At 56.9% G+C, this 57671-nt stretch carries 54 protein-coding genes, 1 tRNA gene and 2 pseudogenes (2 of these 57 cut by a window edge); 36 read left to right on the plus strand and 21 right to left on the minus strand.

The genetic code is table 11. The features are described from left to right. The 4 genes in view from nth to EL199_RS12280 are tightly spaced (at most 33 nt apart) and all read right to left on the minus strand, a layout consistent with a single transcriptional unit that may run on beyond the window. Positions 1–436: the 5' portion of an endonuclease III gene (gene nth, locus EL199_RS12265; protein WP_004143529.1), read on the minus strand. Its footprint begins 197 nt before the window's first position; only the first 436 of its 633 coding nucleotides appear in the window; it begins with the start codon at positions 434–436; its stop codon lies beyond the left edge, outside the window. 33 nt (positions 437–469) lie between these two features. Further along, entirely contained in the window at positions 470–715 is a 246-nt protein-coding gene (locus tag EL199_RS12270; protein WP_004143528.1) for a hypothetical protein, read from the minus strand. Further along, positions 715–1494: a TatD family hydrolase gene (locus EL199_RS12275; RefSeq protein WP_004143526.1), complete on the minus strand. Its 780-nt coding sequence runs from the start codon at positions 1492–1494 to the stop codon at positions 715–717. Before EL199_RS12275 ends, EL199_RS12270 begins: the two co-directional genes overlap by 1 nt. Continuing rightward, on the minus strand, positions 1494–1682 hold the full coding sequence (locus tag EL199_RS12280) for a hypothetical protein (RefSeq protein ID WP_126316102.1): 189 nt from the start codon (positions 1680–1682) through the stop codon (positions 1494–1496). The genes EL199_RS12275 and EL199_RS12280 overlap by 1 nt, the downstream gene beginning before the upstream one ends. A gap of 49 nt (positions 1683–1731) precedes the next feature. Here EL199_RS12280 and EL199_RS12285 point away from each other — a divergent pair, with 49 nt between their 5' ends. The 17 genes from EL199_RS12285 (at position 1732) to EL199_RS12365 (ending at position 14822) form a co-directional block, all read left to right on the plus strand. Next, positions 1732–2118: a hypothetical protein gene (locus EL199_RS12285; RefSeq protein WP_004143522.1), complete on the plus strand. Its 387-nt coding sequence runs from the start codon at positions 1732–1734 to the stop codon at positions 2116–2118. Beyond that, a complete protein-coding gene (locus EL199_RS12290; RefSeq protein WP_004143521.1) occupies positions 2111–3256 on the plus strand; it encodes an MFS transporter in 1146 nt (381 codons plus the stop codon). The genes EL199_RS12285 and EL199_RS12290 overlap by 8 nt, the downstream gene beginning before the upstream one ends. 39 nt (positions 3257–3295) lie before the next feature. Continuing rightward, positions 3296–3892, plus strand: a complete 597-nt coding sequence (gene ssb / locus EL199_RS12295; RefSeq protein WP_004143520.1) for a single-stranded DNA-binding protein — start codon at positions 3296–3298, stop codon at positions 3890–3892. A gap of 63 nt (positions 3893–3955) precedes the next feature. Then, positions 3956–4609 (plus strand): HAD family hydrolase, encoded by a 654-nt coding sequence (locus tag EL199_RS12300; protein ID WP_004143519.1) that lies wholly within the window; start codon positions 3956–3958, stop codon positions 4607–4609. Between the two features lie 214 nt (positions 4610–4823). Further along, the gene (locus EL199_RS12305; protein WP_004143518.1) at positions 4824–5693 is read left to right on the plus strand and encodes a serine hydrolase; all 870 of its coding nucleotides are present in this window, start codon (positions 4824–4826) and stop codon (positions 5691–5693) included. Between the two features lie 134 nt (positions 5694–5827). Further along, positions 5828–6286, plus strand: a complete 459-nt coding sequence (locus EL199_RS12310) for a YceD family protein (RefSeq protein ID WP_004143516.1) — start codon at positions 5828–5830, stop codon at positions 6284–6286. Beyond that, on the plus strand, positions 6264–6467 hold the full coding sequence (gene rpmF, locus EL199_RS12315) for a 50S ribosomal protein L32 (RefSeq protein ID WP_004143514.1): 204 nt from the start codon (positions 6264–6266) through the stop codon (positions 6465–6467). Before EL199_RS12310 ends, rpmF begins: the two co-directional genes overlap by 23 nt. A 14-nt stretch (positions 6468–6481) precedes the next feature. Continuing rightward, positions 6482–7528, plus strand: a complete 1047-nt coding sequence (gene plsX / locus EL199_RS12320) for a phosphate acyltransferase PlsX (RefSeq protein WP_004143513.1) — start codon at positions 6482–6484, stop codon at positions 7526–7528. After that, positions 7525–8493, plus strand: coding sequence for a beta-ketoacyl-ACP synthase III (locus EL199_RS12325; RefSeq protein WP_004143499.1), 969 nt, complete (start codon positions 7525–7527; stop codon positions 8491–8493). The genes plsX and EL199_RS12325 overlap by 4 nt, the downstream gene beginning before the upstream one ends. 14 nt (positions 8494–8507) lie before the next feature. Beyond that, positions 8508–9446, plus strand: coding sequence for an ACP S-malonyltransferase (gene fabD / locus EL199_RS12330; protein WP_004143497.1), 939 nt, complete (start codon positions 8508–8510; stop codon positions 9444–9446). After that, on the plus strand, positions 9443–10180 hold the full coding sequence (gene fabG / locus EL199_RS12335; RefSeq protein ID WP_004143496.1) for a 3-oxoacyl-ACP reductase FabG: 738 nt from the start codon (positions 9443–9445) through the stop codon (positions 10178–10180). The genes fabD and fabG overlap by 4 nt, the downstream gene beginning before the upstream one ends. A gap of 85 nt (positions 10181–10265) precedes the next feature. Further along, positions 10266–10508: an acyl carrier protein gene (gene acpP / locus EL199_RS12340; RefSeq protein ID WP_004143495.1), complete on the plus strand. Its 243-nt coding sequence runs from the start codon at positions 10266–10268 to the stop codon at positions 10506–10508. Between the two features lie 102 nt (positions 10509–10610). Beyond that, the gene (fabF, locus tag EL199_RS12345) at positions 10611–11879 is read left to right on the plus strand and encodes a beta-ketoacyl-ACP synthase II (protein ID WP_040356299.1); all 1269 of its coding nucleotides are present in this window, start codon (positions 10611–10613) and stop codon (positions 11877–11879) included. After that, a complete protein-coding gene (gene mltG, locus EL199_RS12350; RefSeq protein ID WP_004143492.1) occupies positions 11876–12889 on the plus strand; it encodes an endolytic transglycosylase MltG in 1014 nt (337 codons plus the stop codon). The genes fabF and mltG overlap by 4 nt, the downstream gene beginning before the upstream one ends. Next, complete coding sequence (gene tmk, locus EL199_RS12355) at positions 12886–13503, plus strand: dTMP kinase (protein ID WP_004143489.1); 618 nt, start codon at positions 12886–12888, stop codon at positions 13501–13503. Before mltG ends, tmk begins: the two co-directional genes overlap by 4 nt. 9 nt (positions 13504–13512) lie before the next feature. Next, the gene (locus EL199_RS12360; protein WP_004143488.1) at positions 13513–14457 is read left to right on the plus strand and encodes a DNA polymerase III subunit delta'; all 945 of its coding nucleotides are present in this window, start codon (positions 13513–13515) and stop codon (positions 14455–14457) included. After that, positions 14454–14822: a PilZ domain-containing protein gene (locus EL199_RS12365; protein ID WP_004143487.1), complete on the plus strand. Its 369-nt coding sequence runs from the start codon at positions 14454–14456 to the stop codon at positions 14820–14822. The genes EL199_RS12360 and EL199_RS12365 overlap by 4 nt, the downstream gene beginning before the upstream one ends. A 189-nt stretch (positions 14823–15011) precedes the next feature. On the opposite strand, the gene EL199_RS12370 is transcribed toward EL199_RS12365, so the two are convergent. Beyond that, on the minus strand, positions 15012–16001 hold the full coding sequence (locus tag EL199_RS12370) for an IS30 family transposase (RefSeq protein ID WP_126316103.1): 990 nt from the start codon (positions 15999–16001) through the stop codon (positions 15012–15014). 17 nt (positions 16002–16018) lie between these two features. On the opposite strand from EL199_RS12370, the gene azu reads away from it, so the two are divergent. The 4 genes from azu to EL199_RS12390 all read left to right on the plus strand — a co-directional run bounded on the left by azu (position 16019) and on the right by EL199_RS12390 (position 20183). Continuing rightward, positions 16019–16507, plus strand: coding sequence for an azurin (gene azu, locus EL199_RS12375; RefSeq protein ID WP_004143485.1), 489 nt, complete (start codon positions 16019–16021; stop codon positions 16505–16507). Between the two features lie 114 nt (positions 16508–16621). Continuing rightward, positions 16622–18382 carry a peptidylprolyl isomerase gene (locus EL199_RS12380; RefSeq protein ID WP_040356293.1) on the plus strand — a complete coding sequence of 587 codons (1761 nt, stop codon included), beginning with the start codon at positions 16622–16624 and terminating at the stop codon, positions 18380–18382. 155 nt (positions 18383–18537) lie between these two features. Next, positions 18538–19908, plus strand: a complete 1371-nt coding sequence (locus EL199_RS12385; protein WP_004143483.1) for a Na+/H+ antiporter family protein — start codon at positions 18538–18540, stop codon at positions 19906–19908. A 149-nt stretch (positions 19909–20057) separates the two neighbouring features. Further along, the gene (locus tag EL199_RS12390; RefSeq protein ID WP_391527315.1) at positions 20058–20183 is read left to right on the plus strand and encodes a transposase; all 126 of its coding nucleotides are present in this window, start codon (positions 20058–20060) and stop codon (positions 20181–20183) included. Between the two features lie 344 nt (positions 20184–20527). Here EL199_RS12390 and EL199_RS12400 read toward each other — a convergent pair. Continuing rightward, positions 20528–20604: transfer RNA gene (locus EL199_RS12400), tRNA-Val, on the minus strand. A 187-nt stretch (positions 20605–20791) separates the two neighbouring features. On the opposite strand from EL199_RS12400, the gene rplU reads away from it, so the two are divergent. The 5 genes from rplU to EL199_RS12420 all read left to right on the plus strand — a co-directional run bounded on the left by rplU (position 20792) and on the right by EL199_RS12420 (position 23024). Continuing rightward, positions 20792–21112, plus strand: a complete 321-nt coding sequence (rplU, locus tag EL199_RS12405) for a 50S ribosomal protein L21 (RefSeq protein ID WP_040356292.1) — start codon at positions 20792–20794, stop codon at positions 21110–21112. A 14-nt stretch (positions 21113–21126) separates the two neighbouring features. Then, the gene (gene rpmA, locus EL199_RS12410; protein WP_004143475.1) at positions 21127–21387 is read left to right on the plus strand and encodes a 50S ribosomal protein L27; all 261 of its coding nucleotides are present in this window, start codon (positions 21127–21129) and stop codon (positions 21385–21387) included. 116 nt (positions 21388–21503) lie between these two features. Next, positions 21504–22562, plus strand: a complete 1059-nt coding sequence (cgtA, locus tag EL199_RS12415) for an Obg family GTPase CgtA (protein ID WP_040356289.1) — start codon at positions 21504–21506, stop codon at positions 22560–22562. Between the two features lie 18 nt (positions 22563–22580). Continuing rightward, on the plus strand, positions 22581–22739 hold the full coding sequence (locus tag EL199_RS12885) for a hypothetical protein (RefSeq protein ID WP_170166217.1): 159 nt from the start codon (positions 22581–22583) through the stop codon (positions 22737–22739). Positions 22740–22763: 24 nt separating this feature from the next. Continuing rightward, positions 22764–23024: a hypothetical protein gene (locus EL199_RS12420; RefSeq protein ID WP_004143470.1), complete on the plus strand. Its 261-nt coding sequence runs from the start codon at positions 22764–22766 to the stop codon at positions 23022–23024. Positions 23025–23452: 428 nt separating this feature from the next. Here the strand turns inward: EL199_RS12420 and EL199_RS13700 are convergent, their stop codons facing one another. From EL199_RS13700 to EL199_RS12445, 6 genes are all read right to left on the minus strand, one after another. Beyond that, positions 23453–23641 (minus strand): TonB-dependent receptor, encoded by a 189-nt coding sequence (locus tag EL199_RS13700; protein WP_004143468.1) that lies wholly within the window; start codon positions 23639–23641, stop codon positions 23453–23455. Next, positions 23602–25593 carry a TonB-dependent siderophore receptor gene (locus EL199_RS12425; protein WP_004143466.1) on the minus strand — a complete coding sequence of 664 codons (1992 nt, stop codon included), beginning with the start codon at positions 25591–25593 and terminating at the stop codon, positions 23602–23604. Before EL199_RS12425 ends, EL199_RS13700 begins: the two co-directional genes overlap by 40 nt. A gap of 13 nt (positions 25594–25606) precedes the next feature. Beyond that, complete coding sequence (fhuB, locus tag EL199_RS12430; protein ID WP_004143464.1) at positions 25607–27571, minus strand: Fe(3+)-hydroxamate ABC transporter permease FhuB; 1965 nt, start codon at positions 27569–27571, stop codon at positions 25607–25609. A 331-nt stretch (positions 27572–27902) separates the two neighbouring features. Next, positions 27903–28454, minus strand: coding sequence for a TroA family protein (locus EL199_RS12435; RefSeq protein WP_155814359.1), 552 nt, complete (start codon positions 28452–28454; stop codon positions 27903–27905). Further along, complete coding sequence (locus EL199_RS12440) at positions 28400–28765, minus strand: TroA family protein (protein ID WP_004143458.1); 366 nt, start codon at positions 28763–28765, stop codon at positions 28400–28402. The genes EL199_RS12435 and EL199_RS12440 overlap by 55 nt, the downstream gene beginning before the upstream one ends. After that, the gene (locus EL199_RS12445) at positions 28762–29526 is read right to left on the minus strand and encodes an ABC transporter ATP-binding protein (RefSeq protein WP_004143455.1); all 765 of its coding nucleotides are present in this window, start codon (positions 29524–29526) and stop codon (positions 28762–28764) included. Before EL199_RS12445 ends, EL199_RS12440 begins: the two co-directional genes overlap by 4 nt. A gap of 185 nt (positions 29527–29711) precedes the next feature. On the opposite strand from EL199_RS12445, the gene EL199_RS12450 reads away from it, so the two are divergent. Continuing rightward, on the plus strand, positions 29712–30818 hold the full coding sequence (locus tag EL199_RS12450) for a hypothetical protein (protein ID WP_004143450.1): 1107 nt from the start codon (positions 29712–29714) through the stop codon (positions 30816–30818). Between the two features lie 233 nt (positions 30819–31051). Here the strand turns inward: EL199_RS12450 and EL199_RS13705 are convergent. Continuing rightward, positions 31052–31198, minus strand: a pseudogene (locus EL199_RS13705) (porphobilinogen synthase); the annotation flags it as partial. Between the two features lie 11 nt (positions 31199–31209). Here EL199_RS13705 and EL199_RS12460 point away from each other — a divergent pair. Together EL199_RS12460 and EL199_RS12465 are read left to right on the plus strand one after the other, a co-directional pair. Next, positions 31210–32016: a PH domain-containing protein gene (locus tag EL199_RS12460; protein ID WP_232008310.1), complete on the plus strand. Its 807-nt coding sequence runs from the start codon at positions 31210–31212 to the stop codon at positions 32014–32016. A 126-nt stretch (positions 32017–32142) separates the two neighbouring features. Beyond that, a pseudogene (locus EL199_RS12465) lies at positions 32143–32933 on the plus strand (IS5 family transposase). A 220-nt stretch (positions 32934–33153) separates the two neighbouring features. On the opposite strand, the gene EL199_RS12470 reads toward EL199_RS12465, so the two are convergent. The 8 genes from EL199_RS12470 to nagA all read right to left on the minus strand — a co-directional run bounded on the left by EL199_RS12470 (position 33154) and on the right by nagA (position 39680). Then, positions 33154–33720, minus strand: coding sequence for a YceI family protein (locus tag EL199_RS12470; protein ID WP_004143444.1), 567 nt, complete (start codon positions 33718–33720; stop codon positions 33154–33156). Between the two features lie 188 nt (positions 33721–33908). After that, positions 33909–34529 (minus strand): pyroglutamyl-peptidase I, encoded by a 621-nt coding sequence (gene pcp / locus EL199_RS12475; protein ID WP_004143443.1) that lies wholly within the window; start codon positions 34527–34529, stop codon positions 33909–33911. A gap of 15 nt (positions 34530–34544) precedes the next feature. Further along, the gene (locus EL199_RS12480) at positions 34545–35522 is read right to left on the minus strand and encodes a DUF979 domain-containing protein (RefSeq protein ID WP_004143434.1); all 978 of its coding nucleotides are present in this window, start codon (positions 35520–35522) and stop codon (positions 34545–34547) included. Positions 35523–35531: 9 nt separating this feature from the next. Beyond that, positions 35532–36275, minus strand: coding sequence for a DUF969 domain-containing protein (locus EL199_RS12485; RefSeq protein ID WP_004143432.1), 744 nt, complete (start codon positions 36273–36275; stop codon positions 35532–35534). 315 nt (positions 36276–36590) lie between these two features. Next, the gene (locus EL199_RS12490; RefSeq protein ID WP_004143428.1) at positions 36591–37034 is read right to left on the minus strand and encodes a gamma-glutamylcyclotransferase family protein; all 444 of its coding nucleotides are present in this window, start codon (positions 37032–37034) and stop codon (positions 36591–36593) included. A gap of 203 nt (positions 37035–37237) precedes the next feature. Then, complete coding sequence (locus EL199_RS12495) at positions 37238–38101, minus strand: factor H binding protein domain-containing protein (protein ID WP_004143426.1); 864 nt, start codon at positions 38099–38101, stop codon at positions 37238–37240. A 220-nt stretch (positions 38102–38321) separates the two neighbouring features. After that, positions 38322–38564 carry a hypothetical protein gene (locus EL199_RS12500; RefSeq protein WP_126316104.1) on the minus strand — a complete coding sequence of 81 codons (243 nt, stop codon included), beginning with the start codon at positions 38562–38564 and terminating at the stop codon, positions 38322–38324. 36 nt (positions 38565–38600) lie between these two features. Beyond that, positions 38601–39680, minus strand: coding sequence for an N-acetylglucosamine-6-phosphate deacetylase (nagA, locus tag EL199_RS12505; protein ID WP_232008311.1), 1080 nt, complete (start codon positions 39678–39680; stop codon positions 38601–38603). Positions 39681–40099: 419 nt separating this feature from the next. Between nagA and EL199_RS12510 the strand changes: the two genes are divergently transcribed. From EL199_RS12510 to EL199_RS12540, 7 genes are all read left to right on the plus strand, one after another. After that, entirely contained in the window at positions 40100–40564 is a 465-nt protein-coding gene (locus EL199_RS12510) for a class I SAM-dependent methyltransferase (protein WP_004143420.1), read from the plus strand. 142 nt (positions 40565–40706) lie between these two features. Further along, positions 40707–41499 (plus strand): IS5 family transposase gene (locus EL199_RS12515; protein ID WP_232008312.1). Its coding sequence is split into 2 segments (ribosomal slippage): positions 40707–40970 and positions 40972–41499, totalling 792 coding nucleotides; the frame shifts between segments, so codons are not numbered across the junction. 174 nt (positions 41500–41673) lie between these two features. Beyond that, on the plus strand, positions 41674–50625 hold the full coding sequence (locus EL199_RS12520) for a spherulation-specific family 4 protein (protein ID WP_126316106.1): 8952 nt from the start codon (positions 41674–41676) through the stop codon (positions 50623–50625). 178 nt (positions 50626–50803) lie between these two features. Continuing rightward, the gene (locus EL199_RS12525; RefSeq protein ID WP_004143537.1) at positions 50804–53809 is read left to right on the plus strand and encodes a type I restriction endonuclease subunit R; all 3006 of its coding nucleotides are present in this window, start codon (positions 50804–50806) and stop codon (positions 53807–53809) included. Positions 53810–53857: 48 nt separating this feature from the next. Beyond that, positions 53858–54847, plus strand: coding sequence for a virulence RhuM family protein (locus tag EL199_RS12530; RefSeq protein WP_004143539.1), 990 nt, complete (start codon positions 53858–53860; stop codon positions 54845–54847). A 92-nt stretch (positions 54848–54939) separates the two neighbouring features. Beyond that, complete coding sequence (locus tag EL199_RS12535) at positions 54940–56115, plus strand: restriction endonuclease subunit S (RefSeq protein ID WP_004143540.1); 1176 nt, start codon at positions 54940–54942, stop codon at positions 56113–56115. A gap of 47 nt (positions 56116–56162) precedes the next feature. Further along, positions 56163–57671, plus strand: partial view of an HsdM family class I SAM-dependent methyltransferase gene (locus EL199_RS12540; protein WP_004143542.1) — the 5' portion only. 102 nt of this gene lie beyond the right edge of the window; the window shows 1509 of its 1611 coding nt (coding positions 1–1509); its start codon is at positions 56163–56165; its stop codon lies off the right edge, out of view.

A 57671-nucleotide genomic window follows, 5' to 3' on the forward strand; every position in this document is an offset into this window, starting at 1 on the left:
TGGCGACGCGGAAGATGTGGGTATCGACCGCCATCACCGGTTGGCGAAAGGCGGTGTTCAGGATGACGTTCGCGGTTTTGCGACCAACGCCGGGGAGGCGTTCCAGCGCGGCGCGGTCGGCAGGCACTGCGCCGCCGTGTTCGTCGAGAAGGATTTGGCAGGTTTTCAGGATGTTTACGGCTTTGGTGTTGTAGAGGCCGATGGTTTTAATGTAGTCCTTCAGGCCGTCTTCGCCGAGGGCAAGGATGGCGGCGGGGGTGTTGGCGACGGGAAAGAGGCGGCGCGTCGCTTTGTTCACGCCTTTGTCGGTCGCCTGCGCCGAGAGGATGACGGCAATGAGCAGCTCGAAGGTGCTCGTGTATTCGAGCTCGGTGGTCGGCTGCGGGTTGGCGTCACGAAAGCGGCGGAAGCATTCAGCGATGGCGGCGGGGGTCATGGTGTGGTCGTGGGTTGTATGGTGCCAGGCGGGTCAACTGCACGCTTTTTGCCGCTGCGCCCAGATGATGGCAGTCGTGATGGCAGCGCGGGCTTGCGGGCTGTTTCGCCAGCAGGTGCTGCCGGTGAGGTAGGCGCCGTGGGCGAGGATGTCGTCCACATCGGCTTCCGCGAGGGCGGGAATGTCATCCAGCCCCATTTGCGCGAGGCGCTGGATGATGGTTTTGCCAATGCCTTTTTCGGCGAGCAGGCTTTTTTCTTGTTCTGGGGTGAAGGGCATCAGGAGACTCCAAAGAAGCGGCGGGTGTTTTCCGTGGTGATGCGGGCGACGTCCGCCTCGCTTTGCCCGCGGCACTCGGCGACGACGCGCAACACTTCCGGCAGGTACTGCGGTTCGTTCACGCGCGGCAGTGGGTTCAGCGTTTTCGGCGTGAGGTAAGGCGCATCGCTTTCGAGCATCAGGCGATCGTCCGGGATGTGGCGCACGGTGTCGCGCAGCTCCGCGCCACGCACGGGGTCGCAAATCCAGCCGGTGATACCGAAATAGACGCCGCGTTCGGCGAGTGTTTCCATTTGCGCGCGCGTGCCGGTGAAGCAGTGCCAGACGGCTCCGGCGAGTTCCGGCAGGGCTTCGCCCAAGATGGCGCTGAAGTCGGCAAAGGCTTCGCGCTCGTGCAGGAAGACGGGTTTTTGTACGGTTTTGGCGACTGCCAGTTGGTCGGCAAAGCAGCGGCGCTGGTTCGCAGGCAGGGCGAGGTTGCGGTGGTAGTCCAGCCCCATTTCGCCCACGGCAACGCAGCGCGGCTCACGCGCCAAGGTTTGCAGCAACAGGCGGTGCGATGGCGCCTGCCAGTCGTTGGCGTGGTGCGGGTGGAAACCGGCGGTGGCGTAAAGCTCGGCGTGGCTGTTGGCGAGCGCCAATGCGGTTTCGTTGCTCGCCGCGTCGCTGCCGGTGATGATTTGTTGCACGACGCCAGCGCGACGCGCGTCGGCGAGGATGCGTTTGACGTGCGGCAACAGGCGGCTGCTGGCGAGGTTGCAGCCAATGTCTATTAGCATCAGAGGCGGATGAGCAGGATGACGAACAGCACCACCATCACCATCAGGAAGGCGAAGGTGCCCCAATGCTGCGGCGCATTGCGCGAGCGCTCCAGCAGCGCCTTGTAGCCGCCGCTTTTAACCATGCGGTAGAAGTTGTAGATAAAGTAGGCGCCGATGGCGACCAGTCCCAATTTATTCCAGTCCATCTTGTAATCCTCGGTAAAATGAGCGCGCATTGTACCGTAAGGATTTCCCATGCCATACCAAGACACCAGCCCCGCCGGGCAACATTTCATGAACTTCTCCCGCCCGCTGTCGCTCGTCGTGGTCGCGCGCGCCGCGGACTACCTCACCTTTGAACTCATCTACGGTTTCGGCGAATACCGCTTCCACGCCGACCCCGCCCGCCACGACAGCCTCGCCGATTTGGCGCGTCTTGCCGATGCGCTGGAAGCGGGCTTTGACTATGTGGAGGCGACATTTGCCGACGCGGGCGGCCATACCCGCCTGATTTTGCAGGGCGACGGCGACGTGCTGCAATTCGCCTGCTACGACAGCGCCGATGCCGTCCTGCCGTGGTTGCAGGGGGATGCCGGCCGCCTCGCCTTCGCCCGCAACGTACGGAGCCTGCTCAATGACTGACGCACGCCAGCCCTGGCAGCGCGGCGTTGCCATCCTGACCGCCATCTACATCACGCGGATGCTCGGTCTGTTCATGATCTTCCCCGTCTTCAGCCTCTACGCCAACGAACTGGCGGGCGCGAACAAAACCCTCGTCGGCATCGCGCTCGGCATCTACGGCTTAAGCCAGGGACTGCTGCAAATCCCCTGCGGCTGGCTTTCCGACCGCTACGGGCGCAAACCCGTCATCGCCGGCGGCCTTGCCCTCTTTACCGCGGGCAGCCTGCTCGCCGCCTGCGCAAGTAGCATCGAAATGATGATTGCCGCCCGCGCCGTGCAGGGCATGGGAGCGATTGCCGCCGTCGCGCTCGCCTACGCCACTGACATCACCCCGCCGGACAAACTCGGCAAAACCATGACCATCCTCGGCGCCAGCATCGGCATCGCCTTCGTCCTCTCACTCATCCTCGGCCCGCTGCTGGCGGGCTGGGTGGGTGTCGCCGGACTGTTCCTCATCATCGCACTGATGGCCGCCGCCGCCCTCGTCGCCGGACTGCGCCTGCCCGACGCCACCTACCCCGTTACCCGCCGCGACGAATACCAGCGCAAACCCATCTACCAAGCCGCCGCCACCATCTTCACCCTGCACGCCATCTTCACCGCCACCTTCCTCGTCCTGCCGCCGCTCATCGTCGCCAACGGCATCGACAAAACCCACCACTGGTGGCTCTACCTCCCCGCCAACCTCATCGCGCTGCTCGCCATGCGCCCGAAAAACCGCCCGCACCCGCTCACCTTCGGCGTGAACTACCTCATCCTCGCCGCCGGCGCCGCGCTGCTTGCCGTCCCTATTACAAGCACCGCCTGGCTGCTCTTTGCGCTCAGCGTGTACTTCATCGCCTTCTACCGCCTGGAAAGCGGCCTGCCGCACTGGGTCGCACAAAACGCCGCGCCGGACAGCCGCGGCAAGGCGATGGGCATCTACAGCAGTGCCCAATTCATCGGCAGCTTCACCGGCGGCGCCATCGGCGGGCGCATCTGGCAAAACCAAAGCCCGGCGACCGTACTCATCACCCTCGCCATCGCAAGCGCCATCGCCGCGCTCCTTTTGCTGAAAACCGGCAAAACCGCTACACTACGCGGCGCACAACAGCCCTGAACCCGCACATTTACCTGAACACACGAGGAAACACCCAAAATGGCAGGCGTCAACAAAGTCATACTCATCGGCAACTTGGGCAACGACCCGGACATGCGCTACATGCCCAACGGCGAACCGGTGGCCAACATCTCCATCGCCACCAGTGAGACCTGGAACGACAAAAACACCGGCGAAAAACGCGAAAAAACCGAATGGCACCGCGTTGTCGCCTACCGCCGCACCGCCGAAATCATTGGCCAATACACGCGCAAAGGCAGCAAACTCTACGTCGAAGGCCGCCTGCAAACCCGCAAATGGACCGACCAAAGCGGCCAACAGCGCTACACCACCGAAATCGTCGCCGACAACATCCAAATGCTGGACAGCCGCGGCGGCGGCGAAGGCAGCTTCGGCGGCAATGGCAGCGGCAACTACCCCGGCAACCGCAGCAACAGCGGCGGCTATGGCCAGCAAGGAGGCGGTTACGACCAAGACTACGGCGGCAGCTACGACCAAGACTACGGCGCGCCAAGCGGCGGCAACCGCCCACAACCGTCCACGCCGAACAAACCCGTGCCGCCACAAAACAACACCGGCGGCCTCGGCGGCCCAACCCTCGATCAGGACAACTTCGACGACGACATCCCGTTCTGATGCCCACAAAAAACCGCGCCTCGCGCGGTTTTTTTGACCCATTGCCCCAACCCCGGAAACCCCATGCCCGCAAACATCATCCTCTTTGACTTCGACGGCACCCTCGCCGACAGCGCCCAATGCGCCATCCTCGCCACCCGGCAAGCCTTCCGCGACCATCACCTGCCCGCGCCAGCAGACGCCGCTATCGTCCAACAAATGGGCATCCCGATAGAGCGCTGCTTCCGCACCCTCGGCGCGACCGCCCTTGACGACGACGCCTTTGCCGCGCTACTCGCCACCTTCCGCCAACATTACGCCGTGGCGGCGGAAAGCCATATCCGCCTCTACCCCGGCATTGCCGCCCTGCTCGCCGCCCTCAAGGCGCAGCAGCGGCAAACCGGCATCGTTAGCAGCAAAAAAACCGCCATCCTGCGCGCCAACTGCGAACAACTCGGCATCAGCGCACACATCGACGTATTCATCGGCTCGGACACGGTGCAGCACTACAAACCGCATCCCGAAGGCATCCGGCTCGCCCTCGCCGCGCTTGACGGCGACCCCGCTACCGCCCTTTACATCGGCGACGCCACCACCGATATCGAAATGGGACATGCCGCCGGCGTCAAAACCTGCGCCGTCACCTGGGGCGCGCATGACAAAGCCGCGCTTGCCGCCAGCGCGCCGGATTTTGTCGTGGAAGACGTCGCCGCCTTGCAGCGTTTGCTGTTGGCTTGAAGCACGACAAAAACCACCGAATACGTCCGCATTTTGCATGAGTACCCACCTGCTGCGGGTTCGCCCTGTAGAAAAAGCATTTCTAGTAGATATTAGACGGGTTCTAACCCAATCTGCGGATGGATGAGAATATAGACGAAAGTCACGAAAAATCCCGCTATTGCGGTGTCGCTTTGCTAAAATAACCGCCTCGAATTACCATCCCTTCATAAGCATGTTGTTGAATAAACGTCAATTTATCGGGCGCAGCTGTGCGCTCGGTCTCGGTGCTATCCTGCCGCTTTCTGCCCAGGCAGAAACGCCGCTGGAGCGCTCTATCAACGAGCGCGTGCGCCAATTGCGCGCCGAAGGGCGTCTTGCGGGCGACGAGCGCAGTGCCTGGTTGGTGCATGATCTGGTCGCCAACCGTCCGCTGGCGCAAATCAACGCACAAGTGCCGCTGCAATGCGCCAGTCTGGTCAAGCCGTTCGTCATCCAGGCCTACCTCCTCACCCATTATTTAAAGGATTCCAGCCTCTATCCGATGAGCGAGCGCGTGCAGGACGAAATGCGCGGCATGGTCGTCGCCAGTAATAACGAATTCACCAACCACCTGTTCAAGCGTCTCGGCGGGCCGCAGGGCGTGCAATGGATGCTGAAAAAACAGGCGCCGCAGATTTTCCGCAATATTCAAATCGTCGAGAACATTCCGGCACAGGGACGTACTTATAAAAACCGCGCTTCCGCTGCCGATTACGACCGCTTCCTGCGTGCGCTGTGGGCGAACCAGCTGCCCGGCGCGCAGTATCTGAAGCAGATTATGTCCATCCCCAATCCTGACCGCATCCGCTCAAAAACGCAGTTCGTGCCGCAAAGCGCGACGGTGTACGACAAAACCGGCTCGACTGCGATGCTCTGCGGCAATTTCGGCATCATCGAATGCAAGTCCGGCGGGCGCAGCTATCCCTATACCATCTCCGCCATCATCGAGAAAGACAACCCGGCGGGGAACTATTCCAGCTGGATTACCAGCCGCAGCAACGTCATCCGCGAAATCTCGGATATCGTCTATCTGCACTTCGCCCGCACGCACGGTATTGGCTGATTTTCTGCCGTTTTTCCATTTTGACACCCGAAAATGTTGAGAGTATGATGCGCCCTCCCGCGACCCCACCCCCCCGGCTGATTGACCCTTGGGCCTATGCCAGAAACCGTTGCCACGAGAGCGGTTCGCTGCCTTTGGCAGAGACCGAAACGCTAAAACAATGGACGGGGACGCGCGATGACGTCGTGCATTACTCCCTTGAAGGAAATATGGATAAGGACGGGCAACACCGCTTGAGCGGTCGTGTGCGCACCGTTCTGCATACCCAGTGCCAGCGCTGTCTTGAACCGATGACGCTGGAGGTTGCCCATTCCTTTGATTACGTGCTGATTCGTGATCAATCCCTTGAAGACAATGTCACCGATGGCAGCGAAACCCTGATCTGCGCCGAAGACGAACTCGACCTGGCGTGGTTCATTGAAGAAGAAATCCTGCTGGCGATGCCCATGATTGCCAAGCACGATGATTGCAGCCTGCCGCAGACCGGCGCGCGTGACCCCCTGCCGCAGGCAGAAACGCACAACCCGTTTGCGGCTTTAAAAGACTTACTGGAAACCAAGGAGCATTCCCATGGCCGTTCAACAGAATCGTAAAACCCCCTCCAAACGCGGCATGCGCCGTGCCCACGATGCCTTAACCGGCAAAACCGTCTCTACCGACAGCCACAGCGGCGAGCGCCACCTGCGCCACCACGTCACCAAAGACGGCTTCTATCGCGGACGCCTCGCCGTTGTCCGTCCTCGCGTTGCCCAACAGATTGATATCGAAGAATAAGACCTGATCGCGCCATGAGCACGAGCAAGCCGCCAATCATTGCCATTGACGCAATGGGCGGCGATATCGGTCTGGATGTCACGCTGGCCGCCGTCGCCCATATCCAAAAGCGCTACCACGACGTGCGCATGATAGTAGTCGGTGACGAACCGGCTATTCGCAGTCATAAATCCTTCAGCGCGATTGATGCCGCGCGCATTGACATTCACCACACCACGCAGGTGGTGGCGATGGACGAAGCACCTGCCAACGTCCTGCGCCACAAAACCGATTCCTCCATGTGGAAGGCGATTGAGCTGGTGCGCGACGGCAAAGCGCAAGCCTGTGTCAGCGCCGGCAACACCGGCGCGTTGATGGCAAGCAGCCGCTATATCCTGAAAATGCTGCCTGGCATCTCCCGTCCGGCGATTTGTGCGGTGGTGCCTTCACGAGGCGGACATGTGCATTGGCTCGATCTTGGCGCCAACGTGGAGGCCAAACCGGAACAACTGGTGCAGTTCGCGGTCATGGGCTCGGAACTGGTCAAGGCGGTTGATGAAAAGCCCAATCCGATTGTCGGCCTGCTCAACATCGGCGAAGAAGCGATCAAGGGCAACGACATGGTCAAGGAAACCAGCAAACTGCTGGAGAAAACCGACCTCAACTACAGCGGCTTCGTCGAAGGTAACGACATCTTTCTCAAGGAAAAACTGGACATCGTCGTCTGTGACGGTTTCGTCGGTAACGTCGCACTAAAATCGGTAGAAGGCATCGCCAAATACATCCAGACCACGTTGGAGCAGGAATTTCGCCGCAACATCTTCAGCAAAATTGCCGCACTCTTTTCCCTGCCCGTCCTGCGTCGCACCAAGGCGCGCATTGACCCCCGCCGCTACAACGGCGCGACCCTGCTCGGTTTGCAGGGCATTGTCATCAAAAGCCACGGTAACGCCGACGTTTTCGCGTTCGCCAACGCCATCAACGTCGCCCGTCTCGAAATCACCAACGGCATCATCGATCACATCCGCTGCCAGCTTGACCGTCAGCAGAATCGCCCTGCCGCCGAAGAACACACTGCATGATTTACAGCAAAATCCTCAGCACCGGCAGCTATCTGCCGCAGCGGATCATGACCAACCAAGAATTCGCCGAGCGGATGGACACCTCCGACGAGTGGATTCGTACTCGTACCGGCATCGCACAGCGTCACATCGCCGCGCCGGATGAAAGCAGCACGGATCTTGCCTATCAGGCCGCACGCGACGCCCTGCAACGCGCCGACATTGATCCTGCAACGCTGGATCTCATCATCGTCGCCACCTCTACGCCAGAACACATCTTTCCCAGCAACGCCAGTCAGTTGCAAACCCGCCTCGGCTGCCAGACCATTGCCGCCTTTGACATGCAGGCCGCCTGTTCCGGATTCATCTTCGCGCTGGCGACCGCCGATAACTTCATTCGCGCAGGCAGCTGTAAACGGGCGCTGGTTATCGGTGCGGAACTGTTCAGCAACATCCTGGACTGGAGCGACCGCAGTACCTCCATCCTCTTTGGCGATGGCGCAGGTGCAGTCATTCTTGAAGCGGCAGACGAACCCGGTATTCACGGCTCGGTATTACATAGCGATGGTCGTTACAAAGAGCTGCTGTTGGTACCGCGCGGGAGTGGTTCCGCTGCGGACACCATGGGCGACCGCCTGCCGTTCGTTCACATGGAAGGGCGAGAAGTGTTCAAAGTCGCGGTACGCACCCTTTCTGGTCTTGTCACCGAATTGCTCGAACAACAGCAGATGCAGGCGGAAGACATCGACTTCCTCATCCCGCATCAGGCCAATCTGCGCATCATCAAAGCGACTGCCGAACACCTTAACCTGCCGCTGGAAAAAGTCATCCTCACCGTTGCCGAACACGCCAATACCTCCGCCGCTTCCATCCCGCTGGCGTTGGATTACGGCATCAAAAACGGTACGATACGGCGCGGCCACAAACTGCTGCTGGAAGCTTTTGGCGGCGGATTCGTTTGGGGCGGTAGCATCATCACTTACTAACGGAGGAGCGCAACATGGCGACCATTGCATTGATTTTCCCCGGCCAGGGCTCGCAAAGCCCCGGCATGCTCAAGGAACTGGCGGCGGCTTACCCCGTCGTGCAGCGTCGCTTTCAGGAAGCCTCCGACGTCCTCAAACTCGACCTGTGGCAGATTAGCCAGGACGAAACGGGCAGTCAGATCGACCAAACCGCCATCACCCAACCCGCGCTGCTTGCCGCCGGTATCGCCTGCGCGGATATCCTGCGTGACGAATGCGGCATCAACGCCCCCTTTATGGCCGGCCACTCGCTTGGCGAATACACCGCCCTCTGTGCGGCAGGGGCGATGAGCTTTGCCGAAGCCATCCAGCTCGTCCACATGCGCGGCAAAATCATGCAGGAAGCCGTTGCTCCCGGTGCGGGTGCGATGGCTGCCATTCTCGGCTTGGCCGATGAAGACGTCATCAGCGTTTGCAACCGCACACCCGGCAAAGTCAGTGCCGCCAACTTCAACTCGCCCGGGCAAGTCGTCATCGCAGGCGAAACTGCCGCGGTGGAAGCCGCGGTAGAAGCGGCAAAAGCAGCAGGAGCGAAGCGCGCCGTCACGCTGGCCGTCAGCGTCCCTTCACATTGCGAGCTGATGCGCGCCGCTGCCGGGCAACTGAGTCTGCACCTCGGCAAAATTCACTGGCAGACCCCGAACGCCGTCATCATCCATAACGTGGATGCCAAAACGCACGACAGCACGAGCGGTGTGGAAGCGGCGCTCGGTGCACAACTTTACCAGCCGGTACGCTGGGTGGACTGCATCGAGGCGCTGGCCGCGCGCGGCGTCAATCTCTTTATCGAAGCCGGGCCGGGCAAAGTGCTCACCGGTCTGAACAAGCGCATCGATAAAACGCTGCGTACCATTGCTTTTGATCATCCCGACAGCGTCGCCGCTGTTCGCCAAGCCCTTTCGGAGACCCCATGAACCTGCAATCACAAGTCGCCCTCGTCACTGGAGCCAGCCGTGGTATCGGTCGTGCCATCCTTGATGCCCTCGGTCGCGAAGGGGCGACCGTCATCGGCACCGCTACCAGTGACAGCGGCGCAGAAGCCATCAGCCGTCATATCGCGGAAAGCGGTTTCAGCGGCTGCGGCAAAAAACTCTCGGTCAATGATAACGACGCCGTAGAAGCGCTCATCAAAGACATCGCCGACCAGTACGCCCCGGTTGCCATCCTCGTCAATAACGCTGGCATTACCGACGACAACCTGCTGATGCGGATGAAACCGGAACAATGGGACAACGTCATTGACACCAACCTGAACAGCATCTACCGCCTGAGCAAAGCGGTACTGCGCGACATGATGAAAGCCCGCTGCGGCCGTATCATCAACATCACCTCGGTAGTGGGCATCATGGGCAACGCCGGACAAACCAACTACGCCGCCACCAAAGCCGGCCTCATCGGATTTTCCAAATCGCTGGCGCGCGAAGTAGGCTCACGTGGCATCACCGTCAACTGCGTTGCGCCGGGCTTCATTCAGACCGACATGACCGACAAACTGAACGATGAGCAGAAAAAAGCCATCTCCGACCAAATCCCGCTCGCCAAACTGGGACGGGTAGAAGATATCGCCGACGCGGTCGTCTATCTGGCGCGCGCCGAATACATCACCGGCGAAACGCTGAACATCAACGGCGGCATGTATATGCTGTAAACCCGGCTGCCCGCCGCCGTGTGGCATTTGCCAAACAAACCTTTTACAATACGCCCCCTCAATCACAACCCAGGAAAAACACACCATGAGTAATTCAATCGAAGAACGCGTCATCAAAGTGATCGCAGAGCAGTTGAGCGTTGATGAGGCGCAGGTCAAACCTGAAGCCGCCTTCATTGACGACCTCGGCGCTGACTCTCTCGATCTCGTTGAACTCGTCATGTCATTGGAAAAAGAATTTGACTGCGAAATCCCTGACGAAGACGCAGAAAAAATCACCACCGTGCAAACCGCTATCGACTACGTCAAAGCCAACAGCAACGGCTAAACGGGTCGCCAGGCGAGCCACGGTAGTGCCAACTGCTGTGGCTTTTTTGTATCTTCAACCGTGCGCAGACAGGCGCCGGGTCATCGAAACGGCAGGAAACACATGACGCAAACCACCCGTAGCAGAGCCATACCACGTGTCGTCGTAACCGGCATGGGCATCATCAGCCCGGTCGGCAGCAGCATCACCAGCGCCTGGGAGAACATCCTCGCTGGCAAGAGCGGCATTACCCCTATCACCGACTATGACCCTTCGGACTTGCCCGTGCGTTTTCGCGGCGCCGTACAGGGATTTGACATCGACCGCTATTTTGACGCCAAAGAAGCGCGCAAAATGGACGGCTTCATACACTACGGCTTCGCCGCCGCCGCAGACGCCATCGCCGACAGCGGCTTAGAATTCACCAACCCCACCCTCGCTGAACGCAGCGGCATCATCATCGGCTCCGGTATCGGCGGCCTGCCCGGCATGCTTGACGGCTACCGCGAATTTCTTGAGCGTGGCGCGCGCCGCGTCTCGCCGTTCTACGTGCCGAAGAACATCGTCAACATGATTGCTGGCAACCTCTCCATCCGCTACGGCATCAAAGGGCCGACGCTTGCCACCGTCACCGCTTGCGCGAGCGCCACCCACTGCATTGCCCAGGCTTACCGCATGATTCAGGCGGGCGATGTGGACGTGATGATTGCCGGTGGCGCAGAAAGTGCGGGGAACGATATGGGTATCGCCGGCTTTGCCGCTGCCAAGGCGCTCTCCACCCGCAACGACGACCCGACGCGCGCTTCTCGCCCCTGGGACAAAGACCGCGACGGTTTCGTCTTGGGCGACGGCGCGGGCGTCATCGTCCTCGAAAGCCTCGAACACGCCTTGGCGCGTGGTGCGACCATCCACGGCGAAATCATCGGCATGGGCATGAGTTCCGATGCCTACCATATGACCGCCCCACTGGAAGATGGCTCCGGTGCGGCGCGCTGCATGACGCTTGCCCTCAAAGACGCGGGCATCACGCCGGACGCGGTGGACTACATCAACGCGCACGGTACCTCGACCCCCGCAGGCGACATCGCCGAAACCCGCGCCATCAAAAACAGCTTCGGCGAACACGCCTACCGCCTCGCCGTCAGCAGCACCAAATCCATGACCGGACACGCGCTCGGCGCCGCAGGCGGCCTTGAAGCCATCTTCACCCTGCTCGCCCTGCGCGACCAAATCGCGCCGCCGACCATCAACCTTGACCAGCCCGGCGAAGGCTGCGACCTGGACTACATCCCGCATAAAGCGCGCGCGATGAAAATCGACACCGCCCTTTCCAACTCCTTCGGCTTTGGTGGCACCAACGCCTGCATCCTCCTGCGACGGTACCAGCCATGAAACGCTTCCTTCTCAACTGCTTCCTCACCCTCATCCTGCTCGCCGCCTGGGCGGCAGGCGTCTTCTACCTGCAATACCAAAAAGCACTGAATGCCCCACTCGTCGCCGAAGGCGACGGCATCATCACCGTCAAACGCGGCGATACCCTCGCCAGCCTCAACCGCGAACTCGTACAGCGCGGTGTCATCCATAGCGACTGGGTGCTGCCCGTATATGCCCGCCTCAACCCGCAAGCGGCGAACATCAAGGCGGGCGACTACCGCATTGACGCCAGCGCCAGCCTGCCCTCACTGATGAACGACATCACCAACGGCAAAGTCGTGGTGTACAACATCACCGTCGTCGAAGGCAAAACCTTCAAAGACCTGCGCGCCAGCCTCGTGCAGACCGCCGGCATCGAACACACCCTAAACGACAAAACCGACGCACAAATTGCCACCCTGCTCGGCATTGACGGCAGCCCCGAAGGCTGGTTCATGCCCGAAACCTACCAGTTCCACCGTGGCAGCAGCGACCTCGAACTACTGAAACGCATGTACGGCGAAATGCAGCGCACCCTCGAACAAGAATGGCCGAACCGCGCTGATGGCCTGCCACTCGCCAACCCCTACCAGGCGCTCATCCTCGCCTCCATCATCGAAAAAGAAACCGGCGTGGCAAGCGAGCGCCCGCAAATCGCCGGCGTCTTCGTGCGTCGCCTACAAAAAGACATGCTGCTACAAACCGACCCCAGCGTCATCTACGGCGCCGCCGACTACCACGGCGACCTGACCCGCAAACACCTGCAAACCGACACGCCGTATAACACCTACATCAACAAAGGCCTGCCGCCGACCCCCATCGCCCTGCCCGGCAAAGCCAGCATCCAGGCAGCGCTGCACCCCGCTGACGGCGACAGCCTCTACTTCGTCGCCGACGGCAAAGGCGGCCACACCTTCAGCGCCACCTACGAAGAACACCAACAAGCGGTCGCCCGCTACCTCAAACAACAACAGCAGCCCAAACCATGAGCGGGCGCTTCATCACCCTGGATGGCAGCGAAGGCGTGGGCAAAAGCACCCAACTCGCCAACATCCAGGCGTGGTGCACCGCCCATGGCATCACCGCCCGCTACGGGCGCGAACCGGGCGGCACCCCGTTGGGCGAACGCCTGCGCGCCATCCTCCTCGACCGCACGACCGACGCCGACCCGCTGACCGAACTGCTGCTGCTCCTCGCCGCCCGTCGCGCCCACCTACAACAAACCATCCTGCCCGCCCTCGCGCGCGGCGAATGGTACATCTCTGACCGCTACCGTGACGCCACCTACGCCTACCAGCACTACGGCCGTAGCATCCCGCTCACCACCCTCAGCGCGCTCGAAACCGCGAGCGAAACCGACCGCGACCCCGACCTCGCCCTTATCCTCGGCAGCAGCGCGGACACCGCCCGCGACCGCCTTGCCCAACGCGGCGCCGCGCAAGACCGCTTCGAAGCAGAAGACGCCGACTTCTTCGTCCGCGTTGCCGCCGGCTATCGCGAACGCGCCCAAGCGCCGCACGCCGTCTGGATAGACGCCGAAGGCGACGAACAAACCGTCTTCGCCCGCATCCGCCCGCATTTAGAAGCGCTGCGCCAACCCTGAACCGCCGCCATGCTCCCCTGGACCGACCTGCACTACCGCGGCCTTGACCGCCTTGCCGACCGACTGCCCGCCACCCTGCTCCTCATCGACCCGCAGCGCGGCAATGCCGACGACATGGCGCAAGCTATCATCGCCCGTGCCCTCTGCCTGCACGACGACCACCGCCCCTGCGGTCAATGCAAAAGCTGCCACCTGCTCGCGCAAGGCACCCATCCCGATACCGCGAGCTACCTTGAACCCTGCAAAATCGAAGACATCCGCGACCTCGGCGACACCCTGCAAAACACCCCAGCCATCGGCGCGCTGCGCCTGACCTACCTCGGCGCCATTGACAACTACAACCCCTACGCGCTGAACGCCCTGCTGAAAACCCTCGAAGAACCGCCGCAGCACAGCCGCTTTATCCTGAGTGCCACCAACCGCCGCGCCGTCAAAGCGACCATCCTCAGCCGCAGCCACGTCGTCACCCTGCCGCAGCCAACCGCAGAACAAGCCCAACAATGGCTGGTCAACACACACGCCTTCAGTCCCGAACAAGCTGCTGCCAGCCTTGCCCTGCACCACGGCAACCCGCACCAGGCGCTCGCCCACCCGGATGCACCCGACCCGCACGAACACCTCGGCCTGCTCATCGCCTACCTCAGCCAGCCGCAGCGGGCGACCGCCTACCTGCACCATCTCGACCGCCTCAAAGACAACGACCTGAACGACTACCTGCAAAGCCAGCTGGAAACCCTTATCGCCTACCGCCAGCTAGACAGCAGCGGCCAAAATTGGCACAATCGCCTGCGCCAACACGACGCAGACCTGCAAGGACTCGACCTGAACCGCCTGCATACCCTCTATGCGCGCCTCAGCGAACTGCGCCGCCCGGACCGGCAACAAATCGGGCAAACCCTGAACATCAAAGCCCTGCTGCTGGAAACCTGCGACAAACGGAACCTGGAACTATGACACCCCCTACTCCGCAAAACCAATCCAAACTCAAACAAGGCGTTATCCGCCTCAACATCGAAGACCTGAAAGACCTCTACCAAGCCTATATGCCCTTTGTAGACGGTTGCGGCATCTTCGTTGCCACCGAAGAAAAATACGCGCTCGAACAAGAAGTCTTCATCTTCCTCAAACTGCCGGGCGATCTAGGCAAATTCGCGGCCTCCGGCCGCATCGTCTGGCTGAACCCGCCGAAAAAAATCTCCAAACGCGTTCCCGGCGTTGGCGTCCAACTGCGCGGCAAAGAAGCACCGAAAATCCGCGAAGTCATCGAAGCCGGACTCGGCAAAATGCTCGCCAGCGGCCTGCCATCCGCGACCATGTAAAAAACCAAAAACGAAAAAGGGTGGTTGGCGCGTCGCGCTGAACCGCCCGTTTCATTTATGGCAGGCGGATTCTGCCGCGCCCCCCTTACCTGCGAAGCAGGGGTGAGGCTCCCTTAAAAAAAGATGAACGGCTTTTTGCAAGACACAACACCGTACAGCCCTTTGCCTGTATAGATATACGGCGAATTGTCAAACCAAGTGCAACGCCTTGTCAAAATGTACTTCATAAGGCGTTCTCCACTGCAAACACTTGCGCGGGCGGTTGTTCAATTTCCACACGCATTTCTCAATGTATTCATCAGAATATTGGTCAATGTCTTGATGCTTCGGGAAAAACTCCCGTAGCAAACCGTTGGTGTTTTCGTTTGTCCCGCGCTGCCAGGGTTGGTACGGCGGCGGAAAGTAGAATTCTGCACCCAGCGCTTTTGTTACTTCCGCGTGCCGCGCGAACTCTTTGCCCCTGTCCGGCGTGATGCTGTGCAATATCTCTCCGCTTAGTGCCTCGATAATCGCCGCACTCACCCCGTCTGCCGTCTTCTTCTCCAGCCGGATGCAACGCAGAAAGCGGCTTTTCCGGTCGGTCAGGGTGGTCAGCACCGCGCCTCCGGTAATGCCCGCCACGGTATCGGCTTCCCAATCGCCAAGTCGCTCTCGTGCCTGCGCTTCTGCCGGGCGTTCGGATATTTCGTGGCTGATGGCAAAGCCGCCACGTGTGGTTTTTGTCCCTTTGTACAGGCGCTTTTTGCCACGATGACGCAGGTTGCGTTTGCCGCTTCTCACCCAATCCGGGTCGTTAAAGAGCCCCATGTAGATGGCGCGATAGATGGTTGCGCTGCTGATGGAATATTGGCTGTTTTCATGGCGCAGTCGGTACTGGATCTGCTCCGGCGACCATTGCTGGTCAAGGAATTTCTCCTTAACCAGCGCATAGAGTTCAGGGTCATCGCGCTTGCGCCGGCGCCGGCAAGCCTTGCGCTTTTGCTCGTAATCCGCTTGCGCCCCAATGGCGTCATACCCGTCTTCGTAAAGGTTTTCTTCTGTGGGTCGTTGCATGGAATACCAATGGGACCCGCCATAAATCCACGACAAGCGCAAATAACAATAAATCACAATATGACCTTTTCTACATTGCATTTTTCCGCTTGCTTGATACCATGCGCCCCGGAAAATCCCTTCCACAACCAAAAGGTACTACCATGAAAAAACTGATGATTCCTGCCATTGCTGCCCTGATGAGCGTTGCCGTATTTGCCGAAGACGCTGCCAAACCGGCTGATACTGCCGCTGCTCCGGCTGATGGCGCCTGCCACGCCGTTGCCAAAGGCGACGATGCGATGAAATTCGACATCAAAGAAATCAAAATCAACAAGGCCAGCTGCCCGGAATTCACCGTAGAAATTGACCACGTCGGCAAACTGCCGGCCGCTGCGATGGGCCACAACGTCGTCATCACCAAAACCGCTGACGTTGATGCCGTTGCCAAAGAAGGCGCCGGTGCGGCTGCCACCAACTACGTCAAAGATGGCGACACCCGCGTTATCGCCCACACCAAAGTTGTTGGCGGCGGCGAAAAAGACAGCGTCACCTTCAAGACAGACGTCCTCGAAGCCGGTGGCGACTACGACTTCTTCTGCTCATTCCCCGGCCACTACGCCGTCATGCGCGGCAAAGTCGTCGTCGAATAAACGACACCTGCCGAAAAGCGCTCCACACGGGGCGCTTTTTTCATGCCCGCGATTGCCGGAAAGAAAATGCGGCGATACAATCCGCGCCTTCACCTTCCCACGGAACCCGCTCCCATGCTAGAAGACATCCGCGAAAAAAAGACCAACCGAATCACATACCTGCTCGTCATCATCGCCGGTATCGGCATGCTGTTTATCGGCGTCCCCTACTTTAACCACGGCGGCGAAACGAACATCGCCACCGTCAACGGACAAGAAGTCCCGCTGCGCGCCTACCAGGAACAATACCGCGACATCCAGCAACAACAACCCGACCTCAGCGAAACCGACCTCAAACAGCGCGCGGTGCGCAGCCTTGTCGAACGCACCCTGTTCCAACAACAGGCGCTCAACAGCCGCTACCGCCTGCCGGACAGCGCCCTCTACCGCATCATCAAAGAACAATTCGGCAACGACGAAAACTACCAACAATGGCTGAAATCGCGCGGCATCAGCGCCGAAACCTACCAACAAAGCGTACGCAGCGACCAAAGCATCGCCAGCTACTACAGCGCGTTGCAAGCCGCTGGCGGCGAAAACAACCCGCTTTACCAACACTACCTGCAAAGCGCCGCCCAAGAACGCGGCTACACCCTCTACACCATCCCGCGTGCGCCAATCGCTGCCGCCATCAACGTCAATGACAGCGCCCTACAAAAACACTACGAAGCGCACGGTGAGCGCTACGCCACCCCGGAAACCGTAGACATCAACTACACCATCTATGACATCGCCGACCTGCCGGTGAGCGACGAACAAATCGCCAAAGCGCGCGCGGCCAGCGAACGCCGCGGCGGCCGCTACCTCATCATAGACGACGCCAAAGCCGCCAGCGACGCTGCTGCCGCCATCAAAGACGGCCGCAAAACCTTCGCCGACTACTGGCAAGACATCCAAAACAAAACCCTCGCGGGCGAAAGCGGCGAACTCGCCCTGGCCGCCAAAGGCAAAGGCACCAGCCCCGAACTGGACGAAGCCCTGTTTGCGCTTGCCAAACCAGGCGACGTCTCGCCCCTCATCGACAGCGAATACGGCAAAATCCTCGTCGAACTGGGCAACATCGAAACCGGCAACCGCAGCGACGAAGAACTGCGCCGCCTTGCCGCCAGCGAAAACGAAACCGCCTACACCGAACACGCCAACCAGGCCTTTGACGCCGCACAAAACGGCAAAGGCCTGGCGGCCATCACCGGCATCACCGGCGGCCAAACCCAAAGCCTGAGCGCCATCACCGCCGACAGCGACGCCGCCCCCTGGCTGCACGAGCCGAAAATACAGGCACAACTCTTTGGCGCCCAGGCCCTGCCCGACAACAAAGTCGGCGAACCCGTAGAAATCGGGCCGCAGCGCACCCTGTTCTTCACCGTCAGCAAACGCGAAAAACCGCAGCCGCGCCCGTTTGCCGACGTACGCGCCCAAGTCGAGACCGACTATCGCAACGAACAAGCCAACACCACCCTGCACGAACGCGGCGACGCGCTCAAACAGGCGCTGGCAGAAAGCCCGGAAAAAGCCGCGGCGCTCGCCAGCGAATACCAGGCGAAAAGCGAAACCGTCGCCCCAGCCAACCGCTACACCACCCAAAATCCGCTGGTGCTTGAGCTCTTTAACCAAAGCGCGCGCATCAGCAGCCTGGACACCCCGGATGGCGACCTGCTCGTCGCACGACTGGACAGCGTGCGCGACGGCGACCCGGCACAACTGCCCGAACCCGTGCGCCAAACCCTGACCCAAGCCTGGCAAATGCAGGCCATCAGCGGCGTCTACAAAAGCATGGGCGACTGGCTCTACCGCCAAGCCAAAATCAGCGTGAACGAAGAAGCCCTACAACGCTAACCGCCAAAGCCCCTCGCCCGCGAGGGGCTTTGCCATAGAGAACCCCGGCGGCGCGCCCTGGAAAAAACAATCGCCGCCTGCCCCGTTTACATACACCACGAGCGCTCAAGCGTATGTAAAAACCAACCCGTCATAACCCCAAAGGAGAACCCACCATGAACCCCGTCGTCCTTGCCGTCAGCCTGATGCTCATCCTCTCGCTGGCGCGCGTCCACGTCGTCTTCAGCCTGATTATCAGCGCCTTCATCGGCGGCATGGTTGCCGACATCCCGGCAGACACCATCCTCGCCGCCTTCCCGGATGCGGGCGTCACCGCACCTGACAGCCTGCTCAAACTCAAATACCTGGTCAAAATCTTTGAAGAAGGCATCGCTGCCGGCACCACCACCGCGCTTTCTTATGCGGTGCTGGGCGCGTTTGCCGTCGCCATCTCCTACTCCGGCCTGTCGCAGGCAATGGCGAACCTCATCATCGGCCGCGCCCGCCACGGCAAAGGCGCCAGCCTCAAATGGCTGCTCATCATCGCGCTGCTCGCCATGAGCATCATGAGCCAGAACCTCGTGCCGATACACATCGCCTTCATCCCGCTGGTCGTGCCACCGCTTCTGCTCGTGATGAACCGCCTCAACCTGGACCGCCGCCTGCTCGCCTGCGTCATTACCTTCGGCCTCGTCTGCACCTACATGTTCATCCCCTACGGCTTCGGCGACATCTTTCTTAACAAAATCCTACTCGGCAACATCAACAAATTCGGCATGGACGTCTCCGGCGTGAACATCTACCAGGCAATGGCCATTCCGGCGCTCGGCATGGTCGCAGGCCTTGCCATCGCCATCTTCTACAGCTACCGCCAGCCGCGCCACTACGAAGACCGCCCGGTCGAAGGCGCCGCCGAACAAGTACCGGTCAAACCACTGAACATCATCATCGCGCTCATCGCCGTCACCGCCGCCTTCCTGGCACAAAAATATACCGGCTCGCTCATCCTCGCCGGACTCATCGGCTTTGCCATCTTCATGGTGGCGCGCGTCATCCGCTGGCACCAAGCCGACACCGTCTTTAACAGCGGCATCCGCATGATGAGCATGATCGCCTTCATCATGATTGCCGCCAACGGCTTCGCCGCGGTAATGAACGCCAGTGGCGGCATCGAGCCGCTGGTAGCCGACAGCGTCGCCTTCTTCGGCAACAGCCGCGCCCTGGTAGCGCTCGCCATGCTGGTAGTCGGACTTTTGGTGACGATGGGCATCGGCAGCTCCTTCTCAACCCTGCCGATTATCGCCGCCATCTACGTGCCGCTGTGCGCGCAAATGGGCTTCTCGCCGCTCGCCACCGTCGCCATCATCGGCACCGCAGGCGCGCTCGGCGACGCCGGCTCACCCGCCTCAGACTCTACCCTCGGCCCGACGATGGGCTTTAACGCTGACGGCCAGCACAACCACATCAAGGACACAGTCATCCCGACCTTCCTCCACTACAACGTGCCGCTGCTCATCGCTGGCTGGATTGCGGCGCTGGTGCTGTAACCTTTGCCGTGATGAAAACGAAAACGCCGCATCCAGCGGCGTTTTTTTGTGGGCGAATCGTTGGGGGAGAATAGCTATTCTCTGCGTATGAGAAAAATTTAGGGACTATTTTGGAGAATATGGCCTCTATATTGGATGAGGTCAACGATATGGAGTTGCCAAACCGTCGCATCTATCGTCCAAAACACTTCGCAGAATTCGCTAAGCGCGGAAAAACCAGCATGAGATGTTTTTTGGGTTTCAAACTGCACCAGACCATTAACTGCAAGGGATAACTACTCGATTTGCGAAACAACTCACGGAACGTGATGGATGATTTATGCTCGACCTTTTGCCCGGCCTTGAGCGACAACAGCCGCTCTGCCGCCCACCGCTCGCATTCACGCGCGGTGTCGCGGGTGGCAGAATATCGCTGCCCTTCAAACATGATTTCGATGCGCCAGGCATCTCCGCGCTTCCGTGGTTTGGGCAGTTTAATGGCAACTCTCTGGCGTAAATTTACGGCGTATTTTTCCGCAAAAACGGGAAAACTGCCGCTTTTCGAGCTGGGCAGGAGGGTTGCGCTTGTGCGCAGAAAAATAAAAAGCCCTGTAGGAACAGGGCTTAAATATATAAAATCTGGTAGGCACGATTGGACTCGAACCAACGACCCCCACCATGTCAAGGTGGTGCTCTAACCAACTGAGCTACGCGCCTGAAGTGGGGGCGCATTATAGGTAATTTTTTGCCGATTGCAAGCGATTTGTTGCGGGCATCAAAATGCTGGCGAGGCGCGACAAAACGCGTGTCCGGCTATTGAATTATTGCGGTGCTACCAGTATAATTCGCCGCCTTTGAAAACGAGCAGGTATCCTGTTCGTGCATGAATTTTTTGGAGAACAACATGTTTGCAGTTATTGAAACTGGCGGTAAACAGTATAAAGTCAAGCCTGGCCAGCGCCTCAAAGTGGAGACTTTACCGGGTGAAGCGGGCGACAGCATCGCTTTTGACAAAGTCCTGCTGATCGCAGAAAACGAAACTGACGTTGCTGTTGGCGCGCCTTATCTGGAAGGAAAAACTGTCAGCGCAACTATCGCTGAACACGGTCGCCACAAGAAAATCAAGATTATCAAGTTCCGTCGTCGTAAGCACCATATGAAACGTATGGGTCACCGTCAAAACTATACTGAAGTAGTCATTGACGCGATTGATGGCAAGAAATAAGGAGTCAGAAAACCATGGCACACAAAAAAGCAGGCGGTTCCAGCCGCAACGGACGCGATTCCAAGTCCAAACGTCTCGGTATCAAACGCTACGGCGGTGAATTTGTCAGCGCAGGTTCCATCCTCGTGCGTCAGCGTGGTACCCCGTTTAATGCAGGTGAAAACGTTGGCATTGGTCGTGATCACACGCTGTTCGCTACCGCAACCGGCAAAGTCGTTTTCAGCATTCGCGGTGCAGAAAAACGCCGTTTCGTTAGTGTCGTTGCTGAAGCCTGATTGCTTTTGCAACGCTCAAAGCCCTGCATTGCGCAGGGCTTTTTTGTTGTCAGCACATGCGTCGGTACAATGAACACTTCATTTTTATTTGCCACAGGCTTTACAGGAACACCAACATGAAATTCGTAGATGAGGCTCAAATTTATGTCCGCGCGGGCAAGGGCGGCAACGGCATCGTCAGCTTCCGCCGTGAGAAATATGTCCCGTTCGGCGGGCCGGACGGCGGTGACGGCGGCGATGGCGGCAGTGTCTATCTGGTCGCGCAGGATGGCATCAACACGCTCGCCGATTTCCGTTTCAACCGCAGTTTTCAGGCGGCAAACGGTCGCCCCGGAGAAGGACGGAACAAGCGCGGCAGCAGCGGCGAAGATTTGCTCGTGCCGGTGCCCGTCGGTACGCAGGTGTTCGTTGATGATACCGACGAGCTGATTGGCGATCTCACCGTGGATGGCCAACGTCTGCTGGTCGCGCAGGGCGGTTTTCATGGTCTCGGCAATACCCGCTATAAAAGCTCAACCAACCGCGCACCGCGTCAATGCAAACCCGGCACGGAAGGCGAGGAGCGCTATTTGCGTCTCGAACTGAAACTGCTCGCCGATGTCGGTCTGCTCGGCATGCCAAACGCGGGCAAATCGACGTTGATTAGCCGCGTTTCCGCCGCGCGCCCGAAGATCGCCGATTATCCCTTTACCACGCTGCACCCCAATCTCGGCGTAGTGCGCGTCGGCATGTTGCAAAGTTTCGTTATGGCCGACATTCCCGGCCTGATTGAAGGTGCGGCGGAAGGTGCGGGGCTGGGACACCAATTCCTGCGCCATCTGGCGCGCACCCGCCTGCTGCTGCATGTGTTGGACTGTTCGCCGCTGAGCGATTCGCAAAATCCGGTGCGCGATTTTGAGCAGGTGAGCGTCGAGCTGGAAAAATACGACGCGGTATTTGCCGACAAGCCGCGCTGGCTGGTGCTGAACAAGATGGACACGCTCACGCCGGAGGAAGGCGAGGCTCGCGCGCAGGAAATTGTCGCGGCGCTTGCCTGGCAGGGGCCGGTGTACCGCATTTCGGCGGAAACCGGGCTGAATACGGAAACGCTGTGTCGCGATATCATGCAGGCGCTGGAGCGGATGGATGATGAGGCGGATTTTGCCGCGCCGCTACCGCATCAGGAAACGCGCTAAATACCCGCAGCGATGCCATTGCCAACCATCCGCTTCCGCTATCGTCCAGCAAAAGCGAGAAAGCGCTATTTGCCGGAAAAATTTTATGCTATCAGCGCCAACGGTTTCGCCAGTATGCGGCAATACCGTGATTTTGTTGCCGAACTGCGAAAGCGCGCAGACGCCGCACGTTTTTAATAATCCATACAAGGAGAATAGCCCATGAACCAACCCGTTCTTTTCTTCAGCGAACTTTGCCCGGATACCGCACCGTTTGTCGCCGCGCTGAATGCGCGCGGCATTGGGTATGAGGCGGTGAACATTACCGCCAGCATAAAGAATCTGAAGCGCTTTCTTGCGCTGCGCGACAGTCATACGGCGTTTGACGCGCGCAAGGCGCAGGGCGCCATTGGCATTCCGGTTTTGCAATTGGCCGATGATTCGCTGGTTTTTCGTATCGAGGATTTACCGCCGATGGTTTGAATACGGAGCAATAGCGGCCGTATTTGTATTTTGTACTAAGGGGATTTCTTTTGCAGATTTCTGTATGAAGCATAAGTGAAGCTGCGATATGTTCAGAAAGGCACACGATTTCGTGTGCCTTTCGTTTTGAGTGGAATGCTGTATTTGTAATGATGTGTGAGAGGAGATGTTCCTGCGCGTCAGTTTTTCTACAACGGAAATGTTTTCTGCTCATCAACGGTGATTTTGTCTTCCGTGTGTTTGGTGTGAATTGGGTTCTCATACGGCGCCCATTCCATTTTATGGGAAACTCGCGCCGTATAACCGCGCACTGTCTGCAACGGTGCGCCCTGTCCGAAGCTCTGGGTGTATGGCGATACAAACCAGGCACGCGATACAGGCAGTAAAAACCCCGCGGGTGCGGGGTTTTCTTTGGGCGGGCAGCGGCTTCAGAATTCGTATTTGAAGCTGGCGCTGATGTAACGCGGGTCGCCGTAGCCGTATTGGTTGAAGCTCAGCTGGTTGCGGTATTTTTTGTCGAAGAGGTTGTCGATGTTGATTTGCGCCGAGAGGTGTTCGTTGATTTGGTAGCGGCTCATCAGGTTGACCACGGCGTAGCTGTTCTGGCCGTAGTCCATGTTGGCGCCCGTCGCCGGGTTTTTGGTCTCGGTCCAGGTGCGGCTTTGCCAGGCAACGCCGCCGCCGACGGTGAGGCGCTGACGCTGGGGACGTCGTAGGCGGCAAAGAGTTTGAGTTGTCGGCGCGGGTGGGTGGTGTTCAGTTTTTTGCCTTTGGCGTCTTTGCCGCGCCATTGGGTGTAGCCCGCGCCGAGGCGCAGGTTTTCGCCGATGTTGCCGCTTGTTTCCAGCTCGAAGCCGCTGATTTTCGCGCCTTTGGCGGCGTAGTAGGCGGTCGCGGGCGGGTTGGTGCCGGCGATGGTTTCGTTGCTGCTTTGCGCGAGGTTGTCCTGGCGGGTACGGTAGGCGCTGGCCTGGGTGTTCAGGCGGCCATCGAGCCAGTTGGCTTTCCACCCCAGTTCGTAGGTGCTGCCGCGGATGGGGTCAAGCAGGTTGTTGTTGCGGTCGCGCTCGGTTTGTGGCTTGTAGATGTCGGCGTAGCTGGCGTACACGGTTTGGTTCGGCGTGATGTCGTAGGTGATGCCCGCATACGGTGTCCAGATAGCGCTGTTTTTTTGGGTGAACGGCTTGGTGTAGCTTTCGCCCGTGCTTTTCCAGTTGGAGACGCGGGTGCCGATGATGGTGCTGAGTTGGTCGGTGATGCGCAGGCGGGTGGCGGCGTAGAGTGCGGTTTCGGTGTCGGTCTGGTCGTGGCTCAGGCTGCGCGCGCCCCAGTTTGGCCGCGGGTAGTTGCCGTTCCAGGTGTTGAAGTCGCTGGCCGGAGCGATGTCGCCTTTGTCCCAGCTGTAGGAGCTACGGTGGTGGCGGTTGTACTGGATGCCGGCGATGAGGTCGTGTTCTTGTCCCCAGGCCTGGATTTTGCCGTCGGTTTGCAGCTGGATGGTGTTTTGTTTGGCGTCGGTGTGGAATTTTCCCGGCCACGGGATCCAGTCAAGGCCGTTGCGGTTGACGCTGCCGCCGCTGAAGTAGAAGAGTTCGGAGTCGCCTTTGGCGTCGCGGTGGTCGGCTTTGAGGCTCACGTTCCAGTTGTCATTCAGCGCTTGTTTGCCTTCGATAAAGAGGTTGGTGGTGCGGCTGTCCCAGTATGACCAGTTGGTGCTGTCGCTTTTGCCGCGTTTCCAGTTGGTGAAGCTGCCGTCGGTGTAGGTGACGGGCAGGCCGCCCCACATGGCGCCGTCTTTGTCGTTGCGCTGGTGGCTGATGCCGAGGCTGGCGCTGGTGGTCGGGGTGATGTCGGCGTCCAGCACGCCGTAGAGGGTGGTGCTTTTGTCTTTTTCGCGGTCGATGAAGGTTTTGCCGCCCTGGTAGTTAGCGATGAGGCGGCCGCGCAGGTTGCCGCTGGCGGTGAGCGGCTGGCTGTGGTCGGCGCTGAGTTTGAGGTCGCCGTAGCGGCCAACGCCTGCTTCCAGCGCGGTTTTGCGCTCGTGGCTGTCGGCGTGTTTGCGCACGAGGTTGACGCTGGCTGACGGGTTGCCCGCGCCGGTCATGAGGCCGGTCGCGCCGCGTACGATTTCCACGCGGTCGTAGAGGCTGGTGTCGATGACGCTTTCGCCTGCGACCCAGGCGCCAGCCCAGTTCACGTTCATGCCGTCGATTTGGTATTTGTCGATGGCAAAGCCGCGCGCGCTGAAGGCGTTGCGGCCGCGGTCAACTTTGCTGATGGCGATGCCGGGGGTGCTGTTGAGTGCGCCGGCGAGGTCGCGGATGTTTTGGTCGCGCAGTTGTTGTTGGGTGATGACGCTGACGGTTTGCGGGGTTTCTTGGGCGGAGAGTGCCATGCCGGTGGCGCTCGCCATCGTCGGCACGGTGTAGTCGCGCGTTTCTTCGCTGCTGATGCGGCTTTTGTCGGCGCTGATGGTGACTGGTGCGAGGGTGGTGCTGTCGGCGGCAAGGGCGCTGGCAGCGGTGGCCGCGCCGCAGAGGGCGAGGCGGATGGCGGTTTGCAGGTTCATCGGGTCCCTTGTTTTAGTTGATAGGGCGCGCCTGCCGCAGCAGGAGCAGGAAGAATCCTCCGCCGAGCAGCGAGGCGATGACGCCCGCGCCGAGTTCGTAAGGGAAGATGAGGTAGCGGCCGAGCCAGTCGGCGATGAGCATCAGCGCCGCGCCGTAGAGGGCGGCGATGGGCAGTTGTTTTTCCGGGCTGACCGCGCCGCTGCGCCGCGCCAGGTGCGGGGTCATCAGGCCGATAAAGCTGAGCGGCCCGACGGCCAGGGTGGCGACGGCGCTCATCAGCGCGACGAGGACGAGCAGCAGGCTGCGGCTACGGCGCACGGCAAGGCCGAGGCTGCCCGCGACGGTTTCGCCAAGCGCCAGCAGTTGCAGCGCTTTGCCGCAGAGCAGGGCGGCGGCGAGCAGCACGAGGGCGAGGAGAACGAGCAGCGGTGCGGTGTGCGGGCGGGCGTACCAGGTGCTGCCGGCAAGCCAGCTCAGGACGCCTTGCAGTTGCGGGTTGCCGCTGAGTTGGACGACGGTCATCACGCCCTGCATCAGCGCGGCTATGGCAACGCCGGTCACCAGCAACCACGCCGGTTGCAGGCGACGCGCGAGCCACAGCACCAATACGGCGACCATCAGCGCCCCGCCCGCGCCCGCGAGCAGCAGGCCGCCGCTGCCCAGCGCGGGGAAGGCGAGGAAGGCGGCGATGACGGCGAGCGCTACGCCGGAGCTGATGCCGAGCACTTCCGGGCTGGCCATCGGATTGCGTGTCAGCGTTTGCAGCAGCACACCGGCGCAGGCGAGCATGATGCCGACCGCCATCGCACTCAGACTGCGCGGCAGGCGGTGGTCAAGAATCAGCTCGCCCTGCCAATGCCAGCCCCAGCCGTCTGCCCCGGCAGAAAAACCTTGCAGCAGCACGAGCAGCGCCAGCAGCACGGCGAGGCCGAGCAGCGGTGTGCGCCAGGAAGCGAGGCGCGGTGACGGCGCAGACGGCGGCGCCTCGCGCGCAAAGCCCTGCGCCGACTTGCGTTGGCGCAGCACGAGAAAAATCAGGAACGGCGCGCCGAGAACCCCGCAGAGTGCACCTGCGGGCAGAAGCGTGCCGAGAAAATGTCCGGCGATATTGAGCAGGCTATCGACGACCAGCAGCAGCAGGCCGCCCGCAAGGAACGACAAGGCGAAACGCGCGCCCATCGCCCGCACCCGCAACAAATGGGCGACACTCGCCCCCGCAAGTCCGGCAAAACTGATGACGCCGAGGCGGCTCACCACCTGCGCGGTCACACCCGCCGCCAGCAACAACACCAGCAGGCGCAGCAGCCCGACCGGTGCGCCAAGGCGGCGTGCCTGCTCATCATCGAGCGCGAGCAGCGTCAGCGGGCGGTACAACAGCGCAAGCGCGAGCGCGGCGGCCAGCGACGTCCACAGCAGCGCCGTTACCGTCGCCCAGCCATCCTGCAAAAGCGAGCCCGCGCCCCAGACCATGATGCCGAGCAACAAATCGCTATAAAACTGACTAATCACCGCGGCGATGGCGGCGAATACCATATTGGCAAGCAAACCGGCGAGAATCAGCGCCAGCGCGTTCGCCCCGCCCGCCCCTGCGACCAGCAGCACCAACAACATCGCCGCGACCGCACCGGCAAAAGCGACCCAAAAACTGCCGAACAGCCCCGCCGCCGGAAAAAACAGCGTCACCAGCATCAGCGCCAACTGCGCGCCCCCGGCGACGGCAAGCGTACTGTCCGAGGCGAGCGGATTATGCACGACCTGTTGCAGCGCCGTACTGGCGAGCGCCAGCAGACCACCGGCGAGAAATACCGCGGCGATTTCCGGCAACACCGCCATCTGCACCGCCGCCTGCGCCAACGGTAGCGCGTCTGGGTCGCGCCACAAATCCGCCCACGGCCAATGCCAAACCAGCGCCAGCCAGACGGCGCTCGTGATGAAGGCGAGGAGTGCGAAAAAAGAAAGGGTTTTAGAGGGGGTCATAAATCAAAGCGATAAAGTGGGGAAAGCCGTTTACATACAGGTTGAGCGCTCAGGTGTATGTAAATAGAAGATCGGGTAGTGGGCGTAGCAAACAGAAGCCCGAAAAACCACGGAAAACCCCCTCCCCCAGTGAGGGAGGGTTGGGGTGGGGGTTAAGTGGCATACCTCGCGGTTGAACAAACACGCCTTCACACTTCTCGCACCTCCCGCCGCCGCAATCGGTTCCCATGAAAAACGCCAATGCCTTGTTCATGGGCGCCTCCCCCCCACGGGGAAGGGACTTTCCGCTGTTGTTGTCGCGCCTGTTCTCCCAGAGCGGTCAAGGTGTCCTCTACTTCCCATCCCCCACCATCGCCTCATGCACATAGCGCCCAAACAGCGCCACCGACTCCGGCCCGCCAAAAAGCCACACCGCCGGCACCTTGCGCAAACAGCGGCGCGCGCCAAAACCAATGCGCTGCCACAAATAACTGCGCGAGAGCTCCACCTCCGTCATCCGCGGAAACGGCCCGACGATGATGAGGCAGGTGTCTTCCGGCAACTGCGCCAACTCCGGCAGCGCAATCAGGCGGCTACCCCAGCGGTTGCCCGCACCCAAATCCGCCTGCTCCAGCCCCATCAAATCCAGGGAAACCCGGAACAAACTGTTCGGCGCAAAAATCCGCAACTGGCGCGCATCGGCAAACTGCACCACCGCATAACGCCGCACCTGCGGCGCCGCCGCGCGAACCTCGCGGCCATAAGCGGCAAGCGCGCTTTCCACCTGCTGCAAATAAGCGTCTGCCGCGGCGCGCTCGCCGATGGCATCGCCCATTTGTTGAGTCGCCGTTACATACGTCGCCCAACTTTGCTGCGGCGCCTCATTGCCGCCATCAAACAACACATCCACCACCGGCACATCCGGCGGATACACCGCGCGCAGATGCGTATAAAAAAATTGTCGAACACCAACGACAGCGGCAACTGCGCCAACAACTCACGGTTGGGACGATAACGCTCGCCCAAATCCATCACCGACGGCGGCTGCACCGGATCACTCATCCACAGCGGATAAATGCGCTTGTCGCCCATCGCCAGCGGCGGAAAACCCATCGCCGTCAGCGTGGAGGCCATCGCCCAATTCGGCGTCACCACCCGTTCCGCGGCAAAAAGCGGCAGCGCCAGCGCGCACAACAAAAAGAGCCAAACCCTCATACCACCGCCACCCGGTGCTTGCCGTCAGGATGATCGAGCAAATGCAAATCCACACCAAACACCTCGCGCAGGGCAGCAGCCGACATCACCTCGCCAACCGGCGCAAAACGGCACAACCGCCCCGCCTTCAGCGCAATCAACACATCACAAAAACGCGCCGCCAAATTGATGTCATGAATAATCATCACCACCGTCAGCCCGCGCTCGGCCACGAGCCGCCGCACCAACTGCAACACCTCGACCTGATAAACAATATCCAGCGCCGCCAGCGGCTCATCGAGCAACAACACCTCACTCTGCTGCGCCAAACACAGCGCCAGCCACGCCCGCTGCCGCTCGCCGCCAGAAAGCGTATTGACCGGCTGCGCGGCAAAACGCGCCACATCCGTCTGCGCCATCGCCGCCTCCACACAGGCGACATCCTCCGCCGAAGGCCGCTGCAACCAGCCCTGCCAAGGAAAACGCCCCAACATCACCAGCTCGCGCACCAAAAAATCCGCCGCATCCGGCAACTTCTGCGGCAACGACGCAATCCGCCGCGCCTGCGCCTTCGCCGAAAACGCATGCACCGCCGCGTCATCGAGCAACACCGCGCCGGAAGACGGCAACAACTCGCCGCCCAGCAGACGAATCAGCGTGGACTTGCCCGCGCCGTTATGCCCGATCACCCCATAAAACTGACCGGGCGCCAAAGAAAAAGAAACCGCATCGAGCAGGACGCGGTCGCCAGAGCGAAAAGAAACGCTATCGAGAGAAAGCATAAAAAAAGCAGGGAGAAAGAAAACGCGGGCAGCATAAATATCGCCTTAATAATAGCCAATCTTATTAAAATTTTTAATTTCAGCGCGGGTCGATGAAAAATCCGCAAGCATACGCGCCGCCCCCGCGAACGCCCGACAAAAGACTATAATTTGCGCCAGTTTTCCCCCCAACAAGGAGTATCCCGATGCACCACAAACCCCTCGCCCTGCTCGTCGCGCTTTTCGCGGGCAGCGCCCACGCCGCCGCGACATCCTTCGCCGACAGCGTCCCCGAAAAAGCCGAAGGCGTACCGCTCGCCTACATCGGCAAAACCACCACCGCCGCCACCGCCCTGACACTCACCTTCAAGCCCGACGGCGGCCACGACATCGGCGCGCTGCCACAAGGCGGCAAACTGCAAGTATTGCTCGTCGATGACAAAGGCAACCACCTCGTCGCCAGCGACTACGGCATCGTCGGCTGGGCGCAGGCGCGCGAAAACAAAGACGCAGGCAGTGAGGCCTTCCCCGCACTGGAAACCGTCGAAGACAAAGAAGCCTACGCCACCATCCACTACAACCCGCAACTCGCGGAAAAACGCGACGAACGCTACTACTTCGCCAACGAAGGCGAGGATAACCCCGCCATCGCGGGCGTACCCCAGCCGAAAAAAGACGGCGAAGACGACTACAGCGAGACCCGTCACCGCCTGCTCGAAACCGCGCTTGCGCCGGGCGGCGCGCGCTACCACGTCGATTGCAGCCCCGGCGTTGAAGGCGGGCCGTACTGCGTCCTCGTCCCCGTCAGCAAAACCCTGCCGGCAAGCGACGACGGTATCGGCGTCCCCGAAAACCTGACCCTGCCCGGCAACGGCTACCTCTACAGCCACACCGACGACGGCGCCCGCTACTTCCGCGCCCGCGAAAAATGGCGCGTCAAAGACAAAGACGCGCAAAACATCGAACAGCCCTACTACTACCTCGGCGTGGAAACCACCTACCACGGCCGCTGGCACCAGGACGAAAGCGGCGACAACGCGCCGGAAAACCGCGCTGAGCCGCTGAAACTCACCGACCGCATCGACGGCAACAAAACCGTCGCCGAAGTCGCGCCCGGCAGCAAAATTACCCTCGTCCTGATTCAGCAGCGCTTTGTCGAGCGCGAAGGCGAAGAACTCGATTACGAACAGCGCATCCCCGCCTGGCTGCTCGTCAAAACCGCGGATGGCAAAAGCGGTTGGGTAAAAATCGAGACGATGAACCCGGACAACCCCTTCCCGAACATCGAAGAACTGCACGGCTTCGCCGGCTAAACCGCCACCACACCGCCCGGACGACACCCCTGCCGTCCGGTTTTTTGCATACATCAGGAAACACCATGAACCACAACATCCTCGCCCTCCTCCTCACCGCCATCGCAGGCAGCGCCCATGCCGCCGCCGATGCCTTCAGCGACAGCATTCCCGCCAAGGCCGAAGGCGTCCCGCTCGCCTACATCGGCAAAGACACCCGCGCCGCCACCGCCTTGACGCTGACCGCCAAACCGGACGGCGGCGACGGTGATGTCGTTCAGGATGTAGCCGTCGGCGTCGGTGATGCCGTCCTGTCCGTGAATGGTGTAGGGGTCAAGCGCGACGTCCGTCATGATGCCGAGTTCCGGAAAGGCTGCTTTCACGGCGCGCACGGCTTTTTTACAGGGCAGGCTTGACTCGTTACGGAGGGCGGTTGAGGGGGAGAAGACGAGGAGGGCGCCAGATTTCGGCAGAGACACGGCACTTAACCCGCGATAGCAGTCAGTTGCGTTTGACGCCGGTGTTCGGGCTGTCTGGATATAAAAATGACGAGAGATTATGCAAGAAGAAGCTGTGCCGCCAGGAATATTTGCATGAAATTGAAAGATTTTGGTTTAATGATGCAATCATTATGTTCCATCGTCTGTTAGGAGGGGAAATGCTCAAAAATCTCATCGATCCAAACGAAACTATCTTGTGGCAGGGTAAACCGCACCATTTTTTATATACACTAGGTAATCCGCTCATTTATCCTTTTGCTCTGTGTTGGGGGATTTTTGACTTGTTTTTTATGACAAAGTTCAATGCCGCATCGCACGGAATCTTCCCGTTTATGAATTTCTTTATGTTTCTTCACCTGGCCCCGGTGTGGTACGCGCTGTTTTCGCCTGTTTATCGTTTTTTTAATTGGTACCGCATTGATTATGCACTTACCGATAAACGCCTGTATTTCACCGCTGGGCTTATCGGGCTGGATATCACCAGTGCCGAACTGCCCGAAGTGCAGAATTTGCGCGTGTATGTGGGCGTGATGGAAACCCTGTTCAAGCGGGGGACCATTCGTTTTGGTAATACAAATGCCCTACGTTTCGTGGAAAAGCCTTACGAGGTTTATAAGCAGATTCAGCAAACCGCGATGGATATCACCACAGACCGTCAATTTCCCAACCAATTGCGTCCCCAAGAAAATCCGGGCTATCAAACCCGGTATAAGCCTTAATATTTTTGAGCTACCTAAAACAGGTCGTCTGAAAGCAGGTTTTGCTACTTTCAGGCGGTCTTTAATTTAGGGGCTGTACTAGATTAGCCCTAAGAACGTGTTCATTCTCTGCTGTAAACTATCGGCATGAACAGAAAAACCTACCCAAGCGATATCAGTCGCGAGCAATTTGCGCCTCTCCTCCCCCTGTTGGAAAGTGCCCGTAAACGCACAGCGCCACGCCAGGTGGACTTGTACGATGTCTCGTGCCATTCTCTATCTGCAACGCACCGGCTGCTCCTGGCGCGCTTTGCCGGGCGATTTCCCCAAATGGCGCACCGTGCATTCCTACTTCCAGAGATGGACTGCGCCACGCGAGAGTGGCATCAGCATCCTTGAGGAAGCATTAAAAAAATCAGGTAGTTGCGAAGCGCCGCAAGCAGGGGCGCCATGAAGCAACCACTTTCCTGATTATTGATGCGCAGAGTGTGAAGAACACGGATACCGCCATGGAAAAAGGCTACGATGCGGGCAAGAAAGTGAGCGGTATCAAGCGGCATATAGCGGTTGACACGCAGGGTTTGCCGCATGCGCTTGCGGTAACGACGGCGGATGTTACGGATAGAAAAGGTTGTCTTTTGGCACTAAAACGCGAGCTGGATAGTCTTGGTGCGATACAAAAAATCCTTGCTGACGGTGGTTACACGGGTCAGGCATTTGCTTTGTCGGTACAGGAGTTGATTGGTGCGGAGGTAGAGATTGCCAAACGAAACGAATTACACCGTTTTGCAGTATTGCCGAAGCGATGGGTAGTAGAGCGCAGCTTTTCCTGGTTGGAAAAGAACAGGCGGCTTTGGAAAAACTGCGAGCGTAAGTTGAGTACCAGTCTGCAAATGGTAGCTTTGGCTTTCTTGGGAGTCCTGCTACGAAGACTGTGAACACGCTCTTAGAGCGCAGGATGCCACACAGTGTAAAACCGGCACAGCGGTAAATGCCAAGAGCGGGATAGTTGCAGGATAGTGCAGAGCGAAATTCAGTCTGCCATGCATTTCTTCACTTTCACCACCCGACATACGCCGCTTGACGCACATCCAAACTCGAATTTCGCGCAAAAGAAAACCCCGCTCAAGCGGGGTTTTCTTATTCAGGCGAAGCCTTTTACTTCGCCGCTTCTTTCTTGTCACCGGCACGGATGCCTTCGCCGGAAACGCTGACCTTCACCAGCGGCGCGACCTCGATATTGGCGCCGTAATCGGCGGGTTTCAGATCAAAGGCAGTGCTGAAGCCACTGCGGTAGCCGCCCCACGGGTCGCTGCCTTCGCCCACTTTGCTAACCGGCACGGTGATGCTTTGCGTTTTACCGTGGAAGGTGAGGTCGCCAGTGAGTTGACCGTCTTTCCAGGCGGTGGATTTGAAGGTGGCTTCCGGGTACTGGCTGCTTTCCAGGTATTTTTGCAGGTGTTCGTCGCGCTCGCCGAAGCCGGTATCCAGCGAAGGGATTTTGACGGTTACGGTTACGTCTTTGATTTCGCCGCTGTCGCTGTCGTAGGTGTAGCTACCGCTTACGTCTTTGAAGAGACCGGGAATGGTGCTATAGCCAAGGTGGGAAACGCCGATTTGCACGTAGAAGTGGGTTGGGTCAATGTCGTATTTGACTGGGGCGGCGATGGCGGCGCTGCCAGCAAACAGGGCGGCAGTTAAAAGTGCGCTGCGGATAGTTGTCATGGAGGTTCTCCGGTTGTGAATGAAGCGGCGCATGGTAGCCACTATGCTTTGCGGGGTCGTTACGGTTTGGCTATTTGCAATCCTGTGCACAAAAAGCGCTGCAAACAGATGCAAATTCTGAACGAATGCCGCGTGAACGCTGATAAAAAACTCCGCTCGAGGCGGAGTTTTTTAATCGTGGCTGCCGCTTAATCCAAAGCTGCAATCATCGTTTCAAACCCTTTGAGCAGGGTATCGAGCGACATGGTGGCGACTTGCGCGTCTTTGCCGCTGCGCACCGCCATTTGTTCCGGCAGGTAGGGGATGTGGATGAAGCCGGCGGGGATGGCCGTTTTGCCTTGCGTGGTGAGGTAGTGCAGCAGGCCGTAGAGCAGGTGGTTGCAGACGTAGGTGCCAGCCGAGTTGGAGACGCTGGCCGGGATGCCCTGCGCCTTGACGTTCGCGACCATTTTTTTGATCGGCAGCGTCGCCCAGTAGGCGACCGGGCCGCCAGTGACGACGGGTTCGTCAATCGGCTGGTTGCCTTTGTTGTCGGGGATACGGAAGTCGTCGATATTGATGCCGACGCGTTCCACCGTGATGTCCGGACGGCCGCCCGCCTGGCCGATGGTGATGACGGCATTGGGCTGCAATTCTTCAATCGCCGCCTGCACGGCTTTCAGCGCCTCAAAACGCACCACCGGGATTTCCCGCGCGATGACTTCGTAGCCGTTGATGGTTTTGCCTTGCAGGCCTTTCGCCACTTCCAGCGCGGGGTTGACGGATTCGCCGTCGAAGGGTTGGAAGCCGGTAATCAGCAGTTTTTTCATGGTTTACCTCGTTATTCAGAAGCCAAGGAAGTACATCAGAAGGATATTGACGCAGAGCATGATGAGCGCCATCGGGATTTGCGCCTTGATGACACCATATTTGTTGTCCATTTCCAGGAGCGCCGCCGGAACGATATTGAAGTTGGCGGCCATCGGCGTCATCAACGTGCCGCAATAACCGGCCAGCATGGCAATCGGCGCGACGATCAACGGGTTGGCGTGATGCAATTGGATGGCAAGCGGGATGCCGATACCGGTCGTCATCACCGCAAAGGCGGCGAAAGCGTTGCCCATGATGACGGTGAAGAAGGCCATGCCGATGCAGTAAGCGGCGGCGACGGCGAAGCCGATATGGGTCGGCACGATTTGCGCGACGATGTAGGAGACGGTACCACCAATGCCGGCCTTGTCGAAGAGCGTACCGAGAGCGGCGAGCAGTTGCGAGAGGATGGCGGCCCAGCCGATGGCATCAAGCAGGCGGCGGCCTTCATGGAAGGATTGCAGCGGCGAGCCACGGGTGATGAGGAACACAAGCAGCAGCGACAGCAACGCGGCGACACCGAAGCCGATGAGCGCACCGAGGTCGGTGATACGCGGCCAGGCGATGAAAAAGGTGAGTACACCAACGCCGAGCACCGGGATGAAAAGCAAGTTGCCGAGGCGCGTGGCGGCAGCCAGTTTCGCAGCCGGTGCAGCTTCCTTGTATTCGCCTTTGCCCAGTTGCTTGGTGGCGACGATGACCGCCATCAGGATGACCAGCCAGCCAGCAATTTCCCCGGCGGCCAGTCCAGTCAGTTTGGCGAGATGATCGCAGCCGTAAAAGGTAATGGCATAAACAATCCAGAATACCGCTGTGCCAATCCGTTTCGGGTTCTTGCGGTCAACAATGGTCAAAATGCCGAATATCAGCAGATAAATGGCGCAAAAGATATAGACATAATCTAGAGTAATCACGCTTTTCAGCTGAAGCAGGGAAATACTTTCTTCTTTCATGGCAGTATCCTAGGATTTATTGGTAGCAGTATCAGCATGAGAGCCTTGCGCGTTATAAGCGGCAATCTCTTTCTCAATGGATTTGTCGAAAAGATAGAAACGGATAATGGCCAGCAGTAAAACGATGATCGCTGTTGGTAGGCAATAGAACGCCATCGTCTCTAATTCGCTGGGCAGATTGTTTTGCTCCAATACGCCTTTAATCAACAATAATCCGCCGGAAGCGACAAACAGCAATTGCCCGAAGAAATTGCCGTAGTTTTCGCTGGCGGCTGCCTGGGCGCGGATGCGGTCCAGTGTTTCCTTGGAAGCCTGCCGTCCTTTCAGCGCTGCCGCTTCGCCCATCGGTGCAATCAGCGGGCGGATAAAGGTCGGGTGACCGCCCAGCGATACACCGAGAGCGACGATACATTGACGGATAAACATATAAAGACTGAATATCCGCCCGGCAGTCACGGCTTTCAATTTACCAATCAAAATTTCCGCGCGTTCACGCAAGCCGTAATGCTCGGCGAGACCAATCACCGGCAATACCAGCACAAATAGCGACATATAGCGGTTCTTAATAAAGGCGTCACCAATGATGGTCACGATTTCACGCACACCCATCTTGGCGGCAAGACCGGTAACAAAACCGGCGACGATAACAACTAACAGCGCATTAAAACGCAGGGCCAAACCGACCACCATCACCAGAATGCCCGAAAGCACCCATAATTGCTGCGCATCCAGAAAATGTTGGGCATTTTCCATGGGAGAACTCCTAAATCAGATAAAGAAAAAGAAAGAGGTTGTGCCATAAGGGGCATAGAAACGGTTGCGTGATGGGTGATTACCTCCTGCAAGGATGCGCCGATACGGCGAAATGTGTGAAATTGGTGTGGAAATATGCGCTTTCATTACAAAATTGTCAAGAAATTGTGGAATTGCGCGTGAAATACGGGCGGATTATTGCGTTTTCTTGGGAATATTCCCGTTCTTTGAGCGAAAAAACGCGTCTTTCATATCATTCATGCTGAAAAAATCCCCTGCTCTGGCGAGCAGGGGTGGAGTTTTACGGCGACAATATCAACTGCGCACGGCGTTGTGCAAAATATTGGTATCAAAGCCAAAATCACGATAGCCAATTTCACAGATTTCAACATAATGCGCGGCAGGCTGCCCATGCGGCATCCCATCCACCATCACATAGAGAAACACCTCGGCGGGCGACTCGCTGCCGTCTCTGCCTTGCAGCATGACCGTCATCATTACCTTCCCGTACAAATCGGGAAAATCCTCATAGACATCCAGCGCCTGCTCATCGGCAGCGCTGACCGCCCAGATACCCAATGGCACCACACCATCCGCCTGCGGCTCGATGGTCAGCATCACATTGCCCGGCCTGCCGCGATAATGCAGGGCATAGCCGCCAAGCAACGCGTGACCGACACGCACCGCCTGCGGACAACGCTGCCGCATATCCGCCAGGTGCAAATTGCTGCCGTATGCCGCATACAGTTTCTGCTTCATGATTTTTTTGCCTTTATATCGGTTAAACAAGCGGCGCAAAGTATAGCAGAGGCAATGAAGAAGCGGTTTTCTCAACCCAAAAATTGGGTCGAAGGAGATTTACCTCGATCTTGTGCTCTCCTTCTCACTACCAGTTATCAACAGGTTAAAAAATAATCCCGCCATGGAGCGGGATTATTTATTGGATATTTTAAGATAGAACTTTATTGTCGAGTAGCACCAAAGACAGCTTCATTATCATCACTTTTACCTGATGATAAATGATCAGTTCTTGTGATATCACCTACTATTTCTTCAGCATTAGGACCTGCAAAGACACCTTCTATCACACCACGCGTATCACTCTCTCTAACTTCAGATTCCAACTGTCCGCCAATAGTAATCCTATTAGGAATAAAGTAGTTAACGCCAGCATCTGCCTTAACTTTCATTGTTTCTCTATTAAAGAGAGATAAATTTTCAACCCTACCTGTAATATCTCGCGTAGAAAAATTAACATTTAGTGATATATTACCATCTTGCGTTCCACGATATAGGATTGGTCCTGAATAAGTAGCATTTCCTGTTATGGGTACTTTATCAGAAGGAGTTCCCTGAGCAACAAAGAAAATATCATCAAAGTTGTTAACTAAGTTCTTATAATTTCCAAAGGTAGCATAAGACATATTATAGTAATCCACAATACCTCCGCCAGGAGTACTAGTATGATGCAACCCCTTTCCCCCATTAAAATAATAAGCTTTCAAGCTATAGTCCTGAGGGCGATGAACACCATTTAAAATAGTATTTGTATTTTCCGAATATTGTCGTATCGCATCTGTCTGTCCATGAAATAATTTATGATTTTTAAATCCATCTATCCGTCTCCATTCTTCTGTATTATGACTTCCAATTTGATTATTGGTATTGTTATTAGGCATATCCATCTTTGGTTCAGATGGAATATTGTTAGGGCCCGTCGTTCTATCAGCAACGCCACCATCTCCACCACTACCACCGCAGGCGGTCAACGCAATGGCGGTAAAGAGACTAATGGCTAGTGGTTTAAAGGTTGTTCCGAGTTCCATAGGAGATTTCCTTTCGGTTATTGAAGAGACTACCTAATAATTTTGCTATTAGGCAAAAGCATTTTAACACCCATAAGACAAAATTCCAAATGTTTTATTAAGAACAAGGTGCTAGGAATGAGGCCTCTATTTACTACCTATTTGCGATGCAGCTTGTTGTTTTTATGCGGCGTATATTGCGCCGCCACGCGGTCTTTATTCCGCCTGACGGCACCAGTATCTATGGCATTCCCGGCATTGGCGCGGGTTGAGCATTTTGCATCCGCTCTTTGGTCCAATAGCTGCGCGGATCTTCCGTCGTCGGCGCCGGGGTGGCGGTCGAGCTATCCGAGGCCTCCGGCATAGTGGGAGTTTCCGGCGGTGGCGGTGCGATAAAGTTTTCGCGGCCTCCACCACCACCGCCACAGGCGGCAAGAACACTGAGGGAGAGCAAGGCAATCGTCAGTGGTGTCGTGGTTTTCATAAGGACCTCTCTTGGTTGTGGTGAAGCGGGGTGATGTTATGTGGTCGGTAATGCTTGCAACTGCATTGCATCGCTCAGCCACAGCACGTCGTTCACATCGCGACGGGTGATGCGCGCCAGATCAGGGCAGTCAAGGTAGCGCGCGGGGTTGGTGATAACCATGCCGAGCGCGTCTTCCACCGCGAGGTGCATGTAGCGGATGGCGTTTTGCACGCATTGCAGCAGGGTGACGTGCGCGCCGGCAAGCGAGCCGTGTTCGTTGACCAGACGGTCTTTTTCGACGAAGACGCGCACCCCGCCCGGCAGGGTAAATTCGCGGATATCCGTGCCGATGGTGTGCATGGAATCGGTGACGAGGATGAGGCGGTCTTTGCCGATGAGTTTGCAGGCGGCGGCAAGCGAGAAGGGGTCAACGTGCACACCGTCGGCGATGATGCCGCAGTAGAGGCGCAGTTCGGCGGCACTACCGATAACGCTCGGCTCGCGGCCCACCAGCGGCGGCATGGCGTTGTAGAGGTGGGTTACGCCGCCGAGGCCTTCGGCAAAGGCACGCTGCATATCGGCTTTTGTCGCCATGGTGTGCGCGGCGTTGACGCGGATGCCAAGCTCGCGGATGCTGCGGACGGTGCCCGCCGGGACGCGTTCCGGTGCCAGCGAGATGATGCTGTGTTGCAGGTCGGCGGCGTGTTTTTCGTAGCAGGCGAAGTCTTTGTCATCGGGGGCGCGGATGAGGAGCGGATCATGCGTGCCGTGTTTTTCCGGATGGATGAACGGCCCCTCGAAATGCCCGCCGAGGATGCCATGCACATGGCGGCTCGCTTCGGCGATGCTGGCGATGCCGCGCAGGTAGTTATCCTGCGTGTCGCAGATGAAGGTCGGCAGCATGGCGACGGTGCCATAGGTGCGGTGCGCAGCGAGGATGTGCGCGAGGCCTTCTGCATCACAGTGCGCATTCACCAGATATCCGCCGCCACCATTTGCCTGCGTTTCGATGAAGCCGGGGCTGATGATGCCGCCGTCCAGGCGGCATACGGGTGCATCAACGGGCAGGTCGCTGTCGGCGATGATGGCGACGGTTTTGCCACCGTCAACGAGCAGGCTGTGCTCGTGCAACATGACGCCATCGTGAAAGATACGCGCGCCTTGGTAATAGAGGGTTATGGTAGTTCCTGGTGGAGGTGAGGCGGCTATTGTAGCACTGCGACTAGGCGGAGGGTTGCAGGGCAAAAAATTTACTTCTATTATCCATTCCTGTATCTCGCAAACAGGCAAAAAGGTGAATCATGGAGGCAAAGAAAAAATCATCTGGCGGGTGGTTGCATGGCTTTATTTTTGGGCTTTTACTTTCTATAGCCTTTAATTTTTTCTGGAATTACCTTTATCCAAAATTACAAGTGAAATATGAACTTGAATGGAATAGATTTTTTCCTCTTTTGGATTTTTTGCACTGACTGTAATGATATATGCTTATTACCAGTACAGAAAGGAACGAAATATAAAGAAGACAGAATAATCATTCCATCACGAGAAATAGCATGGCCCAATTCAACGATCCCGCCGCTTACGAACGCTACATGGGCGGCTGGAGCCGCGCGGCAGGTGAACAATTTTTAGACTGGCTGGGACAACCGCACGGCCTGCGCTGGTTGGATAACGGCTGCGGCAACGGCATATTCAGCGAACTGCTCTGGCAACAGGCACAACCGGCAAGACTGGACGGCATTGACATCTCACCGGAACTGCTCGCTCACGCGCGGCAGCGTCTGCCGCAGAGAATCACCCTGCACCACGGCGATGCCAATGCCTTGCCCTTTGCCGCTGGCAGTTTCGATGCTGCCGCAATGGAGCTGGTCATCGTCTTTCTCGCTGACGCGCTGCAAGCCGTGCGTGAAATGCAGCGTGTGGTGCGTAGCGGCGGGATGGTCGCCACTTACATTTGGGATTTGCCGCATGGCTTCCCCTATGCCGACGCTTTTGCCGCCTTATCGGCAGACATGTAGGCGGCAGTGCGCGCGGCATTACAAAAACGTCTGCCTGCCGCGCCCGACGGCAGCATCCTCGTGACTGCCCGCGCCCACGCGGCAAAGGGAATCCGCGCTTAGAACGTGTTCATTGTCTCAGCCTCTGCTGTAAACTATCGGCATGAACAGAAAAACCTACCCAAGCGATATCAGTCGCGAGCAATTTGCGCCTCTCCTTCCCCTGCTGGAAAGTGCCCGTAAACGCACAGCGCCACGCCAGGTGGACTTGTACGATGTCTTTTGTGCCATTCTCTACCTGCAACGCACTGGCTGCTCCTGGCGCGCTTTGCCGGGCGATTTCCCCAAATGGCGTACCGTGCATTCCTACTTCCAGAGATGGACTGAGCTACGCGAGAGTGGCATCAGCATCCTTGAGGAAGCATTAAAAAAATCAGGTAGTTGCGGAGCGCCGCAAGCAGGGGCGCCATGAAGCAACCACTTTCCTGATTATTGATGCGCAGAGTGTGAAGAACACGGATACCGCCATGGAAAAAGGCTACGATGCGGGCAAGAAGGTTAGCGGTATCAAGCGACATATAGCGGTTGACACGCAGGGTTTGCCGCATGCGCTTGCGGTAACGACGGCGGATGTTACGGATAGAAAAGGTTGTCTTTTGGCACTAAAACGCGAGCTGGATAATCTTGGTGCGATACAAATAATCCTTGCTGACGGTGGTTACACGGGTAAGGCATTTGCTTCGTCGGTACAGGAGTTGATTGGTGCGGAGGTAGAGATTGCCAAACGAAACGAATTGCACCGTTTTGCAGTATTGCCGAAGCGATGGGTAGTAGAGCGCAGCTTTTCCTGGTTGGAAAAGAACAGGCGGCTTTGGAAAAACTGCGAGCGTAAGTTGAGTACCAGTCTGCAAATGGTAGCTTTGGCTTTCTTGGGAGTCCTGCTACGAAGACTGTGAACACGTTCTAAACAGCGGTGATGGCATGGTTGCTGCTATCAAATTAAAGAAGAATGACACCTACCAGAGCCCCGCAACCTACCGTTTCGTGGCAAAATATTACCGTCACATTACCGGCCTATTTACAAGTTATGAAAGACCCGGGAAAACAACCGCTTAACCAGGAGACCCGTCATGGCCCGCATCACCCTTAGTCTGAAAAACCCCGTCGGTGACATCCTTGCCACCTACGCGCTTGATACCACTGGCGTGGTACAGCACATCGAGGCAATGGATGACGTGTACTATCAGTTTACGGATGAGGCGAGCGGGATCGGGCCGGAACAGCTGATCACCGAGCGGAAGGGTGATGACCTCTACATCGCCTTTGATGATGGCACCGACCTGATCATCGACCACTACTTTAGCCAGGGAGAAGGCGCGCTGGTTGGCACACAAGCCAACGGCGGACTGCATAGCTACCCCGTGGCCGCCCTTAGCGAACACGAATTGGCAGCGGAAGTTGCCGCTGCACAAACGTTTGCGCCTGATACTGTGGACAACGCCGGGCTGGCCGCTCTCGGTGGGCTCGCCCTGGTGGGCGGTGGTATCGCACTTGCCGCGCATAACCACGACAAACATCATCACGACAACAACGTGACACCGCAGCCGCAACCCGAACCACAACCCAACCCGAACCCGCAACCCAACCCGAACCCGAACCCGAACCCGAACCCGAACCCGAACCCGAACCCGAACCCGCAACCCAACCCGAACCCGCAACCTAACCCGAACCCGCAACCTAACCCGAACCCGCAACCTAACCCGAACCCGCAACCTAACCCGAACCCGCAACCTAACCCGAACCCGCAACCTAACCCGAACCCGCAACCTAACCCGAATCCGCAACCCAATCCAAATCCGCAACCCAATCCAAATCCGCAACCCAATCCAAATCCGCAACCCAATCCAAATCCGCAACCTAACCCGAACCCACAGCCGCCGCAACCCAATCACGCGGGCAAAATTAGCATCAGCGGCGAGGCGAAAGTCGGACAAACGCTGACCGCCGCCGTTGCCGATGACGACGGCGTACCCGCTAACGTGCAATACCAATGGCTGCGCGACGGTCGGCCCATCAGCGGACAAACGGGCAGCAGCTACACGCTCACCAAAGACGACGCGGGACACAAAATCACCGTACGCGCGACCTACAAAGACAACGCTGGACATGATGAAAGCCCGCTGAGCGAGGCAACAGCAGCAGTTGCCGACGTCCCTGCACCGAATCCGCAGCCTAATCCGAACCCGCAGCCGCAACCCAATCACGAAGGGAAAATCACCCTTAGCGGCGAAGCGAAAGTCGGACAAACCCTGACCGCTGCCGTTAGCGATGACGACGGCGTACCAAGCAACGTGCAATACCAGTGGTTACGCGACGGCCAGCCGATTAACGGACAAACGGGCAGCAGCTACACGCTCACCAAAGACGACGCGGGACACAAAATCACCGTACGCGCGACCTACAAAGACAACGCTGGACATGATGAAAGCCCGCTGAGCGAGGCTACCGCTACCGTCGCTGATACCCCTGCACCAAATCCGCCGCCGCAACCCAATCACGAAGGCAAAATCAGCATCAGCGGTGAGGCCAAAGTCGGACAAACGCTGACCGCTGCCGTTAGCGATGACGACGGCGTACCCGCTAACGTGCAATACCAGTGGTTGCGTGACGGTCAGCCGATTGCCAACCAAACAGGCAACACCTATACCCTCACCCGCGACGACGCGGGACACAAAATCACCGTACGCGCGACCTACAAAGACAACGCCGGACACGACGAAAGCCCGCTAAGCGAGGCAACAGCGGCGGTTGCTGACGTCCCCGCGCCAAATCCGCAGCCAAATCCGCAGCCAAACCCACAACCGAATCCAAACCCGAATCCGCAACCGCAACCCAATCACGCAGGCAAAATCAGTATCAGCGGCGAAGCGAAAGTCGGGCAAACGCTGACCGCAGCCGTTAGCGATGACGACGGCGTACCAAGCGACGTGCAATACCAATGGCTACGAGACGGCCAGCCGATTGCCAACCAAACAGGCAGCAGCTACACGCTCACCCGCGACGACGCCGGGCACAAAATCACCGTGCGCGCGATCTACAAAGACAACGCCGGACACGACGAAACCCCGTTGAGCGAGGCCACGGCTACCGTCGCCGATACCCCGGCACCAAATCCGCCGCCGCAACCGAATCACGCAGGGAAAATCAGCATCAGTGGTGAGGCCAAAGTTGGACAAACATTGACCGCTGCCGTTAGCGATGACGACGGCGTACCCGCTAACGTGCAATACCAGTGGTTGCGTGACGGCCAGCCGATTGCCAATCAAACAGGCAACACCTATACCCTCACCCGCGACGACGCGGGACACAAAATCATCGTGCGCGCGACCTACAAAGACAACGCCGGACACGATGAAAGCCCGACGAGCGAGGCGACGGCGAGCGTGGCAGATAACGCTAACGCGCCGTTGATGCACGACGATTTCTCGTCCTATCCACTGCACAAGACTTACGTCGATAACGATACTTTTGGTGCGTGGAAAGTGGCCTTTGCCGGCTATGGCAACGCTGAAATCATTGATAACGGTGGTGGCAATCAGGCCTTGCAATTAAAGCCGATGGCGCGTAGCGGACAGACAGAGACTTCATCCACAATGGTTGTTAGCACCATGCAGACGGGGGATGAGTTCACTTATAGCGGCACCATCGCCACTCCTGAACAGCTGCGTCAGGGTGCAATACCCAATGCTTGGGAAACGGCATGGCTCGTGTGGAATCACACCGATAACGACCACTACTATTATTTTGTTGCCCGCGCTGATGGTTGGGAACTCGGCAAACGCGACCCTGCTTACAGCGGTGGCCAGCGCTTCATGGCGACCGGCAGCGAAAGCTGGCCGTTGGCGGAGCCCAAAAATTTTGTCGTCACGAAAAGCGGCAACACCGTGGAAATCAGCATCAACGGCAAGGTGATTACCACCTTTACCGATGACGAAAATCCCTATACCGGCGGCACCATCGGCCTCTATACCGAAGATGCGCGCATCGTCGCCGATGACATCAACCTGACGGCAACGGCCAACATCACCGGCACGACCAACCACGGTGGCGTGGCCTCCATCAGCGGCAAGGCCGCGACCGGTGAAGTCTTGCACGCCGCCATCAGCGATGGCGACGGTGCTGTCAGCAACGTTAGCTATCAGTGGATGGCCGCCGGCAAGGAGATCAGCGGAGCAACCGGCGAAACCTACACCGTCACAGCGGATAACAGCGGCAAAATCATCAGCGTGCGCATCACCTATACCGATAGCACTGGCAAAGTGGAAAGCGTCATCAGCCCGCCCACAGCCGTAGTAGACAGCGGCAATGACGGCGGTGCGAACCAACGGGGGCAAGTCACCCTGAGCGGCACAGCCGCCGTCGGCGAGACCCTGACTGCAAACGTTAGCGATGGCGACGGCCTGCCTGACCGCATCCAGTACACCTGGCTGGCAAACGGAGCGGCGATCAACGGCGCGAACGGCAGCAGCTATACCATCACCGCCGCCGATGTCGGCAAAGTCATCAGTGTGCAGGTGTATTACTACGATAAGGCAGGGCATGAGGAAAACCTGCTCAGTGACGCTACAAACGCCGTCACCGACACCGCACCGCCGCCGGCGGAAAACCACGCACCGACCGGCAGCGTCACCATTACAGGCGAAGCCGTAGTCGGCAAAACCCTCAACGCCTCTAATGACCTGGCCGATGATGACGGCTTGGGTAACATTACCTATCACTGGCTGGCGGATGGCAAAGAAATCGGCACGGGGGCGAGCTACACCCTGACCGAAGCCGAAAAAGGCAAAACTATCACGGTTAAAGCGACCTATACCGACGGCAAAGGCACAGCAGAAGCGGTGGAAAGCCGTGCGACCGATGCCGTCGCTGAAGATACCCCGCCCCCCGCGAACCACGAAGGCACAGTTGCTATCAGTGGTGAAGCCAAGATTGGCAGCACTCTCACCGCTGCCCTTGATGACAAGGACGGTGTTGACACCGCCCAGGCACAATACCAATGGCTGCGCGACGGACAACCCATCGACAAGGCCAACGGCAGCACCTATACGCTCAGTAAAAACGACGCCGGACATAAAATCAGCGTGCAGGCGACCTATAAAGACAACGCTGGGCATGATGAAAGTCCGACGAGCGAGGTGACTGACATCCCCGCCCCGCCGCCGAATCAACCGGGCACCGTCACCATCACAGGCGAAGCACTGGTCGACAAAACCCTGACCGCGACCATTGACGACAAAGATGGCGTTGACCCCGCCCAGGCGCATTACCAATGGCTGGTAGACGGTAAAGCCGTGGATGGCGCGACGAATGCCACCTACAAAGTCCGCCCCGAAGATGCTGGCAAAGCCATCAGCGTGCACGTCGAATACACCGACAACGCCGCGCACGATGAAAAGCTCGATAGCAGTGCGGCCGATGCCACTGTGGATCACCACAGCGGCTACAAACTTGTCTGGAAGGATGAATTTGACGGCACCACGCTTAACCGCGATAACTGGGGCTATCAGACCGGCGGCTGGAACAGCTCGAAAGTGCAGAACTACTACAGCGACAGTGACAAAAACGTCTCCGTCAGCGATGGCAGTCTCAAAATCACCACGCACCACGAAAGCACCCCCATCAAGACTGGCTCGGGCGAGAACGAGAAAAGCTACGACTTCTCCTCAGGCTTCGTGCAAACCCAGGGCAAGCAGGCGTGGACTTACGGCTACTTTGAGGCACGGCTGAAAATGCCGAATGCCGAAAACGGCAGCCTGTGGCCGGCATTCTGGATGAGTCCGGACAAAGCCAAATATGGTGGCTGGCCGCGCAGTGGCGAAATAGACGTCCTTGAAACCCGCAGCTACATCAACAACGAAGACCGCGATCACGACGGGCAAATCAAAGTTGCCGCCGATGCCCACTGGGGCACCGGCTACGGCAAAGGCAACCACCGCCATAAACAGGGCATCACCTACGTGGATGGCAGCGACGAATGGCACACCTATGCCGTCAAATGGCAGGAAGGCAAACTCGAATACTACGTTGATGGCCGTCACTACCACACCATTGACAACTTCGCTGCGCCGAACGCCACTGATCACCCCGGCCCGTTCAATATCCCGTTCTACCTGCGTCTCAACGTTGCGGTCGGTGGCGACTACATGACCGGGAAATACCAAGATGCGCACAACAGCATCGACAAATTCCCGGCGACGATGGAAGTCGATTACGTCCGCGTTTACCAGTTGGACGGCACGCCGCCGACTCCGCCGCAGACCAATCATGCGCCGACAGGCAGCGTCACCATCACAGGCGAAGCCGTGGTTGGTAAAACGCTTAGCGCCTCTAATGACCTGGCCGACGAAGACGGCTTGGGCAACATCACCTATCACTGGCTGGCGGATGGCAAAGAAATCGGCACAGGAGCGAGTTACACCCTGACCGAAGCCGAAAAAGGCAAAACCATCACGGTTAAAGCGACCTATACCGACGGTAAAGGCACAGCAGAAGCGGTGGAAAGTCGTGCGACCGATGCCGTCGCCGAAGATACCCCGCCGCCGGCGGAAAACCACGCGCCGACTGGAGCCGTGACCGTGAGCGGCGTCGTGCAGGTTGGCGAGACCCTCGTTGCCGGCAATAACCTAGCCGATGAAGACGGCATGGGGCAAGTCAGCTACCAATGGCTGCGTGACGGCCAGGACATCAGCGGTGCAACGAGCGACAAATACACCCTGACCGATGCCGATGCCGGGCATCAGATCAGCGTCCGCGCCAGCTATACCGACGGCGCCAGCCACGCTGAACAGAAAGTCAGCTTCACCACCGGCAATACCGCCGCCGCAGGCAGTGCGCCGACTTACCACGACACCTCAGGTCAAGCGGAAATCGAATGGGCCGGCGTGAAATGGCATGTGCGCGACAGCGACTGGAATTCAGGCTCACCCGGCAGTGGCAACTGGTCGCGCGGCAATACGCAGATTGACGGCACCGACATGCATATGTCGCTGACCAATCCGGACGGTAAAACCCCGATCGCTTCGGAAATCATCTCCAGCAACGCGATGGGTTACGGCACTTATGAGACCACCTTCCGCGCCGATTTCAGCAAGTTTGATCCCTACACCGTCTTCGGCTTCTTCACCTATGAATGGTCGCAGACGACTGTGGCTGGCAACCGCGAAATCGACGGCATCGAAGTTTCGCGCTGGGGTGATCCGACCTTGAAAGGCGTCTTCACCTACTATCCGCCGTCCGCAGCCGACAATGGCATCAAAATGCGGCCGGGATACACCTGGGCGGAAGACGTCAAACACGTCAGCATGAAACTCGAATGGCAGCCCAACAAAATTACCTGGACCCTGCGCAACGCGGAAAACGGCGAAGTGCTGCACCAGGTCGAAAGCACGCGCGACATCCCGGATGCAGCGAACCAGCAGGTGCACTTCAACCTGTGGACTTACAAACCGACCGATCCGCCGAACGAATGGTGGACAGCGGCGCCGCAGAAAGTCACCCTCGGCTCCTTCAACTACACCCCGCTTGCCGGTGGCAACAATCCGCCACCCGCGAACAAAGAAGGCACCGTCACCATCAGCGGAGACGCGAAAGTGGGCGGCGTGCTGACGGCGACCGTTACCGACGGCGACGGCATACAGGAAAGCGCCATCACCTACAAATGGCTGCGCGACGGTCAGCCGATTGCGAGTGCCGAAGGCAAGACCTACACCCTGACTGCGGATGATGCCGGGCATAAAATCACTGTGCAGGCGACCTATAAAGACAATGCCAATCACGACGAAAAACCGTCTGCGACCCAAGACATCGCCCAGCAACAGCCGCCAAGCAGTGAAAACCACCTCGGCAGCGTCACCGTCAAGGGTGAAGCCAAAGTGGGCAGCACCATGACGGCGGAAATCAACGACCAGGATGGTGTACCGGAGAGCGGCATCACTTGGGAATGGTATGGCAACGACACCCTGATCCCCGGTGCCAACAAAGCAACTTTTGAAGTTACCGAAGCCGTCAACGGTATGCAGCTACGCGCCAAAGCTATCTATAAAGACAAGCTCGGACACGACGAAAACCCGATCAGCGACCTCACTCCGGCCGTCGTGCCGAAAGACGGCGGTGATCACAGCGGTCTCTTCCCGCCGCCGGCCGCCGATGCCCCGCGCGTCAACCTGAGTGGCGCGGCGAGCGTCAACGAAGGTAGCCGTGCCGACTACACCGTCAGCCTTGACGGCGGCAAGGCGCTGGAACAAGACGTCAGTGTGGATGTGCGCATCAAACATGGCACAACCGACACGAATGATGCCAATATCACCTGGAAGATCCAGCGGGTGGTCATCCCCAAAGGACAAACCAGTGCGACCTTCCACGTTGATGCCACAGCCGATGGCCAGGCAGAAGGCAAGGAAAACTACACCGTGGAAATCCACAATGCCGTCGTCGGCAACGTGCAGCCGCAAAGCGTGCCGCCCTTTACCGGCAGCGTCACCGCACAGTCGCAAATCATCCCGGCCTACAAATACCCGACCGGCGCTTGGGAAACAGACACCTATTGGGATACCGTGCATAAACTGGGCGGCGGCAAAATCCCCTACACCATCATCAATCCGGCAAGCGGGGCAGGCGAAAAAGTTGATCCCAATTACAGCAAACTCGTTGATGACAACATTGCGGCGGGTATCAAGAACATCGGCTACATCCGCACCATCTACCAAACCCGCCCGATAGAAGACGTCAAAGCCGAAGTTGACCGCTACATAGAGTTCTACGGCAAAGACAAAGTGCACGGCTTCTTCTTCGACGAAGTCAGCTCACAAAGCAACGCGGCGACCGCCTATATGGCCGAGCTGTACAAATACGTGAAGAGCAAGGGACTAGAAAAAACCGTGATTGCCAACCCGGGGACACACATCACCGACGACATCGCGCCTTACGCCGATATCTTCGTAACTACAGAAGTCGGCGCTAACCAGTACATCAACGGATACGAACAGCCGAAATCTGCCTTTGAGAACGATCCGAAGAACGCGTCACGTATCTACCATATGATCCATGACGTACCGCCGGAACAATACGACCGGGTGCTGCAACTCTCTCGCGAACGCAACGCCGGCTGGGTCTTCATCACCAGCGACAAACAGGAAGATCCGCTGCCGTCAAACCAGTGGAAAGAACATCCGGAGCAGGATGGCAACCCGTATAACCACCTGCCGGACAACATGGAGTCGCTGAGCGGGCGCATCAGCAACCTGCCCATGCCGGAATCCCCACTGAATCACGACAGCGGCAGCATCGTCAGTGCCAACATCGGTAACAGCAGCGTGACCACGGAAATCATTGATACCGATTCGGCCAGCGGTCACATGCGCGCACCGGAAGAAGCCGTCATCCAGCATGACGACGCGACCGCTGCACAAAGCGCACACCACGAACAGGACGACGTTGCGCAGCAGCACAGCGACGATAGCGGGCATAACCCGCTGCTGGGCGAAGAACTGCAACACGCCGACCTCAGCGGCCTGCTTAACCTCGACAGCGAAGCCGTGCTCAACTACCTCGGCGAACACGGTGTCGGCCTGCTCGCGCAAGCACAAGCGCACAACGGCCTGCACAGCATCGAAGGTAGCGACGCAGCGGACACCTTCATCACTGCGCACGGTAACCACCAGTTGAGCGGCGGCCAAGGCGCAGACACCTTTGCCTTCCTGCTCGACGGCCACAGCAGCGGTGACCGTATTGCCGACTTCAACATCGCCGAAGGCGACCGCATTGTCTTCGCCGGTGAACACATGAAAGGCGCGCAAATTTCCGTTTCGCACGAACACGGCGGCACCCAGGTAAACGTCACCGACAGCGCGGGCAATAGCCACAGCGTGGAAATTGCCCGCAGCAGCGGCGAAACCCTCAGTGATAAAGACCTCCTGAGCCATGTCGAAATCCGCGGCCCGCAGGGCTATCACGACACTGCCTACCACGGTAACGTGAACCAGCACCTGCCGGAAGAGGAGCACCACAGCGGCATCGTCATCTAAGCGATAGCGCACGCCGACTGACCGCCTGCCATCACTGGCAGGCGGTTTTTTATTGCTTCAACTTCCTTCCCTACCCCAACCTGCCTTGCCGCGCAAAATATCCTCTCGCACGACAACACCCGTCTTGTCCATTACTACTATAATGAACGCAACAAAAGAAAACCTATCCAGAAAAAATATGCCCCAAACCCACAACGAAAACTCCCGCGTCAAAATCCCTGCAGTCTTACACCTGATGCGGTTGGGCTACGATTACCTCTCACTCAAAAACGAAAATTGGGACAAACTAACTAACATCTTTCCTGAAATCTTTATAGAAAGCCTCTGCCGCATTAATCCCGATTTATCGCCGGACGATGCACGCCGCCTGCTCGCCGACATACGCTTAGAGCTGGATAACGAAGACTTGGGGCAAAAGTTTTACGAGCGCCTCACCAATCAATCTGGTGGCAAGAAACTGATCGACTTCCAAAATTTCAATAACAACAGCTTCCACGTTGTAACCGAATTGCCCTGTATCAACGGCGATGAAGAATTCCGCCCCGACATTACGCTGCTGGTAAACGGCATGCCTTTAGTCTTTATCGAAGTCAAAAAACCCAACAACAAAGGCGGCATCGGCGAAGAGCGGGAGCGCATGGGCAAACGTGCGAACAACCCCAAATTCCGCCGTTTTATCAACATCACCCAATTCATGATTTTTTCCAACAACATGGAATACGATGACGGCGCAACCGAGCCGGCGCAAGGCGCGTTTTACGCCTCGTCTGCTTACGGCAAGCCAGTGTTCAACTACTTCCGCGAAGAGCACAAATTAAATCTTGCCGAATTATTGAACACGCTTTCAGACGACCTCGAAAACAAAGTCCTGCAAGACAACAACCTGCCCGTTATCAAACACAGCCCCGAATTTATCAGCAATAAATCGCCCGAAACACCGACCAACCGCATCCTGACTTCGCTGCTTTGCCGAGAGCGCCTCGCCTTTCTCCTGCAACACGGGTTGACGTATGTCAAAACCGACCAAGGCGCGCTGCAAAAACACATCATGCGCTATCCGCAGCTATTTGCCACTCTCGCCATTGAAAAACATTTGGCAAACGGCGGCAAAAAAGGCGTGATTTGGCACACCCAAGGCTCCGGCAAAACCGCGCTTGCCTATTACAACACCCGTTACTTGACCCACTATTACGCCAAACAGGGCATCGTGCCGAAATTCTATTTCATCGTGGATAGGCTCGATTTATTGAAACAGGCGCAGCGGGAATTTACCGCCCGCGACTTAATCGTCCATACCATCGACAGCCGCGAAGCCTTTGCTGCCGACATCAAATCCGCCCAAACCCTGCACAACCACGCAGGCAAAGCGGAAATCACTGTCGTTAACATCCAAAAATTCAAAGACGACCCCGATGTTGTCGCCCGTAACGACTACGACCTCGCCATCCAGCGCGTCTATTTTCTTGATGAAGTACACCGCAGCTACAACCCCAAAGGCTCGTTTCTTGCCAACCTCAACCAGTCCGACGTAAACGCCGTCAAAATCGGGCTGACCGGCACGCCGCTTATCGGCGTAACCGCAGGCAACGTCAACACCCGCGAGCTCTTCGGCGACTACATCCACAAATACTATTACAACGCCTCCATTGCCGACGGCTACACCCTGCGCCTGATTCGTGAAGAAATTAGCAGCCAATACAAAGCCCAATTACAAGAAGCACTGGCGCAGCTTGAAGTCGAAAAAGGCAGCTTTGACCGCAAAGAAATCTACGCCCATCCGCATTTCGTCCGCCCGATGCTCGACTATATCTTGGGCGACTTTGCCAAATTCAGAAAAACCAACCAAGACGACAGCCTCGGCGCCATGGTCGTTTGCGACAGTGCAGAACAGGCGCGGCAACTCTTTGACCATTTTCAGACGGCCTCAGACCACAATCTCACCGCTACGCTGATATTGCACGACGTCGGCACTAAAGACGAGCGCGACCAATGGGTCAAAGATTTTAAAGCGGGCAAAACCGACATCCTGTTTGTGTACAACATGCTTTTGACCGGTTTTGACGCGCCGCGCCTGAAAAAACTCTATTTGGGCAGACTGATAAAAGCCCATAACCTTTTACAAACCCTGACCCGTGTCAACCGAACCTACAAATCTTACCGCTACGGCTATGTTGTTGATTTTGCCGACATCGAGCGCGAATTCGACAAAACCAACCGCGCCTATTGGGACGAACTTTCTAACGAATTGGGCGATGAAATCGGCAGTTACAGCCAGCTTTTCAAAACTGCCGAAGAAATCGAACAGGAAATCACCGGCATCAAAAACGCCCTGTTTGATTTCGATACCGAAAACGCCGAAGAATTTTGCAGCCAAATTAGCCAAATAGAAGACAAAAAACAGCTTCTAGCCTTAAAAAAAGCCCTGCAAACCGCCAAAGAGTTGTACAACATCCTGCGTTTGCAAGGCAGCCATGAATTTCTTGCGCATCTGGATTTTGACAAGCTCAATCTTTTGTACCGCGAAACCGCCGCCCGCTTGGATACCTTAAACCTTGCCGAAAAATTACAGCAAGGCGACACCGCCCATTTGCTCAATGAAGCGCTGGAAGACGTTTACTTCCAATTCGTCAAAATCGGCGAAGCTGAACTCAAACTTGCCGACGATTTAAAAGACATCATGCGCAAAGTCCGCGAAGGGCTGGCGGGCAACTTCGACCAAGAAGACCCCGAATACATCAGCCTGCGCGAAGAGCTGGAACGCATCTTCAAGAAAAAGAACCTCGCCGAAGTCGGGCAGGAAGAAATGCAGGCAAACATCGCCACACTCGAAACCGTCTATACCAAAATCAAAGAGTTGAACCGCCAAAACGACCTCTTGCGGCACAAATACGGCGGCGACGCCAAATACGCGCGTACCCACAAGCGGCTCATGGAAAACGCCGCCCTCTACGGCGATAAACTCAAAGTCTTTAACGCGCTAAACGGTGTAAAAACCGATGCCGACCAAAAAGTGCTGGATATGGAGCAGATTTTGGACAACCAAAATTACTTTGAAAAACAAATGCAGGGCATCGTATTAAAACGCTTTAGAACGGAGCAACAATTTCCTGTTCGGCCCCAAGACATCCAAGCCATCAACCGCCTGTTGGTGCGGGAATATTTAAAAGAAAGCGGGCGGATTTGAGGAGTAGATTTTTAGGCAGCCTTAACCATTTATAAATACAGGAAAGCAATGCACAACAACAACATCATCATCTACACCACGGAAGACGGACTATCCGAATTTACCCTGCGCGAGCTTGACGGCGAACTATGGCTTACCCAAAAAGAAATTGCCGAACTCTACCAAACCAGCAAACAAAACATCGGTAAACACATCAAGGCGATATTTGCAGAACAAGAACTGGACGATTCAGTTGTAAACTTTCAGTTTACAACTGCCGCAGACGGCAAGAACTACCGCATGGGGCTTTATCCCCTCTCCCTAATCATCGCCGTCGGCTACCGCGTCCGCTCCACACGCGGTACACAATTCCGCCAATGGGCAACACGGACATTGGGCGAATACATCAGCAAGGGCTTCGTATTAAACGACGACCGGCTGAAAAACCCGCCTGTCGGGACAAACCGTGCCGAAGATCAGTTTGAACAGTTGCTCAACCGCATCAGGGACATCCGCAGCAGCGAACGGCGGATGTATCTGCGTGTGCGCGAAATATTCGCCATGGCGGCGGATTACCAGCCCAGCTTCAAAGAAACCACCCGGTTTTTCAAAATCATACAAAACAAACTTCATTACGCCTGCACCCGTCATACCGCCCCTGAAATTATTTACCAAAGGGCGGATGCGGGGAAACCTAATATGGGTCTGACCCATTGGCGGGGCAAAGAAATCGCCAAAGCCGATGTAACCGTTGCCAAAAACTACCTGAATGAAAAAGAAATCGATGCCCTCAACCGCATTGTTTCCATGTGGCTGGATTTTGCCGAAGACCAGGCGAGCATGAAAAAACAGATATTCCTGCAAGACTGGACAGAAAAACTGGATGCCTTTCTCGCCTTCAATGACCGCCAAGTTTTACAAACAGCAGGGACAATCAGTAAAACGCAGGCAGACGAAAAAGCCTGTATCGAATATGAAAAATTTGCCGCCGCACGCAGACTGGAAAAAGAACGCGAGGGCGAACGCCATATTGCCGAACTGCTGAGCCTGAAAAAATAGCAGGCATCGATGCAGGCTGCTTAAAAAGTGCGGTCGGATTTTGAAATGTTTTTTCAGACGACCTTTGAAGAGTTTTTAGAGATGAATTTAAGATGAAAGAAGAATTAAAAATAAAATTTTTATCGGATTTAATTGATTTCAAAAATGGAAAATCAATTAAACCTTCTAGTGGGGATATCCCTATTTATGGTGGAAATGGTATTCTAGGGTATAGCGAAAAATATAACTATAACAACATATTGATTATTGGGCGCGTTGGTGCTTACTGCGGAAGTATTCATTATCACAAAGAAAAATGCTGGGTTTCTGATAATGCCATAGCAGGCGAAGTCAAAAGCGATTATTCGATTGACTATTTGTACTATTTGATGAAATCACTGAATTTAAATGATAGACAGGTCGGTTCAAGCCAACCACTTTTGACACAAGGGGTTTTGAATAATATTTCTGTAAAGATATATGAATCTTCACAAACCCAACAATCCATCGCCGCCGTCCTATCCGCTTTGGACAAAAAAATCGCCCTGAACAAACAAATCAACGCGCGCTTGGAAGAGATGGCGAAAACCCTGTACGACTACTGGTTTGTGCAGTTCGATTTCCCTGATGCCAACGGCAAGCCCTACAAATCCTCAGGCGGCGAAATGGTGTTTGACGAAACCTTGAAACGGGAAATTCCGAAGGGGTGGGAGGTGAAGAGTTTGGGAGAAATTGCCTCAACAAGTTCTGGGGGGACTCCAACATCAACTATTCAAGAATATTATAAAGGTGGGAATATTCCTTGGATAAACAGTGGGGAATTAAATAATAATTTTATTGTCCACACAGATAATTTTATTACTCAAACAGGAATGGATAATTCAAGTGCAAAACTTGTATCTGAAAAATCTATATTACTTGCTATGTATGGAGCAACAGCAGGAAAAACAAGTCTGATATCTTTTAAAACTACAACAAATCAAGCTATTTGCTCAATCCTTCCCAAAGATATGAATCATAGAGTTTATATAAAAAGTTATTTAGATAATATGTACCTATACTTGGTTCAGCTAAGTTCGGGTTCTGCTCGTGATAACTTATCGCAAGACAAAATTAAACGACTACACCTTGTAATTCCAGAGAGTGGAATTTTGGAAATCTTCTCAAAAGTTACAGAGGATTTTTATAAAAAAATCGAAACAAATCTAAAACAAAGCCACCACCTGACCCAACTACGCGATTTCTTACTGCCCATGCTGATGAACGGACAGGTATTCGTGGCGAAATAAGCCAGCTTTAAGAATCCGACTACGCGATAAAACAAACGAGATAAAAAATGACCGAACAACATTTTACCGAACAAACCAAAGCCCTGATTGACAGTTTGAAAACCATCTGCGTCAACTACGGTTTAGGCAATGACGGCAACGAGTTCAAAATTATCAGTCAGGCGTTTCTGTATAAATTCCTAAACGACAAATACGATTTCGAAGTTAAACAAATTCGCAAAAAAAAGCCCGACGAGCTAATCGAGTTCGTCAATATGGATATTGAGGGAAAAACAGCCGTTTTGAAGCCCGAACATTCCATAAAATATCTGTCCGAGCGACAAAACGGCGCGGACTTTGCCAAACTCTTTGACGATACGCTGACCGATATTGCCGCTTGTAATGCGGATTTGTTTTCAGTGAAAACCGAAGGCGGGGCGAAAATTGTGTTGTTCGAGCGTATCAGTCAATATATTACCGACGAAGGCCGACGCGATGATTTTTGCCGCGCGTTGATTTCCAAGCTGGCAGGTTTCAGCTTTGAGGTGATTTTTGCGCAAAAATTTGATTTTTTCGCCACGATTTTTGAATACCTGATTAAAGACTACAACAGCAATTCCGGCGGCAAATACGCCGAATACTACACGCCGCATGCGGTGGCGCGGATTATGGCGGATATTTTGGTGCCAGAGGCGGTGCGCGGGCAAATCCGCAGCGTGGACGTTTACGACCCGTCGGCTGGCTCGGGAACGCTGTTGATGAATGTCGCGCACGCCATCGGCGAAGACAAATGTATGATTTATACGCAGGATATTTCGCAAAAATCGTCCAATCTGTTGCGGCTGAATCTGATTTTGAACAATTTGGTGCATTCACTGAATAATGTGGTTCAGGGCAATACGATTTTGTCGCCCGCTCATAAAGACGCTTCAGGCCGTCTGAAAAAATTTGATTTCATCGTTTCCAATCCGCCGTTTAAATTGGATTTCAGCGATTTTCGCGACCAATTGGAAGGCGAGGAAAACCGCGAACGCTTTTTTGCCGGTATCCCGAAAATCAAAGCAAAAGATACGGATAAGATGGAAATCTATCAGCTTTTTATCCAGCATATCTTGTTTAGCCTGAAAGAAAACGGCAAAGCGGCAATTGTGTTGCCGACGGGCTTTATCACCGCTCAATCGGGCATCGACAAAAAAATCCGCGAACATTTGGTAGAAAATAAAATGCTCGCCGGCGTGGTTTCTATGCCTTCAAATATTTTTGCTACCACGGGAACTAATGTTTCCATCCTGTTTATCGATAAAGCTAATAAAAACAAAGTAGTATTAATCGATGCATCGGGATTGGGCGAAAAAATCAAAGACGGCAAAAACCAAAAAACCGTACTTTCCCGCGCAGAAGAACAAAAAATCTGCAATACCTTCACGCACAAACAGGTAGTGGAAGATTTCAGCGTGGTGGTCAGCTACGATGAAATTAAAGCCAAAAACTACAGCCTGTCCGCGGGGCAGTATTTCGAGGTAAAGATTGATTATGTAGATATTTCCGCCGACGAATTTGCGCAGAAAATGGCGGAA

The organism is Cardiobacterium hominis (assembly GCF_900637305.1).
GTDB lineage: Bacteria > Pseudomonadota > Gammaproteobacteria > Cardiobacteriales > Cardiobacteriaceae > Cardiobacterium > Cardiobacterium hominis.

Excerpts from the sequence above, each read along its gene's own strand:
- EL199_RS12270 (WP_004143528.1), bottom strand. The coding sequence starts at position 715 with ATGCCCTTCACCCCAGAACAAGAAAAAAGCCTGCTCGCCGAAAAAGGC.
- EL199_RS12275 (WP_004143526.1), bottom strand. The coding sequence starts at position 1,494 with ATGCTAATAGACATTGGCTGCAACCTCGCCAGCAGCCGCCTGTTGCCG.
- EL199_RS12280 (WP_126316102.1), bottom strand. The coding sequence starts at position 1,682 with ATGGACTGGAATAAATTGGGACTGGTCGCCATCGGCGCCTACTTTATC.
- EL199_RS12285 (WP_004143522.1), top strand. The coding sequence starts at position 1,732 with ATGCCATACCAAGACACCAGCCCCGCCGGGCAACATTTCATGAACTTC.
- EL199_RS12290 (WP_004143521.1), top strand. The coding sequence starts at position 2,111 with ATGACTGACGCACGCCAGCCCTGGCAGCGCGGCGTTGCCATCCTGACC.
- ssb (WP_004143520.1), top strand. The coding sequence starts at position 3,296 with ATGGCAGGCGTCAACAAAGTCATACTCATCGGCAACTTGGGCAACGAC.
- EL199_RS12300 (WP_004143519.1), top strand. The coding sequence starts at position 3,956 with ATGCCCGCAAACATCATCCTCTTTGACTTCGACGGCACCCTCGCCGAC.
- EL199_RS12305 (WP_004143518.1), top strand. The coding sequence starts at position 4,824 with ATGTTGTTGAATAAACGTCAATTTATCGGGCGCAGCTGTGCGCTCGGT.
- rpmF (WP_004143514.1), top strand. The coding sequence starts at position 6,264 with ATGGCCGTTCAACAGAATCGTAAAACCCCCTCCAAACGCGGCATGCGC.
- plsX (WP_004143513.1), top strand. The coding sequence starts at position 6,482 with ATGAGCACGAGCAAGCCGCCAATCATTGCCATTGACGCAATGGGCGGC.
- EL199_RS12325 (WP_004143499.1), top strand. The coding sequence starts at position 7,525 with ATGATTTACAGCAAAATCCTCAGCACCGGCAGCTATCTGCCGCAGCGG.
- fabD (WP_004143497.1), top strand. The coding sequence starts at position 8,508 with ATGGCGACCATTGCATTGATTTTCCCCGGCCAGGGCTCGCAAAGCCCC.
- fabG (WP_004143496.1), top strand. The coding sequence starts at position 9,443 with ATGAACCTGCAATCACAAGTCGCCCTCGTCACTGGAGCCAGCCGTGGT.
- acpP (WP_004143495.1), top strand. The coding sequence starts at position 10,266 with ATGAGTAATTCAATCGAAGAACGCGTCATCAAAGTGATCGCAGAGCAG.
- fabF (WP_040356299.1), top strand. The coding sequence starts at position 10,611 with ATGACGCAAACCACCCGTAGCAGAGCCATACCACGTGTCGTCGTAACC.
- mltG (WP_004143492.1), top strand. The coding sequence starts at position 11,876 with ATGAAACGCTTCCTTCTCAACTGCTTCCTCACCCTCATCCTGCTCGCC.
- tmk (WP_004143489.1), top strand. The coding sequence starts at position 12,886 with ATGAGCGGGCGCTTCATCACCCTGGATGGCAGCGAAGGCGTGGGCAAA.
- EL199_RS12360 (WP_004143488.1), top strand. The coding sequence starts at position 13,513 with ATGCTCCCCTGGACCGACCTGCACTACCGCGGCCTTGACCGCCTTGCC.
- EL199_RS12365 (WP_004143487.1), top strand. The coding sequence starts at position 14,454 with ATGACACCCCCTACTCCGCAAAACCAATCCAAACTCAAACAAGGCGTT.
- azu (WP_004143485.1), top strand. The coding sequence starts at position 16,019 with ATGAAAAAACTGATGATTCCTGCCATTGCTGCCCTGATGAGCGTTGCC.
- EL199_RS12380 (WP_040356293.1), top strand. The coding sequence starts at position 16,622 with ATGCTAGAAGACATCCGCGAAAAAAAGACCAACCGAATCACATACCTG.
- EL199_RS12385 (WP_004143483.1), top strand. The coding sequence starts at position 18,538 with ATGAACCCCGTCGTCCTTGCCGTCAGCCTGATGCTCATCCTCTCGCTG.
- EL199_RS12390 (WP_391527315.1), top strand. The coding sequence starts at position 20,058 with ATGGAGTTGCCAAACCGTCGCATCTATCGTCCAAAACACTTCGCAGAA.
- rplU (WP_040356292.1), top strand. The coding sequence starts at position 20,792 with ATGTTTGCAGTTATTGAAACTGGCGGTAAACAGTATAAAGTCAAGCCT.
- rpmA (WP_004143475.1), top strand. The coding sequence starts at position 21,127 with ATGGCACACAAAAAAGCAGGCGGTTCCAGCCGCAACGGACGCGATTCC.
- cgtA (WP_040356289.1), top strand. The coding sequence starts at position 21,504 with ATGAAATTCGTAGATGAGGCTCAAATTTATGTCCGCGCGGGCAAGGGC.
- EL199_RS12420 (WP_004143470.1), top strand. The coding sequence starts at position 22,764 with ATGAACCAACCCGTTCTTTTCTTCAGCGAACTTTGCCCGGATACCGCA.
- EL199_RS13700 (WP_004143468.1), bottom strand. The coding sequence starts at position 23,641 with ATGGACTACGGCCAGAACAGCTACGCCGTGGTCAACCTGATGAGCCGC.
- EL199_RS12425 (WP_004143466.1), bottom strand. The coding sequence starts at position 25,593 with ATGAACCTGCAAACCGCCATCCGCCTCGCCCTCTGCGGCGCGGCCACC.
- fhuB (WP_004143464.1), bottom strand. The coding sequence starts at position 27,571 with ATGACCCCCTCTAAAACCCTTTCTTTTTTCGCACTCCTCGCCTTCATC.
- EL199_RS12440 (WP_004143458.1), bottom strand. The coding sequence starts at position 28,765 with ATGAGGGTTTGGCTCTTTTTGTTGTGCGCGCTGGCGCTGCCGCTTTTT.
- EL199_RS12445 (WP_004143455.1), bottom strand. The coding sequence starts at position 29,526 with ATGCTTTCTCTCGATAGCGTTTCTTTTCGCTCTGGCGACCGCGTCCTG.
- EL199_RS12450 (WP_004143450.1), top strand. The coding sequence starts at position 29,712 with ATGCACCACAAACCCCTCGCCCTGCTCGTCGCGCTTTTCGCGGGCAGC.
- EL199_RS12470 (WP_004143444.1), bottom strand. The coding sequence starts at position 33,720 with ATGACAACTATCCGCAGCGCACTTTTAACTGCCGCCCTGTTTGCTGGC.
- pcp (WP_004143443.1), bottom strand. The coding sequence starts at position 34,529 with ATGAAAAAACTGCTGATTACCGGCTTCCAACCCTTCGACGGCGAATCC.
- EL199_RS12480 (WP_004143434.1), bottom strand. The coding sequence starts at position 35,522 with ATGAAAGAAGAAAGTATTTCCCTGCTTCAGCTGAAAAGCGTGATTACT.
- EL199_RS12485 (WP_004143432.1), bottom strand. The coding sequence starts at position 36,275 with ATGGAAAATGCCCAACATTTTCTGGATGCGCAGCAATTATGGGTGCTT.
- EL199_RS12490 (WP_004143428.1), bottom strand. The coding sequence starts at position 37,034 with ATGAAGCAGAAACTGTATGCGGCATACGGCAGCAATTTGCACCTGGCG.
- EL199_RS12495 (WP_004143426.1), bottom strand. The coding sequence starts at position 38,101 with ATGGAACTCGGAACAACCTTTAAACCACTAGCCATTAGTCTCTTTACC.
- EL199_RS12500 (WP_126316104.1), bottom strand. The coding sequence starts at position 38,564 with ATGAAAACCACGACACCACTGACGATTGCCTTGCTCTCCCTCAGTGTT.
- nagA (WP_232008311.1), bottom strand. The coding sequence starts at position 39,680 with ATGTTGCACGAGCACAGCCTGCTCGTTGACGGTGGCAAAACCGTCGCC.
- EL199_RS12510 (WP_004143420.1), top strand. The coding sequence starts at position 40,100 with ATGGCCCAATTCAACGATCCCGCCGCTTACGAACGCTACATGGGCGGC.
- EL199_RS12520 (WP_126316106.1), top strand. The coding sequence starts at position 41,674 with ATGGCCCGCATCACCCTTAGTCTGAAAAACCCCGTCGGTGACATCCTT.
- EL199_RS12525 (WP_004143537.1), top strand. The coding sequence starts at position 50,804 with ATGCCCCAAACCCACAACGAAAACTCCCGCGTCAAAATCCCTGCAGTC.
- EL199_RS12530 (WP_004143539.1), top strand. The coding sequence starts at position 53,858 with ATGCACAACAACAACATCATCATCTACACCACGGAAGACGGACTATCC.
- EL199_RS12535 (WP_004143540.1), top strand. The coding sequence starts at position 54,940 with ATGAAAGAAGAATTAAAAATAAAATTTTTATCGGATTTAATTGATTTC.